Genomic DNA, 56,725 nt, shown 5'->3' with positions numbered 1-56,725 from the left:
CCGACCGGCCCGCGGATGGCTCCCGGAGGAGGATTCGAACCCCCATAAGCTGGACCAAAACCAGCTGTCCTGCCCTTAGACGATCCGGGACCGGCGCGTCCGCTCCCGTCACCGGGGGGCGCGCTGCGCCAAGACTACGGGGTATGGGCCGTCACATCTACCTCCTCGCGGCTCTCCCCCGGGGGGCCTCCCGCACGCGGGAGGTCATCCATCCAGTCGGGTGAATTCACTCAAGCGCCGCCCGGCGGCGTATTCCCTCGGCGGCGGCCAACAACCTACGATTCCGTAGGTTACGCATACGTAGCCTCCGTCCTCTCCCCCTTCAAGGGACACCCATGACCATCCAGGCCGGCGAGGCGCACGCCGATTCCGCGCGCCCCCTCGACACCCCCGCCCCCGGACCCGACACCCCCGACATTCCCGACCCCTCCGTACCGGCCCCGGCCGACGGCACCGACCCGCAGCTGCTCTCCGCCACCCGCGGCGGGGAGAAGCAGGGCGCCGCCGAGCGGATCGCCCTGGGACTGTTCATCGCCGTGCCCTTCGTCGCCCTGGTCGCCGCCGTCCCGGTGGCCTGGGGGTGGGGCCTCGGCTGGACCGATCTCGCGATCGCCACCGTCATGTACTTCCTCACCTGCCACGGCATCACCGTCGGCTACCACCGGTACTTCACCCACGGCGCCTTCAAGGCCAACCGCCCGGTGCGGCTCGCCCTCGCGGTGGCCGGCTCGCTGGCGATCGAGGGCCCGCTGGTGCGCTGGGTGGCGGACCACCGCAAGCACCACCGGTTCAGCGACAAGGACGGCGACCCGCACTCGCCCTGGCGCTACGGCGAGACCGTCCCCGCCCTGCTCAAGGGCCTGTGGTGGGCGCACATGGGCTGGCTCTTCGACGAGGAGCAGACCCCGCAGCTCAAGTACGCGCCCGACCTGATCGGCGACCCGGCCATAAGGCGGATCTCCCGGCTGTTCTGGCTCTGGACCACCCTGTCGATGCTGCTTCCGCCGCTGGTCGGCGGGCTGGTCACGCTCTCCTGGCAGGGCGCGCTGTCCGCCTTCTTCTGGGGTTCGCTGGTCCGGGTGGCGCTGCTGCACCACGTCACCTGGTCGATCAACTCGATCTGCCACGCGCTCGGCAGCCGGCCGTTCCGCTCCCGGGACCGCTCCGGCAACGTGTGGTGGCTGGCCGTGCTCTCCTGCGGCGAGTCCTGGCACAACCTGCACCACGCCGACCCCACCTCGGCCCGGCACGGCGTCCTGCGCGGTCAGATCGACTCCTCGGCCCGGCTGATCCGCTGGTTCGAGCTGGCGGGCTGGGTCCGCGACGTCCGCTGGCCGGACGCGCAGCGGATCGCCGCCCGCCGCGCCGCATGAGGGCGCACCTGCAGCATGATGTAGGGGTGAACGGGAGCAGCGCAGACAGCACAGGCGGCCACCGGAGCACGCGGACGGACGCCGCGCCCGGCCCGGCGCAGGACCGTCCGCGTGCCGCCGCCGGGGCGGACGGCGCTGCGTCGGCTCCGCGCCGGCGGGGCGGCCGGGTGCGGATGACCGGCAAGCAGCGCCGGGAGCAGCTGCTGGAGATCGGCCGCACGGTGTTCGCCGAGCGCGGCTACGACGGCACCTCGGTGGAGGAGATCGCCGAGCGGGCCGGGGTCTCCAAGCCGGTGGTGTACGAGCACTTCGGCGGCAAGGAGGGGCTGTACGCCGTGGTCGTCGACCGCGAGATGCAGTTGCTGCTGGACATGGTGACGGGGGCGCTGACCGGGGGGCACTCGCGCGAGCTGCTGGAGCAGGCGGCGTTCGCGCTGATGGACTACATCGACACCTCGACCGACGGCTTCCGGATCCTGGTCCGGGACTCCCCGGTCGCCCAGTCGACAGGCACCTTCGCCTCCCTGATCAGCGACATCGCCACCCAGGTCGAGGACATCCTGGGCCTGGAGTTCAAGGCCCGGGGCTTCGACGCCCGGCTGGCCCCGATGTACTCGCAGATGCTGGTGGGCATGGTCGCGCTGACCGGCCAGTGGTGGCTGGAGGTGCGCAAGCCGGACAAGGCCGAGGTGGCCGCCCATCTGGTGAACCTGGCCTGGCACGGCCTGGAGGGGATGGAGCGGCACCCCAAGCTGGTCGGCGAGCGCAGGACCTGAGACCCCCGCCCCGGCGGGGGGCGGCCCCGGTTCGCGCGCCGTCGGCCCCGCGGTCCGGGGTCAGGCCCGCTTCACCCCGACGGCGAAGATCCGCCGGAACGGGAAGACCGTGCCGTGCGGCCCGGCCGGGTAGGCCGCGCGCAGCAGCGCCCCGTACTCGGCGACGAACGCGGTCCGGTCGGCCTCGTCGGTGAGCCGGGTGAGGACCGGGCGCAGGGCGGTGCCCTTGACCCACTCCAGTACCGGGTCCGGCCCGGTGAGCAGGGTGCTGTAGGTGGTCTCCCAGACGTCGGCCGCGCAGCCGGCCCGGGTGAGCGCGTCCAGGTAGACACCGGGCTCGTGGACGCCGGCCCGGACGGCGTCCGCCCCGAGCAGGGCGCGCCAGCGGGGGGACCGGCGCAGCTCGGCGAGTGCCAGGTGGCTGGGCGCGTCGAAGTTGCCGGGCACCTGGAAGGCGATCACCCCGCCGGCCCGGAGCGCCCCGGCCCAGCGCGGCAGCAGCCCGAGGTGCCCGGGGATCCACTGGAGCGTCGCGTTGGAGACGATCGCGTCGGGTTCCGCCCCGGCCGGGTCGTAGTCGCCCGCGTCGGCGAGCAGGTAGTCGGCGTCGGGTCCGCCCTCGTCGCGGGCGGCGGCGAGCATCTCGGCGGAGTTGTCGATCCCGGTGATCCGGGCCCCGGGCCAGCGTTCGCGCAGGACGGCGGTGGAGTTGCCGGGCCCGCAGCCGATGTCCAGCACGGTGGCGGCCGGTTCGCGCGGGAGGGCGGGGACGCGGGCGAGCAGATCGCGCAGCGGGCGGGTCCGTTCGTCGGCGAAGCGCAGGTACTGCTCGGGGTCCCAGACGGGGGAAGTCATGATCGGCCTCGCAAGTATCTCGACATCAAGATATATCGCCAGCTTTCAGGCTGGATTTCTCGATGTCAAGAGACTTCACATCGACACAACCCCCGATACACTGATCGCCATGGAGGACGAGGTCGATCGACTGGTCGCGGCATGGCGCAGAGAGCGCCCCGACCTCGACGTGGAACCGCTCGAAGTGCTCAGCCGGGTCAGCCGGCTCGCCCGCCACCTCGACCGCGCCCGCCGCACCGCCTTCGCCGAGCACGGGCTGGAGCCCTGGGAGTTCGACGTCCTGACCGCCCTGCGACGGGCCGGCTCCCCCTATCAGCTCTCCCCCGGCCAGCTGCTCACCCAGACCCTGGTCACCTCCGGCACCATGACCAACCGGATCGACCGGCTCACCGGCAAGGGCCTGGTCAAGCGGCTGCCCGACCCCGACGACCGGCGCGGCGTCCTGGTCCGGCTCACCGACGACGGGCGCGACCGCGCCGACCAGGCACTCGCCGGACTGCTCGCCCACGAGCGCGAACTGCTCGCCCAGCTGACCTCCACCCAGCAGGGCGAGCTCGCCGGACTGCTCCGGCAGCTGGTCGCGCCCTTCGACAACATCCCCTGAGCGGCCCCGGCCGGGCGGCGTCCGCTCGGAGCCGCCCAGTGCGGACCCGTCCGGCGGGAAGCCCACGGGCGTGGAACCGTCAGGTCAGAAACCGTCCGGATAGGGCGTGCTGAGCGCGGGCACCGGGGCGGGCGCGGGCTCCGGCGTCCGGTAGCCCGGCAGCAGTTCGGCCAGCCGGCGGCGCACCTCGTCGTCGCTGTTCACCGCCGCCGCCCCGTACAGCCCGGTCAGCCCGCCGGCCAGGTCCTCCGGCCCGCCCGCGGTGTCCGCGACGGTGGCGTAGATCCGGGCGTGCTCGGTCGCCAGCCGCTCCTCGTCCTCCGAGAACAGCGCCTCGTTGAGCTTCTCCCCGGCCCGCAGCCCGGTGTAGCGGATCTCCACCTCGTCCCGGGCCAGCTGCACCTGCTCGGCGAAGTTGTGCACCAGGTCGACGATCCGCACCGGCTCGCCCATGTCCAGGACGAACACCTCGCCGCCGCGCGCCATCCGGCCCGACTCCAGCACCAGGCCGACGGCCTCCTCGATGGTCATGAAGAACCGGGTGACATCGGGGTGGGTCACGGTCACCGGCCCGCCGCTGCGCAGCTGTTCGGCCAGGACCGAGAGCAGCGAGCCGCGCGAGCCCAGCACATTGCCGAACCGCACCGCGGAGAACACCCCGGTGCCGAGGTTGCGGGCGTCCCTGGCGTTGGCCTGGACGATCAGCTCGGCCAGCCGCTTGCTGGCGCCGAGCACCGAGGTCGGGTCGGCCGCCTTGTCGGTGGAGATCAGCACGAACCGCTCGACACCGGTGGCCAGCGCCGCCTCCACCAGGTGGTCGGTGCCGAGCACATTGGACTTCACCGCCTCGCTCGGGTGGCGCTCCAGCAGCGGCAGGTGCTTGTGGGCGGCGGCGTGGAAGACCACCTCGGGCTCCAGGTCCCGGAAGATCTGCTGGATCCGCGGCCGGTCCCGGATGTCGGCGATCACCAGCGATTCGTCGGTGAGCAGCGCCTCGCCCCAGATCTCCAGCTGGAGCCGGTGCAGGTTCGACTCGTCGTGGTCCAGCATGTAGAGCGCGCTCGGGTTGAACGCGTGCACCTGGCGGCAGAGTTCACTGCCGATCGAGCCGCCCGCGCCGGTCACCAGCACCCGCCGGCCCTCGATCACGTCCCGGACGTCGGCGGAGACGACGTGCACCTCGTGCCGGCCGATCAGCCGGTTGACGTCCAGGCTGCGCATGTCCGAGCCGACCACCTCCCGGCGCAGCGCGGCGAGGAAGGACGGCAGGTAGCGGACCGCCGCCCCGGCCGCCGCGGCGGCGGTGGCCAGCGCCCGGACCCGCTGCGGGGCGAGCCCCGGGATCGCCAGCGCCACCACCTGGGCGCGGTGCTGGACCGCGAGCGCGGTCAGGTCGGCGAGCGTGCCGAGGACCGGGACGGTGTCCACCGACTGCCCGGCCTTGGCCGGGTCGTCGTCCAGCAGGCCGATCGGGTCGAGGCCGAACTCCGGGGCGCGGCCGAGGTCGCGCACCAGCGCGGTCCCGGCGGCTCCGGCGCCGACCACCAGGGTGCGCATTCCCGTCGGCGGCGCGGCGGGGCCGACGGGCGCCGCGGCGGCCGACGGTGGCACCGGACGGGCGCCCGGGGCACTCGCGGCGGTGCTCGCGTTCTTGTCGGCGCTCTCGTCGTCGCCCTGCGGCGTCGGGTTCGGGCGTGCGGAAGTACTGTGCGGCGACATCTGTCCTCCGGAGTTCCCTGACCTGACGGAGCCGAACCGGTGTGCTGATGTGACGGGCGGGCGGATCAGCCGGGGCCGGGAGAGGTGGTCGTGGCGACGGACGGCGGAACAGCGGGAGCCGCGAGCTCGGACGGGCTGACGCCCGCCCGGCGGGCCACCGCGACGGCGGCCAGGGTGGAGTGCACCCCGAGCTTGCCGAGGACGTTCTGCATGTGCGTACGGACGGTGTGCGGGGAGAGGTAGAGCCGCTCGGCGACGGCCTGCCGACCGAGGCCCGCGACCATGCAGCGCAGGATCTGCTTCTCCCGCGGGGTGAGCGTGTCGACCAGCCGTTCGCTCTCGGTGCGGTCCCGGCGGGCTGTGGTGAGTTCGCGGATCACGCCGGTCAGCAGCGCGGGCGGCAGATGGGTCTCGTCCCGCAGGACCCCCCGGATCACCGCCAGCAGCCGGGCCAGCGAGCTCTCCTTGGCCACCCAGCCGGTGGCACCCGCGTGCAGGGCGCGGGCGGCCCGGTGCGGATCGTCGGCGGTGGCCAGGACGATCGCCCGCAGACCGGGGTGGTGGCGGCGGATCCGGGCCAGCAGGGTGATGCCGTCGGGGATCTGTCCGACGGCCGGGACGGCCGCGGGGGCCACCGGGGCGACGGCCGGGATCACCGGCGCCGCCGGATACGGTTCCGCCACGAGCGGGGCGGCCGGGTGAGCGGCCGGGCGCCGGTCGGACGGATGACGGCCGCCGGTCCCGGGCGGAGCCGCCGTCCCGGGCGGAACGGCCGCCGCGGGCGGTCCGGCGGCCTGGGCCACCGGCGGCCGGCGGGGCGAGGGCACGGCCGTCGCGGGGCGGCGACGGAGGGTGTCCGGCGGGTCGGCGCCCGGCTGGCGGGGCTTGCGGGCGGCCACGGCCTCCGCCACCCCGAGGTCGGCGTCGACCAGGACCACGTCGAACACCCGCCCCTCGGCGGCGGCACGCTCCAGCGCCCGCTCCGCGGCGGCCGCGCTGCCCGCCGCGCCGACCTCGACATCGGGCTCGGCGGCGAGCGCCGCGGCCAGCGCCTCGGCGAAGATCCGGTGGTCGTCGACCACCAGGACGCGGATCCGCCCCATCGTCACTTCCCCCCTGCTCAGCTCCGGCCCGCGTCCGGGACGGCGCGCCGAATCCGCCGCCGCCGCCGTCGTCCGGGCGCTCCTGCGCCGCTCACCTCCCGGGTGTCCGGAAGGGCCGAGGTGCCGACCCCCACCGGTACCGGAATCAGCGTACGGGGTGGGCGCGGGCGCGGTGGGGGTTTGGTGAAGTTTCGTCAGGAGGTGCGAAATCGACGTGACTTGAGGCCCTGGGCGCCTCCGGCAGCGACCCTCCGGTCGGCCCCGGGAACACCGGAGCGCCGCTCCGCCGTACGGCGGAGCGGCGCCCGGTCGTCCGCCGGGCCGGGGCAGGCCCCGGCCCGCGCCTCAGCCGGCGTTCTTCTCCAGGGTGAACTTCCAGGCGTCGGCCACGATGTCGTCCAGGTTCGGGCGGCGCGGGGTCCAGCCCAGCGCCTGGTGGGCGCGCTCGGCCGAGGCCACCAGGACCGCCGGGTCGCCGGCGCGGCGGCCGGAGACCACCACCGGGATCTCCCGGCCGGTGACCCGCTTGACCGACTCGATCACCTCGTGGACCGAGAAGCCGCTGCCGTTGCCCAGGTTGCAGATCAGGTGCTCGCCCGGCTCGGCGGCGTCCAGCGCCAGCAGGTGCGCGTCGGCCAGGTCCGCGACGTGGATGTAGTCGCGGATGCAGGTGCCGTCCGGGGTCGGGTAGTCGTCGCCGTACACCGCGATGTGCTCGCGCTGCCCGAGCGCGGCCTGGAACACCAGCGGGATCAGGTGCGACTCCGGGTCGTGCCGCTCGCCGTACGCCCCGTACGCGCCCGCCACGTTGAAGTAGCGCAGCGAGACGGCGGCCAGGCCGTGGGCGACGGCCTCGCTGGTGATCAGGTGGTCCACGGCCAGCTTGGTGGCGCCGTAGGTGTTGGTCGGCGCGGTGCGGGCGGTCTCGGCGATCGGCACCGACTCCGGCTCGCCGTAGGTGGCCGCGGTCGAGGAGAACACCAGCTTGCGGACGCCGGCGGCGCGCATCGCGGCGATCAGCTCCAGCGAGCCGGCCACGTTGTTGCGCCAGTACTTCTCCGGGTCCACGACGGACTCGCCGACCTGCGAGGAGGCCGCGAAGTGGAGCACACCGTCGAAGGAGCCGTCGAGGACCTTGCCGGCCTCCTGGATCCGGCCCTCGACGAACTCGGCACCGGCCGGCACGCCCTCGCGGAAGCCCGTCGAGAGGTCGTCCAGGACGGTCACCTGGTGCCCCGCCTCCAGCAGGTGGGCGGCGACCACACTGCCGACATAGCCGGCGCCACCCGTGACCAGGTACTTACTCATGATGCGACCTCCAGCGGGCGATGGTCCGCGATCGGCGCACCATCGGGGACGTTCGTACGACTGGGGCCCATTCTCCCTGTCCGCGAGGGGTGCTCGGACCATCCGGCCGACCGTCCGGCACCCGTTCCGCCCCGGTTCCGCCCGGCCGGCACCCCGCCCCCGCCGGGCTCCCACCCGGTCGCGGGCCGGACAACGCCCGGGCCACGCCCGGGCCACGGGTCACCCGCCCGTCAACCGCGCGCCATCCGGTCCAGCAGTCCGGTGCGCGCCGCCACCGCCGCCGCCTCCAACCGGGTCCGCGCGCCGAGCTTCATCAGCACCCGCTGGACGTGCGTCCGGGCCGTGCTGGCCGCGATCCGCATCCCCGCCGCGATCGCCGCGGTGTCCTCCCCGTCCGCGATCCGCGCCAGCACCTGCACCTCGCGCCGGGTCAGCAGCCGCAGCAGCCGGACCGCCTCGTCGTCCGGCTCCACCGCCGGCCGCAGCAACTGGTCGAAGGCGCCCCGCAGCACCTCCACCGCGACCGCCGCCTCACCGGCCCGGGCCCGGGCGATCGCCCGCTCGACCACCTCGATCCGCTCGTCACTCGGCACGTACCCGGCCGCACCGGAGGCGAACGCGGCTGCCACACCACGGAGTTCACCCACCGGACCGAGCACGATGACAGCCACCTCGGGCCGTTCCCGGCGGATCCGGCGCAAGCCGTCGAACGCCCCCGGATCGGACGGTACGGCCACCCCCAGCAGGCACACCTCCGGACGCCGCCCCGCCACCAGATCGGCCGCCGACGCGGCCGGCGACCCCACCGCGAGCACCCGGTGCCCGCGCAACTGGAGCGCGGTGGCCAGCGCCTCGGCCAACAACCGGTGGTCGTCCACCACCACGAGGCGAACACCCATGAGACCCCTCCAGGTCGGCGTCCCGCCCGCAGCCCCGCCCGGCGGGAGCGGGCGGCCGGTGACGCACCATCACAGCGCATTCCGTACCCGACTTGCCAGACCGTCCCACCGCCATCAGCGGGCGGACACAACGAAAAGGACCCCCGCCTCGATGGCGGGGGTCCTGACCGAGCCCCCATGCGGAATCGAACCGCAGACCTTCTCCTTACCATGGAGACGCTCTACCGACTGAGCTATAGGGGCCTGTTGCCTGTCCGAACTCCCCGGCTTCGCTTCCGCTCCGCCCGCTCGCTCGAACAAGGAAGACATTACACGGCAGGGGGGCGGAATGGGAAATCCGTCCCGGCCGTCCGCGCGACCGGCCCGGACACCGCCGCGAGGTCGCTCCCACTGGTCTCCGGCAGCAGCCGCAGACACAGCAGCGCCACCACCCCGCACCCCGCCAGGTACCAGCCGACCGGCTCCGCCGTCCCGTAGGTCGCGGTCAGCCTGGTCGCGATCAGCGGGGTGGTCGCCCCGCCCACCACCCCGCCCAGGTTGTAGGTCAGCGCCGCCCCCGTGTACCGCACCCGGGTCGGGAACAGCTCCGGCAGGAACGCCGCCAACGGCCCCAGCAGACAGCCCAGCACCACCATCGCCCCCGCCAGCGCGAGGAACATCAGCCCGCGCCGCTCCGTCTCCAGCAGCGGGAACAGCACCAGCGACCACACCACGGCCAGCCCCGTCGCCCCCTGCAGCGTCCGCCGGCGCCCCCAGGTGTCACTGCGCCGCGCGCTCAGCCACACCGTCACCGCCTTCCCCGCCGCACCGGCCAGCAGCATCGACAGCACCACCGTGCTCGGCACCCCGAGGCCCGTCGTCGCGTACGCCAGCGCGTACGTCGTGGTCAGGTAGAACAGCGCGTACCCCACCGTGATCGCGCCGCAGCCCACCAGCACCGTCCGCCAGTGCTCCCGCAGCACCTCCACCACCGGCGCCCGCTCGGCCCCCGACCGCACCTCGCCCCGGAACAACGGCGTCTCCTCCAGCCGCAGCCGCACGAACAGCCCCACCGCCACCAGACCCAACGACGCCAGGAACGGCACCCGCCAGCCCCAGGACCTGAACGCCGCCTCGTCCAGCCACAGTTGCAGCACCAGGAAGATCCCGTTCGCCAGCACGAAGCCGGTCGTCGGCCCCAACTGCAGATACGCCCCGTACCGCCCACGCCGCCCGGCCGGAGCGTTCTCCGCCACCAGCAGCGCCGCACCACCCCACTCCCCGCCCAGCCCCACCCCCTGGCACACCCGCAGCACCACCAGCGCCACCGGCGCCCACCACCCCCACACCGCGAACCCCGGCAACACGCCCACCACCGCCGTGGACAACCCCATCAGCAGCAGCGACACCACCAGCGTGGTCTTCCGCCCCAGCCGGTCGCCGAAGTGCCCGAACACCACCGCCCCCAGCGGCCGCGCCAGGAACGCCACCGCGTACACCGAGAACGCCGCCAACAGCGCCCCCACCGCGCCGAGTTCGGGGAAGAACACGTCCCCGAAGACGAGCGCGGCCGCCGTCCCGTAGAGGAAGAAGTCGTAGAACTCGATCGCCGTACCGATCAGCGCCGCCGCAGCGGCCCGCCGCATCTGCCCCGTCGCACCCATACCCCCAACCCTGGCGACCCCGCCCCACCCCCGACAGCACCCACCCGGGTGACAGCCGCGCCCCACCCGGCGGCTCACGCCCCCGGCGTCGCCCGCACGCCAGGGGCGCGACCGCTCACCCCATGGACCGGCCCCGCCGCCGCAGCAGCACGACGACCACCACGGCCACCAGCACCACCAGGGCCCCGGCCACCCCGGCCGCCACGACCAGGGCCGAGCCCTCGTCCTTCTGCGCCGCCACCGGACCGGCGGACGCCGAAGGCGACGGCGTGGGGGCGGGGGCGGGAACCGCGGCACCGGTCGACGGCGATGCCGATGCCTGGGCCGAGGGGGCGGCCGACGTGGGCTGCCCCACCGGCTGTTCCTGGATCGGGTACACATCGGCCGGCCCCGGATCCCCCGGCTCGGTCAGCGCCACGCGCGGGCGGACGATGCCGTAGCCGACGATGTCGTTCCGGTTGGAGCCGTCCGTCGGCTTTCCGGCGGTATTGATCAGTACCCGAGCGATCTGATTGGCGCTCCAGTCCGGGTGCACCGACCACAGGAGCGCGGCGGCGGCGGAGACGATCGCCGTCGAATTCGACGTGCCATGGCTCTTGCAGTAACCGGACGGCCCTGTACAGGCGTTGTAGATCTCAAATCCCGGCGCGGCCAGATCCACCTGAGGGCCCTGTTCCGATTCCGCGGTGACCGTCCCGTCGCGCCCGACTGCGCCCACTCCTACGACTCCGGGCAGCGCCGCCGGGTACTCAAGCGGATTTCCACTCTGCGCGGAGTTCCCCACCCCGGCCACAATCAACGCGCCCTTCGCCGCCGCGTGATCGACTGCCATCTTCAGGTCGGCCACATCGGCCGCCGACATCAACGCGGCCGGCATCGCCTGGGAGATGTTGATGACCTTCGCGCCCTGATCGGCGGCATAGACGATGCCCTGGTCGATCTGCTTCAGGAACTCCGCTCCGGTGACTCCTGTGGCGTTGTCATTGTTCCGAATCTTGATCGGCAACACCTTGGCCGCAGGAGCCAGACCATAGGCTCCCCCTCCGCCCATCCCCTTGCCCGAACCGACGATCACTGAAGCCATCTCGGTCCCGTGACTCTCGGTGAAGGATCCCACTCCGCCCGGGAGCCCGCTGAAGTCCTTGCCCGGCAATAGCTGTCCGGCGAGATCAGGATGATCGAGCTTGAAGCCACTGTCGATGACCGCGACGGTGACGCCCTGCCCCTTACTGATCTGCCAGACCTCGGCGGCCTTCATCGCATCGAGGTGCCACTGGTTCTCACGGATCGACTCCGCCGCAGCAGGTGTCACCGCAGGACCGATGGCCACTCCGGCAGCCAGCACCATCACGGCGAACCCCCGCCCCCGCGCCCGTACGTTCGTCCGCCGCATCGCTGCTCCCTCGTCACTTTCCCCGTCGGGCCAGGACCGCGCCCCGCGCAGGACTGCCCGGCCACCGGGAGGCCCAGTGGCCGGGCAGTCGTTCCGGACTACTCAACCACGCCCGGATTGCTCTTCGGAGTACCGCTGGTCCAGGTCTCCTCGTCCTCGTGCAGATAGTCGGCCCGGTTGCGGCGGTCACGCTCGCGCCGCTCACCCGCGCCGCCCGCCATGCCCGGCGCCATCATGCCGTTCTGGCCCGGCCGCGCAGCGCCCTCGGCGGACGCCGCACCGGCCGCGGCGGCCCGGCTGCGCAAGCCGCTGCCGCCCGGGGTGAACTCGCCGCCGGCCACCGGTCCCTTGGCGCCGCCGACCACACCGCCGCCGGTCGAGCTGTAGCCCCGACCGCGCGAACCGCCGACCACACCGCCACCGGAACCGCCGCCCGGGTGCATCCCGCCCCCCGGACCGCCGAAGCCACCGCCACCGGCCCCGCCGGAGCGGCCCTGGGCCTCGCGTGCCCCGAAGACCGTGCCGCCGTTGCCCGCGCCCGGACCGCCGGTCCTCGTGGGCAGGTTGCCCCCGACCGTGCCGGTCCGGTTCAGGGGGACAGGACCCCCGCCGCCGCTCTTCAGCGGACCCGTTCCGCCGAGGAACGGTCCGGTCCCGCCGAACGGGACCGGACCCCCTCCGGGGAATCCGCCGGGCCCGCCACCGGGCGTGCCCGAGTGACCGGGACCGCCGCCCTGGGGGTACACCGGTGCGGGACCGCCACCGGGGCCCGCCGGTCCGGTCGGGCCGGGCAGCGTCGGTACCGTCGGCAGGCTGTCCAGGCCGGTGCCGGGGCGGTCACCGGGGTGCGTCGGCACCGGTCCCGTGGGTACCGGTCCCGGTGTGCTCGGGTCGCCCGGCAGCGGCACCGGGGTGCCGTGCCGCGGTGGCGGCGTGACGTTCCCCGGCGGGGTCGGCCCGGGCGTCACCAGCACCGGAGGACGCGGTGTCACGGACCCGCCGCCGCTCCTGTCCCCGCCGGAGGACGGGTTGTAGCCGCTGGAACCAGGCCCGGTTCCCGCCCGCGACGTGCGCCCCGAACCGCCCGATCCCGTCCTGCCTCCCCCACCGACCCAAACGTCTTCGCTGCTGCCCACGCCGCCCTTGTCACCGGCCGCTCCGGGCAGATCGGGCATCGTGAGCGAGTTCAGCTTGGCCGTCGCCGCCTCGTACGCCTGTCCCAGCTTCTCCATCTGGTGGATGGCTTCCTGGTGCGCGGTGTCCACCCGCTTCTGCGCCGCCGTGGCCTCCATGTAGGAGACCCAGGTCGGGTCCTCCTTCTTCATGATCGCGTCGGTGGACACGGACGGGTTGCCGAAGCCCGCGATGCTCAGCGGCGAAGGCTTGAGGCACGGCTGCTCGGCGTGCCGCTTCACCATGTCGATGTCCTTGGTCGGGACCTCCGGCACACCGGTCTTCGCGCTGCTGAGGGCCTCACCGGCCTGCACCATCGCGTCGCCCGCGCCCTTCGAGTACTCACTGATCATGGACGCCGACTTGTGCAGGTCACCGGCCCACGACTTGAAGTTCTCGGCGGCCGGCCCCTCCCACTGGATCTGGGTCACATGGGCGGCCAGCGCCTTGCTGAGCTCGTCCAGCACACGCCCGGCGGCCTTGAGCTGGTTGCCGCGACCGGTCACCTTGGACGGATCGCTGCCGGCCACCATGGACTTGAGCTGGCCGTGTTGGATCCCCTCGAAGTTCGTCCCGCCTGCCATCAGTTACTCCCCGTATCGCTGAAACTCGCTCCCCGGACCGTCACGAGAAGCCCCCGCCGCCGCCCTGCTTGGGCGCCGGCCCGTTGGACCCGGCAGCCGGGGTGTAACCGACCGCGTTGACCGCCGCCGTCTGGTGCTCCTCGTTGTTGCCGTAGCTGCCCGCCGTCTGCGAGACCGCCCTGCTCATCTTGTCGATCTGCTCCGCGAACGACTTCGAGAGCTGCGCGATCGCCGCGTGCGTCTTCTCGTACGCGGCGATCAGGTCCGCGGACTCGTGGAAGCCGCTACCGAGGTTCCCGGCGTACAGCTTCTGTTCCTTGATCTTGTGCTGCGCCGCCTCCGAGCCCTCCAGCGAGGCCAGCAGCGCGTCCACCTTCTTCTTGAAGGCGGTGAGCGTGTCCAGCTCGATCTTGACGTCCTTGGACCCGAACGCCGCCACCAGCGCGGTCGCGCTGACGTCGACCTGGACCTGGCCGACCACACGGCCGATCCAACTGTTGTCCAGCGTCCACGGCTTCACCTCGCCGTTGGGGCCCTCGGCCCAGCCTGCGCCGCCCGGTCCAGCCTCGCTTGGCACAGCAATCCACCTCTCCCCCGTGCGCGGTGCGGCCCCCCGCAGGTCGCCGTACCGCGACGCACCGTCAACTGCTCGGTCCTACCGGCCGCGCAGGTCGATCAGGTCGACCCGGCAAAGCCGCCCACCCCTCGGGACGGACGGCGCCTCAATCATCGTAGCCACCACCTCCGTCGGACCGGCAGGGCCCGTCCCCCGCTTGTACGCGATCGGTACGAACTTGACACGTGCAGCCCGCGAAGGAGTCCGGCCGAGGGGTCGGCGGGCGCCGTTAGACTGGCCTGGTCCGGTAGCGCCGGACGAGACCTCCACTGCCGCGCAGCGTCGCACAGCAGCGACCCGGGCCGCCGCCCAGCCCCGCCACTCGCCGGGCCCGGCCCCGCGTGGACGGACGCCCCGCATGCCCGACCCCCTCGACACCCCCGCCACCCCCTGGTGGGCCCGTGCCGCCCGCCCGGCCCGGCCGCCGCTGCCGTGGGCGCCGATGGCCCGGGCCGCGCTCGCCATGGCCCTGGCGCTGGCCGCCGGGCTGCTGGCGCACCGGGTGGACCTCGGGGTGTTCGCCGGACTGGGTGCGATGCACGCGACCATGAACGACCGCGTCGAGCCGGTCCGGCTGCGGGCCCGCCGGATCGCCTGGGCGGTGCTCGCCTCGGCGCTGGGCATGCTGGTCGGCACCGCGCTCCAGCACGCCCAGGTGGGTGCGGTCGCGCTGGGCGCCGCGTTGACCGTGACGGCGTTCGTCTCCGGCGCGCTGAGCGCGACGGGCCCGCGCGGTTCGGCGGCGGGACTGCTGCTGCTGGTCTCGGCCACGCTGGGGAGCGGTATGCCGCTGCCGCGTCCGTGGTGGGCGGCCGCGGCGGTGCTGCCGGCGGGCGCGGTGCTGGTGCTGCTGCTCGGGGTGCCGCTGCGCGGCCGCCGCTCGCCCGGCGCCGATCCGGGTGTGCGCGCGCTCGCCGCCGTGTACGACGCGCTCGGCCGGATGCTGGCCGATCTCGGGACGCCGCAGGGGCCGGCCTCCCGCCAGCTGCTGACCGCCCGGCTGAACCAACTCCAGGACGTGCTCCCGCCCCTCCCCCGCCACCCGCAGGCCCCAGCGGCTCCGGCGGCCCCCGCTCCCGCCCCCACCCCCGCCGACCGCGTCCACACGATGTACCGGGCCGCGCTCGCCGCCACCGAGGCGGCCACCGGCCTGCTGTGGGCCCTGCGGCCGGTGCCGCCGGGGGTGGCCGCCCTGCCGGGCCGGCTGGCCCGGGCGGTGGAACGCGGCGGCGGCGAGGTGCCGGTCCCGGACTGGGCGCCGGACACGCCGTCCCGGCAGGCCCTGGACGCGGCGCTGCGGGCGGCCGCCGCGACGGTCGCGGGCCGGGAGGCCGCGCTGGGCACGGCTCCCGCGCCACCACCGGACCCGTGGCGGCTGCGGGTGCGGCTGGTGTCGCCGGGGGCGGCCCGGTACGGGGCTCGGCTGGCGCTGTGCATCGCGGTGGGGACGGCGCTCGTGGCCGCGCTGCCGCTGAGCCGGAGCTACTGGGTGCCGATGACGATCGCCTTCGTCCTGAAGCCGGATCTGGGCTCGGTGTTCCTGCGGTCGGTGAGCCGTTCGGTGGGGACGGCGCTGGGGGTGGCGGTGACGGCGGCGGTGCTGGCGCTGGCTCCCGGTCCGTGGGCGCTGGTCGCGATCGCCGCGCTCTGCGTGGCCCTGCTGCCGTACGCGACGGCGGCGCACTACGGGCTGAACACCGTGGTGATGACGCCGATGGCGCTGGTCCTGCTGCAACTGGGCGGGCAGGACGGCGCGGCCGAGTTCTGGCCCCGGGTACTGGACACGGTGCTGGCCAGCGCGATCGTGCTGCTGTTCGGCCATCTGCTCTGGCCGGAGCGGCCGCGGCACCGGATCGAGCCGCGGCTGGTGTCCGCTGCGGCCGCGCTGCGGGCCTATCTGGCCTCGGTCGCGCGGCAGGACGGGCCGGAGCCCCGGGCCGAGGTGTGGCTGCGGCGGACGGCCTACCGGGCACTCGCCGACGCCCGCGCGGAGGTGGAACGGGGGCTGGCCGAGCCGCCGCCGACGGGGCGGCTCGCGGCCGAGTGGCTGCCCGCCACGGCCGCGCTGGAGCGGCTGAGCGGTGCGGTGGCGGCGTTCGCGGCGCAGCGCCGGTTCGGCGGGCGGGTGCCGGAGCAGGCGGAGGTGGAGCGGGTCGGCCGGGCGTTGGACGAGCTGACGGCCGCGGCCCGGGCGCACCGTCCGCCGACGGGGGCGGCGGCGCGGCCGACCCGGCCGCACGACCCGTCGCGCAGCGCGCTGGGCCGTGCGGCGGACGAGCTGGACACCCTGCTCGCCGGCAGCCCGAGCCGCTGAGCCACCCGCCCCGCTGAGCCACCCGCCCCGGCCGGACCCCGGCCCCGGGTCGGCCCCCCGGGTCGGACCCCGGCCGGACCCGGGTCAGACCTGCTCGGCCAGCTCCAGCCAGGTCATCTCCAGCTCCTCCTTCTCGTCCCGGACCGCCCGCAGCTCGCTGTCCAGCTCGGCGACCTTGGAGAAGTCGGCGGCGTGCTCGGCGAGCTGGGCGTGCAGCTTGGACTCCTTCTGGTCCAGCTTGGCGATCTGGCGCTCCAGCTTCTGCAGCTCCTTCTTCGCCACCCGCAGGTCGCCGCCCGACAGCGCGGACGCCGAGGCGTCCGCGCCGCCCGCGGCGGCACCGGTCGCGCCGGACGCCACCGAGGCGGCGGCAGCGGCGGCGGCCATCGCGGTCCGGCGCTGCAGGTACTCGTCGACGCCGTTCGGCAGCATCCGCAGCCGCCGGTCACCGAGCAGCGCGTACGTCACGTCGGTGGTCCGCTCGATGAAGAAGCGGTCGTGGCTGATGACGACCATCGAACCGGGCCAGCCGTCGAGGAGGTCCTCCAGCTGGTTCAGCGTCTCGATGTCGAGGTCGTTGGTGGGCTCGTCCAGGAACAGCACGTTGGGCTCGTCCATCAGCAGCCGGAGCAGCTGGAGCCGGCGCCGCTCGCCGCCGGACAGGTCGCCGACCGGCGTCCACTGCTTGTCCTTGCCGAAGCCGAACTGCTCGCACAGCTGGCCGGCGCTCATCTCCCGGCCCTTGCCGAGGTCGACCCGGGAGCGGATCTGCTCGACGGCCTGGAGCACCCGGGTGCTCGGCTCCAGCTCGGCGACCTCCTGGGAGAGGTAGGCCAGCCGCACCGTCTTGCCGACCTTGACGACGCCGGAGGCGGGCTGGACGTCGCCCTCGGAGGCGTACGCGTCGCGCAGCGCGCGCAGCAGCGAGGTCTTGCCGGCGCCGTTGACGCCGAGCAGGCCGATCCGGTCGCCGGGGCCGAGCTGCCAGGTGATGTTCTCCATCAGGAGCTTCGGGCCGGCCTTCACCGTGACGTCTTCGAGCTCGAAGACGGTGCGGCCCAGGCGCGCGTTGGCGAACTTCATCAGCTCGCTCTTGTCGCGCGGCTCGGGCACGTCGGCGATGAGCGCGTTGGCGGCCTCGATCCGGTAGCGCGGCTTGGAGGTGCGGGCGGGGGCGCCGCGGCGCAGCCAGGCGAGCTCCTTGCGGGCGAGGTTCTGACGCTTCTGCTCCTCGGTGGCCTCGATCCGGGAGCGCTCGGCGCGGGCGAAGACGTAGTCGGAGTAGCCGCCCTCGTACTCGTGCACGGAACCGTTCTGGACGTCCCACATCCGGGTGCAGACCTGGTCGAGGAACCAGCGGTCGTGGGTGACGCAGACGAGCGCGGAGCGGCGGTTCTGGAGGTGCCGGGCGAGCCAGGCGATGCCCTCGACGTCGAGGTGGTTGGTGGGCTCGTCGAGCACGATCAGGTCGGGCGAGCCGAGCAGCAGCTTGGCGAGGGCGATCCGGCGGCGCTCACCGCCGGAGAGCGGGCCGATGACGGTGTCCAGGCCGTCGGGGAAGCCGGGCAGGTCGAGGCCGCCGAAGAGACCCTCGATGATGTCGCGGATCCGGGCGTCGCCGAGCCACTCGTGGTCGGCCCGGTCGGCGATGACCTCGTGCCGGATGGTGGCGGTCGGGTCCAGCGAGTCGTGCTGGGTGAGGACGGCCATCTCCACCCCGCCGGCGTGGGTGATCCGCCCGCCGTCCGGCTCCTCCAGCTTGGCGAGCATCCGGATCAGGGTGGTCTTGCCGTCCCCGTTGCGTCCGACGACGCCGATCCGGTCCCCCTCGCTGACGCCGAGGCTGACCCCGTCCAGAAGGGCCCGGGTGCCGTACACCTTCGTGACGGACTCGATGGTGGCGAGATTGACGGCCACGTGTGCTGCGCTCCTGGGTTCGACGGTCCGGGCTCGGGCGGAGGTCCGGATCCTCCCCAGCCTAGTGGGCCCGCTCCGACTACCCGCCCGCCCGACCTGGCGCCCGCCCGCCCCGGCGCCCGCCGGTCCCCGCCGCCGTCCGCCGCTCCCCGCCGCCGCTACTCCCCCGCCGTCACCGCCGCGCCCGGCACCGGCCCGTACGTGGCGTGCGCGGCCCGGCAGCTGCCGGAGGCCCGCAGCGCGGCCGCGACGGCCTCGGCGGCGTCCGCGTCCTTGGTCAGGAAGGCGCAGGTCGGCCCGGAGCCGGAGACCAGGGCGCCGATCGCGCCGGCCTCGGTGCCGGCCCGCAGGGTGGCGGCGAGGGCCGGGCGCAGCGACAGGGCGGCCGGCTGGAGGTCGTTGGCCAGTGCGGCGGCCAGGGCGACGGCGTCGCCGTCGGCGAGGGCCGCGAGCAGCGCCGGGTCGGCGTCGGGGGTGGTCACCTCGGTGTCGCTGGAGCCGGTGCCGGCCTCCTCGCGCAGGCGGTCGCACTCGCGGAAGACCGCGGGCGTGGACAGGCCGCCGTCGGCGACGGCGAAGACCCAGTGGTAGGTGCCGGCGACGGGCAGCGGTTCCAGGATCTCGCCCCGGCCGCGCCCCAGGGCGACGCCGCCGACCAGCGCGAACGGCACGTCCGAGCCGAGTTCGGCGGCGAGCTCCAGCAGCGTCCCGACGGGCGTGCCGAGCCCCCACAGGGCGTCGCAGGCGACCAGCGCGGCCGCGCCGTCCGCGCTGCCGCCGGCCATGCCGCCGGCCACCGGGATGGCCTTGGCGATGTGCAGGTGGACGTCGGGGGCGGCGAGGCCGTGGTGGGCGGCGAGCAGCCGGGCGGCGCGGGCCGCGAGGTTGCTGTCGTCCAGCGGCACGGCGTCGGCGTCCGGCCCGGTGCAGCCGAGGGTGACACCCGTGCCGGGTTCGCCGGCCATCGCGGTCACCTCGTCGCCGAGGGCGACCGCGAAGAAGACGTTGGCCAGGTCGTGGAAGCCGTCGGCGCGCAGGCCGCCGACCCCGAGCTGGACGTTGACCTTGGCGGGCACGCGTACCGTGACGGTCACTGGGGAACCCTTACTCCGGCTTGTGTTCGGCGATGGCGGCGAACTGCTCGACGGTGAGCATCTCGCCGCGCAGCTTGTGGTCGATCCCGGCGGCGGCGAGGGCCTGCTCGGCCCCGGCGGCGGAGCCGGCCCAGCCGGCCAGCGCGGCCCGCAGGGTCTTGCGGCGCTGGGCGAACGCGGCGTCGACGACGGCGAACACCTCCTCGCGGCTCGCGGTGGTGTCCGGCGGGTCGTGGCGGACCAGCGAGACCAGACCGGAGTCGACGTTGGGGGCGGGCCAGAAGACGTTGCGGCCGATCGCACCGGCCCGCTTCACCTCCGCGTACCAGTTGGCCTTGACCGAGGGGACGCCGTAGACCTTGTTGCCCGGCTTGGCGGCGAGCCGGTCGGCGACCTCGCTCTGCACCATGACCAGGGTCCGCTCGATGCTGGGGAAGGTGGCGAGCATGTGCAGCAGCACCGGCACGGCCACGTTGTACGGCAGGTTGGCGACCAGCGCGGTCGGCGCCGGGCCGGGCAGCTCGGTGACCAGCATGGCGTCGCTGAACACCAGGTCGAAGGAGTCGGCCCTGCCGGGCATCCGGGCGGCGACGGTGTCCGGCAGGTGGCGGGCGAGCACCGGGTCGATCTCGACCGCGGTGACGTGCCGGGCGACCTCCAGCAGGGCGAGGGTCAGCGACCCGAGCCCGGGCCCGACCTCGACCACCGTGTCCTCGCCGGTCACCTCCGCGGCCCGGACGATCCGCCGCACGGTGTTGCCGTCGATGACGAAGTTCTGCCCGCGCTGCTTGGTCGGCTTCACGCCGAACGCTTCCGCGAGCGCCCGGATGTCCGCGGCGCCGAGCAGATTGTTGTCAGAGGTGGGGTCGGTGGTGCTCACCCGCCAAGGATACGGGCGCCGGGCGCCCTCACAGCTCGACGACCGCCGCGAGGTCGATCTCCACGGGGTACGGGAGCGACGTCCGCAGCACGCCCTCGTGCTGGGCGACGGGCAGGTAGACGCCCTTCTCCTCGTCCCGGTGGAACTCGTGCACGATCGGCAGGTTGTCGATTCCGCGCTCGACCCGCCAGAAGTACGGGATGCCCTTGTCGGCGTACTGCCCGGGCTTGCGGAAGCGGTCCGCAACCTGGGATCCGGGCGAGACCACCTCGACGGCCAGCGCAACCGACTCCGGTGGGATGCACTCCAGCTCGAAGAAGTCGAGGCCGGTCCTGTCGATGACCACAACATCAGGTTTGGCAGTGTTGTACTCGTCAAGCAGCACGCACCGCTCGACGTTCACGACATGTGGCGCGGTGCGCACACCGGACAACGCGATCAGCAGCTGATCGCGCACCTGGTCATGCCACCACTTCGTCATCCCCCGAACCACGACGGCTCCGTCCACCAGTTCCCAGTCGACAGGCAGATCGAGTTCCCTGACCTGCTCGTACGTCCAGCCCTGGGACGGCGGGTACATCCAGTCGATCGGCATGGCGGTCATGGCCACCTCCCTCACTGCACTCATGCTAGCCAGCCTAGAAAGCCAACAGGAGTGCCGAATCGTTCCTTCGGAACCCGACTTTCGTTCGATCGGATCAGTATCCGAAGGCCCGCGCCGTGTTCGCCGCGATCGCCGCGGCGAGCTCGTCCTCGTGCAGGCCCAGGGTGTCCGCCATCGAGCGCACCGTGACCGGGATCAGGTACGGCGCGTTGGGCCGGCCGCGGTAGGGGTGCGGGGTGAGGAAGGGGGCGTCGGTCTCGACCAGGACCCGGTCCAGCGGGGTCGCCGCGAGGGCGTCCCGCAGCGGCTGGTTGGCCTTGAAGGTGACCGGGCCGGCGAAGGACAGGTACCAGCCGTGCTCGGCGCAGACCTTGGCCATCTCCGCGTCGCCGGAGTAGCAGTGGAAGACGGTCCGCTCGGGGGCGCCCTCCTCCAGCAGGACGGCGATGACGTCCTCGTGGGCGTCCCGGTCGTGGATCACCAGGGCCTTGCCGTGCCGCTTGGCCATCGCGATGTGGCGGCGGAACGACTCCTTCTGGATCTCCACGCCCTCCGGCCCGGTGCGGAAGTAGTCCAGGCCGGTCTCGCCGACCGCCCGGACCTGCGGCAGCGCCGCGAGCGCGTCGATCTCGGCGAGCGCCGCGTCGAGCGCGGCCTGCCCGCCCGGCTCGCGCCGCTGCCCGGACCACCCGTCGGGGTCCCCGAGGAAGATCCTCGGCGCCTCGTTGGGGTGCAGGGCGACGGCGGCGTGCACCTGCTCGAACCGGGCCGCCAGGTCGGCGGCCCAGCGCGAGCCGGGCACGTCGCAGCCGACCTGGACGACGGTGGCCACCCCGACCGAGGCGGCCTTGGCGAGGCCCTCCTCGGGGGTGCCGGACTGCATGTCCAGATGGGTGTGCGAGTCCGCCACCGCCACCGCCAGCGGGGCCGGCAGCGGCGGCGGGGTGGACCGCTCGTCGTCCTTCTTCGGCATCAGTCGTTCCTCTTCCGGTACCGGTCGTCGGTCCCCGGCCTCAGGAGGCCGGCTTCTCCTCCAGGCGCGGGAACAGGATGTCGCCCTTGGTGACGGTGGCGCCGACCGGCAGCAGGCCCCACTGCGCCGCCTGCGCGACGGTCTGCTCCGCGAGCGCGCCCAGGCCCTCGGCGGCGCCCAGCGACTCCCAGAGCTTCTCGGCGGTGGCGGGCATGACGGGGTTGAGCAGCACCGCGGTGGCCCGCAGCGACTCGGCCGCCGTGTAGAGGATGGTGGCCAGCCGGTCCCGGCCCTCGGCCGACTCGTCCTTGGCGACCTTCCACGGCGCCTGCTCGGTGAGGTAGCCGTTGACCTGCTTGACGAACTCGAAGATCGCCGCGAGTCCGCCGGCGAAGTCCAGCTCCTCGCCGATCTTCCGGTCCGCGGTGGCGACCGCCGCCGCGAGGCCCTCGGCGACGGCCTGCTCGGCGGCGCCCGGCGCCGCGGCGGCCGGCAGCACGCCGTCGTAGTACTTGCCGACCATGGCCGCCACCCGGGAGGCGAGGTTGCCGAAGTCGTTCGCCAGCTCGGACGTGTACCGGGCGGTGAAGTCCTCCCAGGAGAACGAGCCGTCGGTGCCGAACGGGATCGCCCGCAGGAAGTAGTAGCGGTAGGCGTCGACACCGAAGTGCGAGGTCAGGTCGGTGGGCGCGATGCCGGTCAGGTTGGACTTGGACATCTTCTCGCCGCCGACCATCAGCCAGCCGTTGGCGACGACCCGCTTCGGCAGCGGCAGACCCGCGGCCATCAGCATCGCGGGCCAGATCACCGCGTGGAAGCGCAGGATGTCCTTGCCGACCAGGTGGACCGAGGCCGGCCACAGCTCGGCGAACCGCTCCGGGTCGGCGCCGTAGCCGGCCGCGGTGATGTAGTTCTGCAGCGCGTCCACCCACACGTACAGCACGTGCTTGTCGTCCCAGGGCAGCGGGACGCCCCAGTCGAAGGTGGAGCGGGAGATGGAGAGGTCCTGGAGGCCCTGCTCGACGAAGCGGAGCACCTCGTTGCGGGCCGTCTCGGGGGCGATGAAGCCGGGGTTCTCGGCGTAGAACTCCAGCAGCTTCGGGCCGTACGCGGAGAGGCGGAAGAAGTAGTTCTCCTCCTCCAGCCACTCGACCGGCTTCTTGTGGATCGGGCAGAGCTTCTCGCCCTCGGTGGCACCGTCGAGCAGTTCGGCGGGGAGCTTGTACTCCTCGCAGCCGACGCAGTACGGGCCGGAGTACCCGCCCTTGTAGATCTCGCCCTTGTCGAACAGGTCCTGGACGAACTCCTGCACCCGGGCGGTGTGCCGGTCCTGGGTGGTGCGGATGAAGTCGTCGTTGGCGATGTCCAGGTGCTGCCAGAGCGGCTTCCACGCCTCCTCGACCAGCTTGTCGCACCACTCCTGCGGGGTGACGTTGTTGGCCTCCGCGGTGCGCAGGATCTTCTGGCCGTGCTCGTCGGTCCCGGTCAGGTACCACACCCGCTCGCCGCGCTGGCGGTGCCAGCGGGTCAGCACGTCGCCCGCCACGGTGGTGTACGCGTGGCCCAGGTGGGGGCGATCGTTGACGTAGTAGATCGGAGTGGTGACGTAGTACGCGGGAGTGGTGCCCCCGTTGGTGCTGTGGTCTGCAGTGGCCGCCATGGTCGGCAAGCTTAGTCGGGCCCGGGTCCGGGCCCGACCGCCACTGCCACCGTCAGCCCCGCATCCGCGCCCAGAACCGCGCCCAGCGCCCGCCCGAGGGGGCGGTCCGCACCGGTCGCGGCGCGGCGGGCGGCCCGGCCGGCTCCGCGTGCGACGGGTACCCGGGGGCGTGCTGCCACGGCTTGTCCTGGGCGGAGACCCGGCCCTCGCGCATGATCCGGACGGTGTGGCCGCCGCAGCCCGGGCAGGCCGGCTTGAGCAGCGGCGACGGCACCCGGACTCCGTTGGCGTGGTACTCGAACACGACCCGCCCGTCCCGGGCCACGTGGTGCTCGATGTCGTACGCCTGCTCCCAGCCGTAGCCGCAGCTCAGGCACACGAAGGAATAGGCTTCCCGGACGGTCTCGACGGGGGTGTGCGCGCGGCCGTTCGGGCCGGCGCTGCTCGGGCCGGGGTCGCTCAGGGCGTTGCCACCGCGGGGGCTACCGATCGTCTCGCTCATAGCCGTCTCCCAGCGCCCGCCGGGCGCTCGCCCGGCTGGGTCTTTCCTTCCCAGGAAATGCCCGGAACGTCCCGGGCGATGCCCGCCTTGTGAAGACTTGGAGGCAGGTTGGGAAGCCCTATACGAAAGGGTGGGTCCTGTCCGAAAAGCTCGACCGAAGCTTCAGCTCGGCGGGCGTTTACCCGGGGCCTTCTCTCCAAGGTACGCGCCCGCGCGCCCGGTGGCACCTCGCCCACGAACCGTGTGTACTCGCAGCTCAGGCGCCTGTCGGGACGCTTTCCGACCGTTCCGGGACGGTTCGCCGGCCGTTCCCGACCGCTTCCCCCGCCACCGCCCCGGCCGCCTCCCGGCCGTCCGCTCAGCCCGCCGCGCCCCCGGCGGCGTTCTTCGCCGCCACCACCGCGTCGAACACCTCGCGCTTGGGCAGCGAGAGCTCGGCCGCGACCGCCGCGATCGCCTCCTTGCGCCGCTCCCCGGCCTCCTCCCGCACGGCCACCAGCCGGGCCAGCTCGGCCGGGCCCAGCTCCCTCGGCGCGGCCGGCGGCGCGCCCGCCACGACCACCGTGATCTCGCCCCTGACCCCCTCGGCCGCCCACGCGGCCAGATCGCCGAGCGGCCCGCGCTTGACCTCCTCGTAGGTCTTGGTCAGCTCCCGGCAGACGGCGGCGGGCCGCTCCGGGCCGAACGCCTCCGCCATCGCGGCGAGCGCCTCCGCGATCCGGTGCGGGGCCTCGAAGAAGACCATGGTGCGCGGCTCGGCGGCGACCGAGGCCAGCTGCCGGGCCCGGTCGCCGGTCTTGCGGGGCAGGAAGCCCTCGAAGGTGAACCGGTCGACCGGAAGCCCGGACAGCGCCAGCGCGGTCAGCACCGCGGACGGCCCCGGCACCGCCGTCACCTTGAGGTCGGCGGCCACGGCGGCGGCCACCAGCCGGTAGCCGGGGTCGGAGACGGACGGCATCCCGGCGTCGGTCACCAGCAGGACACGGGCCCCGCCGAGCAGCGCCTCGACCAGCTCGGGGGTGCGCCCGACCTCGTTGCCCTCGAAGTAGGAGACCACCCGCCCGGCCGGGGTCACCCCGAGAGCCTGGGTGAGCCGGCGCAGTCGCCGGGTGTCCTCCGCCGCGATGACGTCCGCCGCGGCCAGCTCGGTGAGCAGCCGGGGCGGGGCGTCCGCGACGTCGCCGATGGGGGTTCCTGCCAGTACCAGTACACCTGTCACGGACCCCATCCTTCCAGTAACCGGCCGCCGGGCGCTTTTGGTGACGATTCGGGCAGCTTCGGAGGGAGCGGTCCCCCGGTCGTGACGCACCCCTACCATGTGGCGGATGAACGGCGACACGGCGGCGCAGACGCCCACTGGTACAGACCTCACCGCGCGGGGTGGCGTCGGCGGGCCGGTCCTGGACCGGCCGTCGCCCGCCCTGCCGGGTCCGCGCGACCCGGACGGCGACGGCGCCGACGGCGGTCCGGACGGACCCGGCGGCCCCGCCGCGGACGCTCCGGACGGCTCCATACCCGCCCCGCCCCCGCCGCGCCCCGCCTGGCTGCGCGGCCTGGCCCGGTTCGGATACTCCCCGGCCCCCGCCGCGACCACGGCCGAGCGCCTGGTCCCGCCGATGCCGGACGGCCCGGGCGTCACCCCGAAGCGGGTGCCGCCGTCCCCGCTGCTGCTCCGGCTGGGCCTCGCCCTGCCGGCGCCGCTGTGGTCCTGGCTCTGCCGCTGGTCGGGCTGGCTCGGCCCGCTCGCGGTGACGCTGTTCGCCGGCGTGCTGCGGTTCACCGGCCTCGGCTCGCCGAACGCGATCGTCTTCGACGAGACGTACTACGCCAAGGACGCCTACGCGCTCTGGCACGGCGGCTACGAGATCAGCTGGCCGGACGGCGCCAACGAGCAGATCATGTCCGGCGGCCCGGTCCCCTACCGGTCGAACCCCTCGTACGTGGTGCACCCGCCGGTCGGCAAGTGGATCATCGGTGCCGGTGAGCAGCTGTTCGGGATGAACCCCTTCGGCTGGCGGTTCGCGGTGGCGCTGCTCGGCACCCTCTCGGTGCTGATGCTGGCGAGGATCGCCCGCCGGCTGTTCCGCTCGACCCTGCTGGGCTGCGTGGCGGGCCTGCTGCTGGCCGTGGACGGCCTGCACTTCGTGATGAGCCGGTCCGCGCTGCTGGACCTGGTGGTGATGTTCTGGATCGTCGCCGCCTTCGGGTTCCTGCTGCTGGACCGCGACCGCACCCGGGCCCGGATCGCCGCCCGGCTGGCGTCCCTCGGCGACGGCGGCCCGGACGCGGGCATCGCCCACCGGATGAACCTGGGCTGGCGCCCGTACCGGATCGCGGCCGGCGTCTGCGTCGGGCTGACCTGCGCGACCAAGTGGAGCGGCCTGTACGTGGCGGCCGCCTTCGGCCTGCTGACGGTGCTCTGGGACGCGGGCTCGCGCCGACTGGCAGGGGCCGACCGCCCCTACCGGTGGACCCTGGTCCGGGACGCGGTGCCGGCCTTCGTCTCGCTCGTGGTGGTCCCGGTGGCCGTCTACATCGCCTCCTGGTGGGGCTGGTTCGCCAGCAGCACGGTGCCGAACCAGGGCGGCTACGGCCGCGACTGGGCGGTCGGCCGCTCCACCGACTTCCCGTGGATCCCGGAGGGCCTGCGCGCGCTCTGGCACTACCACTCGACGGTCTACGACTTCCACACCCATCTGAGCGACCCGCACACCTACCAGTCGAACCCGTGGAGCTGGCTGGTGCTGGGCCGGCCGGTGTCCTTCTTCTACGAGTCGCCGAAGCAGGGCACGGCCGGCTGCGCGGTGAGCGACTGCGCCCGCGAGGTGCTGGGCATCGGCACCCCGCTGCTCTGGTGGACCGGAGTGATCGCCCTGGTCTACTGCCTGTGGCGGTGGGCGGCCCGGCGCGACTGGCGGGCCGGCGCGGTGCTCTGCGGCCTGGCCGCCGGCTACCTGCCCTGGTTCGCCTACCAGCAGCGGACGATCTTCCTGTTCTACGCGGTCTGCTTCGTGCCCTTCCTGGTGCTCGCGGTGACGATGCTGCTCGGCGCGCTGGTCGGGCCCGCCGGGGCGTCCCGGGACCGCCGGATCATCGGCGGGGCGGCGGCCGGCCTGGTGGTCCTGCTGATCATGTGGAACTTCCTCTTCTTCCACCCGCTGTACACGGGCGAGACGATCCCGATGGACGACTGGCGCAAGCGGATGTGGTTCAACACCTGGATCTGACGGCGGGCGCGCGCGACGGGGGCGCGACGGGCGGTCAGGGGCTCCGACGGGCGGCGAAGCGTACCGGAGTGGTGCGTGACACGTACCAGATCCGTCACAAGACCCCCTCCATTCGCCGGGGCACGGAGTCCGGCTGCCTAGGCTGGACTCCGAACGCGCATCCGGCCACGTCCGGCTGCGGCCCGACCGCCTGACCCTTGGGGGAACATCACCATGCGCAATGGCGCGAAGACCGGCCTGATCACCGGCGTGGCCGTCGCCATGCTCGCCGCGGGCGGCTACGGGGCGTACAGCCTCGTCGGCGGCTCGGACGACAAGGACACCCCGGCCGCCAAGAAGGCGCGCACGGTGGTCGCCGAGCCCCCGAGCGCCGAGCAGGCCACGGCCGGCACCAAGGACTTCCTGGACGCGTGGGCGGCCGGCGACCTCGCCAAGGCGGCCTCGCTGACCGACGACCCGGCGGCCGCGACCACCGCGCTGACCGCGTTCCGGGACCAGGTGAAGCCGAGCGGGCTCACCCTGGCCCCGGCCGGACCGGCCACCCCGGCCGCCTTCGCGGCGGCCACCGGCTCCCCGAGCGCCGCCCCCAAGCCCCCGGCCACCCCCACGGCCACGCCCACCCCCGGCGGCCCCCTCCCCACCGACTCGCCGTCGGCCACCGCCCCGGCCGGTCCGACCGGGGTGCTGATGGGCTTCAAGGCCCGCGCCGAGTTCGAGGGCACCAACCGCGTCTGGGACTACAGCGGCTTCCTGAGCGTCGTGAAGATGAGCGACAACACCCCGGCCGTGCACTGGGCGCCCTCGGTGATCCACCCGCACCTGGCCCCGGGCGAGACGATCGGCGTGCAGCCGCTGCCCCCGATCGCCGGCAACGTGGTGGACCGCAACAACAAGCCGCTGAGCGGCCCCTCGATCACCCCGCTGATCCCGACCCTGCAGGCCAAGGTCGCCAAGCTGCTCGCGGACCAGAACAAGGACCAGAACGACAACGGCACCGGCGTGGTGATCAGCAACGCGGCCGACCAGAACAGCGTGCCCGACCGGCTGTTCACCATCGTCGACCCGAAGCCCCCGAAGCCGTTCAAGCTGACCATCGACAACACCCTCCAGGCCGCCGCCGAGAAGGCGATGACCGACCTGGGCGGCAAGAAGGGCTCGATCGTCGCCATCGAGCCGAGCACCGGCCAGGTCCTGGCCTTCGCCAACGCGCCGGTCACCGGTCTGAACCGGGCCTTCCAGGGCCAGCTCGCCCCGGGCTCCACGCTGAAGATCCTCACCTCCACCGCCCTGCTGGAGGCCGGGGTCAACCCGGACACCCCGGTGGCCTGCCCGACCCTGAGCAGCAACCCGAAGAAGATCCCGAACTCGTTCCCCGACGCGTACCCGAACAACACCCTGCAGCAGGACTTCATGATCTCCTGCAACACCGCCTTCATCGACCAGGGCCTGACCAGCCTCAAGCCGGGCGCGCTGACCACCACGGCCAAGGACGTGTACGGCATCGGCCTGAACTGGCAGACCGGTCTGCCCAGCTTCGACGCGGTGGTGCCGGACGCCGGCACCAACAAGGACGAGCAGGCCATGCAGTCGATCGGCCAGGGCAAGGTCCAGATGAACCCGCTGGCCATCGCCTCGATCACGGCCACCGTGCAGAGCGGCGCGTTCAAGCAGCCGATCCTGGTCGCCGAGCTGCCGCAGCAGAAGGCCCCCCGGGACCTCGGCCCCGACGTCGCCGGCAAGCTGCGCCAGATGATGGCCGCCACCGCCACCGGCGGCACCGCCAAGGACGTGATGGCCGGGATCTCCGACAACGCGGGCGCCAAGACCGGCTCGGCCGAGGCCACCGGCATCGCCACCACCAACAGCTGGTTCACCGCCTACCGGGGCAACCTCGCGATCGCCGCCGAGGTCGAGGGCGGCGGCCACGGCGTGGACGCGGCCGGCCCCGCCGTCGCCTCGATCATCAAGGCGGCCGGCAACCGCTGACCGGCGGCCGACCGCCGACCCCCTCGGGCCCGTCCTACCGCACCGGTAGGGCGGGCCCGGCCCGGTCGAGCAGACAGGCCGGCCGGACCGGCGGCCGCCGGGCACCGCTCCACCGCCGGGCCGCCAGCCGGGGCCAGATCACCAGCACCGCCGGCAGCGCCAGGTACCCGAACCGGCCGGCCGGCGCCAGCATGAAGGCGATCGCCAGTCCGGTGGCCAGCAGGTCGGCGGCGGCGATAGCGGAGACCGGCGGCCGGGCCAGCAGCCAGATCGTCACCCCGAGCCCGCCCACGGTCAGCAGCACCAGCGAGGCCGTGTGCCCGGTGGGCCCGAAGCCGGCCAGCACCTTGCCGGGCAGCGGACTGCCGGCCGGCGTCTGGATCGCGGTCAGCCCGAGCGGGAAGCGCACCACCTGCTCCCGGAGTTCCTCGGCCCGGGTCAGGACGTAGGGCACCATCACGGCGCCCGCCGCGCCGAGCGCGGTCAGCCCGGCCCGGCCGGCCGGCCGTCGGCCGTAGAGCCGCCAGAGCAGCAGGACCGCCACCGGCAGGGCCGGCCAGACCGTCCACTTCAGGCTCCCGGCCAGGGCCAGCACCAGTCCGGCGGCGATCGTCCGGTCCCGTTCGGCCAGCGCCATCGCCAGGCAGCAGAGCCCGATCAGCGGCAGGTCGACCCCACCGCCGACGAGCGCCAGCGCGACCAGCGGCGAGGCGGTGAGCACGGTCAGCGGCAGCAGTGGCGCACGGTCCCGGTTCGGCCGCAGCAGCCGCCAGCTCGCCAGCAGACAGGCGACGAAGGCCAGCGCGAACCAGATCCGGGCGTCCCCGGCCAGCCGGGCGAGCGCGTTGCCGTCGCCGAGGAGCGCCCGCGGCACCCCGAACAGCGACATCGCCGGGAGATAGGGGTTGTAGTCGGTGACCACCACCGGATGCGGAAGGTAGGGGCTCCCGGTGCTGAAGAGCAGCCGCGCGGAGCGCTCGACCACCATCACCTCGGACTGGTGGCGACCCTGCAGCACGAGGACCACCAGCGGCACCAGCACGGCGCCGAGCAGGGCCGCCCCGGCCGCGGCGCGGGCCGCGATCCGGCGCGGGAGGGCCAGGCAGAGCAGCCCGGCGAGCAGGTAGGCGGGGGCCGCGAGCATGCCCCACAGGCGCTGGTTGGGGAGGTCGGAGACGATCGGGAATCCGGCCGCCCAGCCGGCCGCGACCAGGCAGCCGAGCAGGTGGACACCCCGGTGTCCGGCGAGCCGGGCCGGGTTCAGCCGATCGGACGGGGGTCGTGGGCGCTCCTCGCCACGCTGGCGGGGGAACGGCCGGTGTCCCCGGTCGCCGGGCGGGCGGCCGGTTCCGGCCGGGGACACGGGCGGAACGGGCGCCGTCGGCGTCGCGCTCCGGCCGGTGGAGCGGCCGCGCGGGCGGGAGAAGCCGGGCGTGCGGGTGCTCACCATGGTGGAAGGTTAGGGCCGGGGGTGGTGCCCTGTCGCCATGCCGAGGACGCGAGTGTCCGGCGCCACGGCCCCGGCCGCCGACCGGGGCGGCCGCCGGGGCACTCGCGGGCGAACGGCCGGGAACAGCCGTGGGAACGGCCGTCGGAACACCCGGGGGAACACGGACGGGGCCGCCCGGGGAGGGCTGTCCCCCGGGCGGCCCCGTTCACGGCGCGCCGGCCGCTCAGCCGACCTTGGAGCCGGCGTCCGCCCGCTCCCCGGCCCGCTCCAGCTTGGAGTGCTTGATGCTGTAGCCGAAGTACACGACCACCGCGACCACCAGGGCGGCCCCGCCCGCCATGAAGGTGTCCGCGTGCAGCCCGGTGATCAGGTAGACGCAGAAGCCGACGCTGGCCAGCGGGACGACCGGGTAGCCCGGCACCCGGAAGCCGCGCGGCAGGTCGGGCTGGGTGCGGCGCAGCACGATCACGCCGATCGAGACCACCGAGAAGGCGATCAGGGTGCCCAGGCTGGTGATGTCGGCCAGCCGGGCGAGCGGGACGAAGGCGGCCAGCACGCCGACGCCCAGGCCGACCACGATGGTGTTCCAGACCGGGGTGCCGCTGCGCGGCGAGAGCTCGGCGAAGCGCTTGGGCAGCATGCCGTCACGGCCCATCGAGTACAGGATGCGGGTCTGGCCGTAGATGACCACCAGGGTGATCGAGAAGATCGAGACGATGGCGCCGATCGCGAACAGGATGGCGGGCCAGCTCTGGCCGGTGATGTCCTGGAGGATCTGGGCGAGGCCGGCCTCCTGGCCGTCGAACTTCTCCCACGGCTGGGCGCCGATGCCGGCCAGGGCCACCAGGATGTACAGCACGGTGACCACCACCAGCGAGATGATGATCGCCATCGGCAGGGTGCGCCGGGGGTTCTTGACCTCCTCACCGGCGGTGGACACGGCGTCCAGACCGATGAAGGAGAAGAAGATGCTGGAGGCCGCGACCTGGACGCCGCCGATGCCCAGCGGCATGAACGGGGTCAGGTTGCCGGAGTGGAAGCCGGTCAGCGCGACCCCGACGAACAGCAGCAGGATCAGGATCTTGACGGCCACCATGGCGGTGTTGACCTTGACCGACTCGCTGACGCCGCGGATCAGCAGGAAGCAGACCATGGCGACCAGCAGCAGCGCCGGCAGGTTGAACCAGTGGGTGTCGTCGGGCGCGCCGGCGATGACCTCGGGGATCCGGAAGCCGAACGCCAGGTCGAAGAACTTGTTCAGGTACTCGGCCCAGCTGACCGCGATCGCCGAGGCCGAGACGCCGTACTCCATCAGCAGGCAGATGCCGACGCCGAAGGCCACGCCCTCGCCGAGGGTGGCGTAGGCGTAGGAGTAGGAGGACCCGCTGACCGGGATCGCGGAGGCCATCTCGGCGTAGCAGAGCGCGGTGAGGCCGGCGGTGACGGCCGCGATCACGAACGAGAGGATGACGGCCGGTCCGGCCGACGGCACGGCGCTGTTCAGCACGAAGAAGATGCCGGTGCCGATGGTGGCACCGATGCCGATCGCGGACAGCTGCCAGAGCCCGATCGAGCGGCGCAGGTGGATGCCGGAACGGCCGCCCTCCTCGGGTGCTCCGGCGGGCGGGCCCTCGCGGCCCTCGCTCTCGGCGATCAGGGTGGAGACGGGCTTGCGCCTGAGGAGGCGTGCGCCGAGCGTGTTGCTGGCCAAAACGAGGGTCCTTCTAGGCGGGGGAGGGTGTCCTAGGTGGCCGGTCACTCAACACACCGAAGGGTGTCATCGGGGACCAACCGAACAAAGATGGGACAGTACCGCGCGAAAGCACCAGTGTCGCAAACGAACAGTCCCGGCGCGCGCATTGTACGAACCGTCGCATCGGCATGTACAAACCGGACACTTCGCAAACGGCGGATCTCCCGGCGAGCCGATAGAGCGGCAGGCCAGCACCCCCGGTAAGGAGCTCACCGGGCGAGCACCGCCTGCATCACGGCGCGCGCGACCGGCGCCGCCAGCCCCCCTCCCGTCACCTCGGTCGCGTCGCTGTCCGCGACCACCACGGCGACCGCCACCGGCGGCACCGAGGCCGAGCCGGCCGGGGCCGCCCAGGCGATGAACCAGGCGTACGGCGTCCCGGTGTTGTCCACCCCGTGCTGGGCCGTGCCGGTCTTTCCGCCGACCACCGCGCCGTCGATCCGGGCGGCCCGTCCGGTGCCGTTCTCCACCGCGTCCACCATCAGCCGCCGCACCTGCCCGGCGGTGGCCGGGCCGACGGCCTGCCGGTACACGGCCGCCCGCGCCGACCGCACCACCGTGCCGTCGGCGGCGGTCAGACCGTCCACAAGCTGTGGACGCATCACGGTGCCGTTGTTGGCGATGCCCGCCGCGACCATCGCCATCACCAGCGGGGTGGCGGCGGTGTCGAACTGGCCGATCGAGGAGAGCGCCAGCTGCGAGTCGTCCGTCCGGGTGTCGAAATTGGACCTCACCGCCCGCACCGGGGTGTCCAGCCGGGCGTCGTTGAAGCCGAAGGCTTCGGCCGCCGCCGCCATCCGTCGCGGGCCGACCTCGACCCCGAGCCGGCCGAGCACGCTGTTGCAGCTGAGCGTCATCGCGGTGGCCAGCGACAGGTTCGGCCCGTCGCAGGCCGCGGTGTCGTCGACCAGCGGCACGGAGGTGCCCGGCAGCAGGTAGGGGTGGGGGGTGTCGGTCGGCGCGTCGACGTCGGTGACCACCCCGCTCTCCAGCGCCGCCGCCGCGGTCACCACCTTGAAGGTCGAGCCGGGCGGGTAGGTCTGCCGCAGCGCCCGGTTGAGCATCGGCTGCTCGGGGTCCCCCTGGAGCCGGCTCCACGCCTCCCGGTCGGCCACGGAGGTGCCGGCGAAGCTCCCCGGGTCGTAGGAGGGGGTGGAGGCCAGCGCCAGGATCCGCCCGGTGGCCGGCTCGACCGCCGCCACCGCGCCCCGCTGCCGGCCCAGTCCCCGCACCGCCGCCTCCTGCGCGGCCCGGTCGATGGTGGTGCGGACGTCCCCGCCGGGGTTCTGCCGCCGCGCCACCGCGTCCCACACCGCCCAGCTCGCCAGCCGGCTGTCGGTGCCGGAGAGCAGCGCGTCCTCGGTCCCCTCCAGTTGACTGTTGCCGTAGGTCTGCGAGGAGTAGCCGGTCACCGCCGCGTACAGCGGCCCGTCGGTGTAGGTGCGCTTGTAGTCGTACCGCCCCCCGGTGGGCTCGGAGCCGGTGACGCTGTCGGCGCCCACCCGGATGCTGCCGCGCGGCTGGGAGTAGCGCTCGACCACGAGCCGCTGGTTGGCGCTGTTGTGGTTCAGCTCGCCGGCGCGGAACACCTGCACCCGGGTGGCCTGGACGCACAGCGCCACGATCAGCAGCAGACAGAAGGTGCCGGCCCGGCGTCCGGTCACGGAGATCCCCGGCAGCCCCTGCGGCCCGCCGCCCGGCCCGCCGCCGTCGGCGCCCCCGCGCCGCCCGCTCCCGCTCCCCCGCTTCCGCCGGCTCACCGGCCCTCCCCCGGGTCGGGCCGCCGGGCGGTGTCGCTCATCCGCACCAGCAGCGCCACGATCACCCAGTTGGTGACCACCGAGGAACCGCCCTGGGCGACGAACGGCAGCGTCATTCCGGTCAGCGGGATCAGCGCCAGCACCCCGCCCGCCACCACGAAGACCTGCAGTCCGACCAGCGCCGCCAGCCCGATCGCCAGCAGCCGCCCGAACGGGTCCCGCAGCGCGATCCCGGTCCGGAACCCGCGCGACACCAGCAGCGCGTACAGCAGGAACACCGCGACCAGCCCGGTCAGCCCCAGCTCCTCGCCGATGGTGGCCAGGATGAAGTCGGACTTCGCCGCGAAGCCGATCAGCGCCGAGTGCCCGCCACCGAGACCCGCGCCCAGCTCGCCGCCCCAGGCGAAGGCGAACAGGGACTGCGCGATCTGGTTGGCGCCGTGCCCGGCGGCGATCGAGCCGAGCGGGTCCAGCCAGTCCGCGACCCGGCTGTGCACGTGCGGCGAGAGCAGGCCGACCCCGACCGCCGCCACCCCCGCCAGGAACAGCCCGATGGCGATCCAGCCGGTCCGCGCGGTGGCCACGTACAGCATCACCACGAAGAGCCCGAAGAACAGCAGCGAGGTGCCGAGGTCGGTCTCCAGCACCAGCACCCCGACGAAGGCCGCCCAGATCGCCAGCACCGGCGCGAGCACCCGCCCGGGTGGCAGCCGCAGCCGCCGCACCCGCCGCCCGGTGAGCGCCAGCGCGTCCCGGTGCACCGCCAGGTAGGCGGCGAAGAAGACCGCCAGCAGGACCTTGGCGAACTCCCCCGGCTGGAAGGAGAACGGCCCGTAGGTGATCCAGATCCGCGATCCGTACACCGGCGGGAAGAAGATCGGCAGTACCAGCAGGACCAGCGCCGCCAGCGCCCCGATGTACGCGTACCGCTGGAGCCGCCGGTGGTCCGGCAGCAGGAGCAGCACCAGTACGAACAGCCCCATCCCGAGCGCGGACCAGAGCAGCTGGGTGGGGGCCGCACTGCCCGGGGTGGCCCGGTCCAGCCGGTGGATGACGACCAGTCCGACACCGTTCAGCAGCACCGCGATCGGCAGCGGCAACGGGTCCGCGTACGGCGCCCGCCGGCGGACCGCGCCGTGCGCGAGCAGCGCGAGCGCCCCCAGAGCGGCCCCGTACTCACCCGCGTCGGCCGGCACCGTGCCGTCGAGGACGAGGCCCACCTCGGCGTAGCCGAGCACGGCGGCCAGCACCGCGGCCAGCACCAGCGCGAGTTCGGTGTTGCGCCGGGTCGGCACGGAACGGCGGGGCCGGCCGGCGGTTCTCGTCACGGCGGAGGGTGTCGCCACGGACCGTCCTGGGAGTCGGGCTGCGGGCGCCGCCGGGTGACCACCGGGGAGGACGGGCGGCACCCCCATCCCCTTCGCCACCCTAACGAGCGCTGTGCGGGTATTCGGCCCGGTTCACCCGGTGTGTCCCGGCCCATCGCGCGTTGGCCACGGCGAACTGATGGTCCCTAGGATCGGCGGGTGACTACCGGACGACGACCGAAGGCCAGGCTCGGCAGCCTGCTGGCCGCCCTGGCGATAACGGGCGGGGCGCTGCTCAGCGGCCTGCCCGCCCATGCCGACGAACCATCAACCGGCCCAGCCGGCAAGGAGGCCCCGCGGGTCGACCTCGTACTCGATGTCAGCGGCTCCATGCGCGAGGCCGACATCCAGGGCAAGACCCGTATCTCGGTGGCCCAGCAGTCCCTGAGCGACGTCATCGACGCCCTGCCCGCCGAGACCGAGTTCGGCATCCGCACCCTGGGCGCCAACTACCCCGGCACCGACAAGGCCCAGGGCTGCCTGGACACCAAGCAGCTCTTCCCGGTCGGGAAGACCAACAAGACCGAGGCCAAGACCGCCGTCGCGACCCTGCGGCCCACCGGCTTCACCCCGATCGGCCTGGCGCTTCGCGGCGCCGCGCAGGACCTCGGCAAGGGCGAGACCACCCGCCGGGTGGTGCTGATCACCGACGGCGAGGACACCTGCACCCCGCCCGACCCCTGCGACGTCGCCCGCGAGCTCGCCTCCCAGGGCATCCACCTGGTGGTCGACACCCTCGGCCTGGCCCACGACGACAAGACCCGCCAGCAACTGCTCTGCATCGCCAACGCCACCGGCGGCACCTACACCGACGTGCGCACCCAGGAGCAGCTCACCGAGAAGGTGAAGCAGCTGGTCGACCGCTCCAACGACACCTACACGGTCACCCCGGTCAAGACCGCCGGCACCGACAAGTGCGAGTCCGCGCCGGTCCTCACCCCGGGCGTCTACAGCGACCGCGAGAAGTTCTCCGAGCACCGCGTCTACCGCGTCCCGGTCAAGGCCGGCCAGGAACTGCGCGCCTCCGTCAGCGTCGCCCTGGACCGCCCGGTGGCCCGCGACTACGGCGTCCTGCTCCAGGCCACCAGCACCACCGGCCAGGAACTGGTCCGCGGCACCGACGCCGGCAGCAGCCGCACCGACGTGGTCTCCACCGGTCTGCGCTGGTCGGCCGCCGCCTCCAAGGGCTACGCCACCGCGACCGCCTCCGCCTCGCCGAGCGGCAAGCCGGAGACCAATGTCTGCCTGGTCGTCTCCAACTCGCTGGCCCCGCAGGCGGGCGCCGCGGCCGACCCCGGCCTCCCGCTGGAGCTGACGGTCGACCTGACCGCCGCCTCCCCGGCCCCGGACGGCCCGGCGATGGGTCTCGGCCGCGGCTGGATCCTGCTGCTGGTGCTCACCCTGGCCGGCCTGCTGACCGGCCTGCTGTTCGGCTGGATCGCGCGCTGGCGGATCGCTGTCTGGCAGGAGAACTGACCATGCGTACGACCTTCCTCCGCGCCGCGGCCGCCCTGGCCGCGCTCCCGGCGCTGCTGCTCGCGGCCCCGGCCGCCACGGCCGCCTCGCCCTCGCCGAGCGCGAGCGGCACCCCGGCCCCGGCCAACAAGGCCGGCACCTCCTTCCTGACCGCCGTCAACCTGTCGCCCGGCCAGGACGCCAAGGTGGACGTCTCCACCGGCGACTACCTCTACTGGGCCTTCGGCGCCGCCGAGGGCCGGACCGCCAAGGTGGACCTCTCGGTCTCGCTGGCCCCGTCCGCCGACCGGCACGGGCCGCAGACCTGGAACGTCGAGGTGTTCGACGGGCTGCGCCGCCGCCAGTCCTGCACCGACGGCACCCAGAACGCGACCGCCGAGCAGACGGCCGGCTCGCTGGCGCTCAGCTGCACCCTGCGCGAGGTCCGCTCCTGGGCCGAGCCGTGGTCCGGCGACCCGCTGCCCGGCACCTACTACGTCCGGCTCTCGGTCGCCGACGCCCCGCAGCCCGACCTCGGCCTGGCCGCCGCGGTGCAGCTGCGGGTGACGGCCAAGGGCGACGAGGACAACGCCCAGCCGGAGGGCGGCGAGCTGAAGGCCCCGCTGGTCCCGCCGGTCGGCGGCGGCGCCGCGACCGCCAGGGCGGCGGCCCCGGAGGAGCCCGAGGACCACTGGTACACCGGCTGGTTCTCCCGCTGGAACAGCCGCTGGTTCTGGACCCTGGCCGGCGGCGTGCTGGCCGCCCTCGCGGGCGTCGCCGGCTACACCCTGACCCGCCACCCGCGCGGCCGCCGCCCGGCCCGCTACGGCTCGGTGCCGCCGCAGTCCGGCGCCCCGCAGCCGGGCCCGTACGCGGGCTCCGGACAGTCCTGACCCTCCCGGACCCCGAGGGCCGGGCCGGAGCACCGCTCCGGCCCGGCCCTCACCCGTTCCCCCGGCCGGCCCTCCACCGCGCGGTCCGCGCGTGATCCGCCTCACACCCCGCCGGGACCCCGCCCCGGCGGCCCCGGCTGACCCCCCGTCGACCGGCGTACCCCCACAACGCAGAAGTCCCGCCCGGTCTTTCGACCGGGCGGGACTTCCGTTGGGTGGAGCTGAGGGGATTCGAACCCCTGACCCCCTCGATGCGAACGAGGTGCGCTACCGGACTGCGCCACAGCCCCAACAAGAAGAAACTTTAGCACCTTTCGGAGGAGGCTCGTGACCACCCCCGCGACCTCCCCCGAAGCCGCCTTCCTGGTGGCGGGGGCGGAACGCGAGGAGGCCCCCGGCGGCGGGGGCCTCCTCGCGGACGGTCGCGGACTACTCGTTGGCGGCGCGGGGCCGCGCCTCCGGGGCGGTCGGCTCGGCGTACTGGTCGAAGAGCGGGGTGTTCCGGGACTCGACCGGGCGGCCGGCGGTCCAGGTGCCGGGCGCCGTCAGGTCGAGCCCCCGGTTGACCCGGGGGGCCACCGGCGCGGTCACGTACGTCGGCAGCGGGACGGGCACCGGCTCCCAGGAGTCCGGGCCGGCCGCGCCGCGCTCCCGCATGCCGTCGACCCACTCCTCGTGCTCGGTGACCTCCGCGACGGCCGAGGCCGAAGCGGCGGAGGACCCGGCGGGAACCCGCGCGGAGGCACCGGCGGGCGTCCCGGCCGAGGCCGCCCGCGCGGCGTCCGCCTCGGTGGCGAGCCGCAGGTGCGGACGCCCGCGCCCGGGGGCGGGCGCCCCCGGCTCCGGCTCGGCCGCCGGGGCCGGCGCCGGTTCGGCGGCCGCGCGGCCGGCCTCGGCCCGCTGCTGCTCGCGCTTGCGCAGCCGCTCCGCGGCCTGGGCCGCGCGGGTGCGGTCCAGCTTCACCGCGTACCGCTGGCGCTCCAGGCGCCGCAGGTGCCCGATGTAGAGGGTCAGCAGCGCGGCCGGGACCGCGGGGACCCAGAGGAAGGCCAGACCGGCCACGGCCGCGACCACCGCTCCCAGCGCGAAGGCCAGGAACAGCGCGCTGACCATCCGGCGCCGGCGCGCCATCAGCCGGGCCCGGCGCTCGGGGCCACCGCCCCGGACCGCCTGCCTCGGCTCCGCCCGGTCGCGCTCCGCCGGCCGGGCGGGCGCGGGCGCGTCCGTCCGTTCGTCGGAGGCGTCCTCGGGGTCGCCGGGGTCGGCCGCGTCCCGCTCGGGGGGGCCGTCCATGCTCTGCTCGTCGTCACGCGGTTCGTCACCCAGGGCCCGGGACGCCCGCCGCTCCAGCGCCGAACGCCCGGCCAGCAGGCGGATGGCGGTACTGAAGCGCTCGGTCGGGCGCGCCTCGTTGAGCTCGTCCTGCCTGCGGAGCCACATCGGCACCAGATAGGCGGCCCAGGCCCCTACGATGACGGCGTAGATAAGGCCGCTACTGCTCACGATTCACACCGTACGGGCGTGGAGGAAGGGCCGGTAGCAATTTGGCACGGCGTGTCGTGTGATCAAGCTGATTCTCCGACTATTTTGCCGGTATTTGTGCCCGTCCGTCGTCACGCCGATGCCATATCGATATTTCATTCGAACATACATTCAATTATGCGGTCGGCGACCGGAGCTGAGGGAACGCCAGCGTTCGAGCATGCCCTCCGGGACCTCCTCGGCGGCCAGGGCGAACACCAGGTGGTCCCGCCAGTCGCCGTCGATGTGCAGGTAGCGCGGGCGCATTCCCTCCGAGCGGAAGCCGAGCTTTTCCACCACCCGCCGGCTCGGGCCGTTCTCCGGCCGGATGCACACCTCGATCCGGTGCAGGCCGAGCGTGCGGAAACAGTGGTCCACCGAGAGCGCGACGGCGGTCGGCATGATGCCCCGCCCGGCCACCGACTCGTCGATCCAGTACCCGACATTGGCCGAGCACATCGACCCCCAGGTGATTCCGCCGACGGTCAGCTGGCCCACCAGCTGGCCCCGGTACAGCACCACGAAGGGCAGCATCCGGCCGGCCGCGGCCTCGGCGCGCAGATAGCGGACCATCTGCCGGTAGGTCGGGCGCGGGCCCGCCGCGAGACCCGCCGGGCCGGGCGGCACGGTGGCCTCCCAGCGGCGCAGCCAGTCCCGGTTGCGGCGGCTGACCTCCTGCCACTCGCGCTGGTCGCGGGCCCTGATCGGGCGCAGCACGACGTCCCCCTCGTGGAGTTCCACCGGCCAGCCGGCGTTCAGTGCGCGCTCCCGGAAGCTGCCGTGTCGGGCCGGGGGTGGTCCCCGCCGCCGAGCTGGTCGACGGCGTGGGCGAGCAGCGGTGCCAGGACGGCCAGGCCGTCCCGGACGCCGCCGGTCGATCCCGGCAGGTTGACGACCAGGGTACGTCCGGCGAGGCCGGCCAGCCCCCGGGAGAGCGCGGCGGTGGGAACCGCGTCCCTGCCGTACGCCCGGATCGCCTCGGGGATGCCGGGAATCTCCCGGTCCAGCACCCGCGCGGTCATCTCGGGGGTGAGGTCGTTCGGCGAGATCCCGGTGCCGCCGGTGGTCAGCACCACGTCGTAGCCGGCCGCCACGGCCTCCCGCAGCACCGCCTCGACCGGCTCGCCGTCCGGGACCACCCGGGGGCCGTCGGTGTCGAAGCCCATCGCCCGCAGGCCCTCGACCAGCAGCGGGCCGCCCTTGTCGGCGTAGACGCCGGCGGAGGCGCGGTTGGACACGGTGACCGCGAGGGCTCTCATGCCTCCCCCTCCGGGGCGGTCCAGTCCCCGCTCTTGCCGCCGGTCTTGGTCAGTACCCGGACGGACTCCACGGTGGCGCCCTTGTCCACGGCCTTGACCATGTCGATCACGGTGAGCCCGGCCACCGCGACGGCGGTGAGCGCCTCCATCTCGACGCCGGTCCGGTCGGTGGTCCGGACGGTGGCGGTGATCTCCACCGCGTCGTCGGCGACGGTCAGCTCGACCTTCACGCCGGAGAGCGCGATCGGATGGCAGAGCGGGATCAGCTCGGGCGTCCGCTTGGCGCCCATGATCCCGGCGATCCGTGCCACGGCCAGCGCGTCGCCCTTGGGCATGCCCTCGCCGCGCAGCAGCTCGACCACCCGCGGGGAGACCCGGACCCGACCGGCCGCGACGGCGGTCCGGGCGGTCACGTCCTTCGCGGAGACGTCGACCATCCGGGCCGCGCCCTGCTCGTCGACATGGGTGAGGCGGTCGCCGGGGGGTGAGGCGGTCACGGGTGGCTCCAGGGGGCGCGCAGGTCGAATACCGCGCTACCGTACCGCCCGCCCCGGTCCGGGCGTGGGACGGGCCGCGTCGGTGGGACGGCCCGCCGCGACGGGGAGTTCGGCCGACCGGGGCGCGGTCGGCCGCCGCTCAGCCGCCGAGCAGCACCACGTCGACCTCACTGCCCGCGGGCAGCTCGGTGACGTCCTCGGGAACGGTGATCAGGCAGTCCGCCCGGGCCAGCGCGCCGACCAGGTGCGACTCCGCGCCGCCGACCGGTTCCACCAGGCCGTCCGCGGCCGTGTACCGGCCGCGGAGGAACTGCCGGCGGCCGGCGGGCGAGCGCAGCGCCACCGGGCAGTGCGCCCGGACCACGGGCCGGTGGATGTCCTCGGCGCCGAGCATCGCGCGGATCGCCGGGCGGACGAACAGTTCGAAGGAGATGTACGCGCTGACCGGGTTGCCGGGCAGGGCGAGCAGCGGCACGCCGGGGCCGGGGCCGATCCGGCCGAAGCCCTGCGGCTTGCCGGGCTGCATCCGCAGCCGTCGGAAGTCCACCCCGCCGTACTCGGCGAAGACCTCCTTGACCACGTCGTAGGCGCCGACGCTGACGCCGCCGCTGGTGACGATCAGGTCGGCCCGGCCGAGCTGGTCCTCCAGCACGGCGCGCAGCCTGGCCGCGTCGTCGGGGACGCCGCCGACCCGGTAGGCGATCGCGCCGGCGTCACGGGCGGCGGCGGTGAGGGTGAAGCTGTTGGACTCGGAGATCTGCCCGGGGCCGACCGGCTCGCCGGGCTGGACCAGCTCGCTGCCGGTGGACAGCACCACGACCCGCGGGCGCGGGCGGACGGTGGCGGTGGCCCGGCCGATCGCGGCGAGCAGGCCGAGCTGGGCCGGGCCGAGCCGGGTGCCCGCGGTCAGTACCCGGCTGCCGGCGGCGACGTCGCTGCCGCGGCGGCGGATGTGGGCGCCCTCGGCGACCGGGCGCAGGACCCGGACCTCCTCGCCCTCGACCGCGGCGGCCATCGCGTCGGCGGCGCGGCCGGTGCCGGTGCCGCCGTCGGTCCACTCGACCGGGGCGACGGCCCCGGCGCCGGGCGGGACGGGCGCGCCGGTCATGATCCGGGCGGCCTGGCCGGGGCCCACGACGGGGAGTTCACCGGCGCCGGCGGCGATGTCACCGACCACGGTCAGCACCGAGGGGTACGCGCTGCCCGCGCCGGCGGTGTCGGGCGTGCGCAGGGCGTAGCCGTCCATCGAGCTGTTGTCGAAGGGGGGCAGGTCCCCCTCGGCGACGACGTCCTCGGCCAGCCGGCAGCCCTGCGCGTCGAGCAGCTGGAGCTCGATCGCGGGAAGCGGGCCGACGGCGGCCAGGACGTCCGCGAGGTGCTCGTCCACGGTCCACAGGCCGTCCGGACGGGCACCGGGGCGGGCGGGCGGGGCCGGGTCCGCGGAGTCGTCGCAGCAGGCTGCGGGGGTGGTACCGCTCTCCGTGGACCCGGTCATGGGCGCGCTCGCTCTCTGTCGGTGTGTCAGTCCTGCAGCTCGGAGGCGACGAACTCGCGCAGCCAGGTGCGGAACTCCGGGCCGAGGTCCTCGCGCTCCGAGGCGAGACGGACGATAGCGCGGAGGTAGTCCGAGCGGTCGCCGGTGTCGTAGCGGCGGCCCTTGAAGAGCACGCCGTGGACCTGGCCGCCGGTGTCGGCGGGGCGGGTGGTCAGTTCACGAAGGGCGTCGGTGAGCTGGATCTCGCCGCCGCGGCCGGGCGGGGTCTCCCGCAGCACGTCGAACACGGACGGGTCGAGCACGTACCGGCCGATGACGGCGTAGTTCGACGGGGCCTCGGCGGTCTCCGGCTTCTCGACCAGGTCGGTCACCTGGAAGACGTCGTCGCCGAAGGTGCTCGGCTTGACGGCGGCGCAGCCGTACAGGTGGATCTGGGAGGCGTCGACCTCCATCAGCGCGACGACCGAGCCGCCGAGCTCCTGCTGAACCTCGATCATGCGCGACAGCAGCGGGTCGCGCGGGTCGATCAGGTCGTCACCGAGGAGGACGGCGAAGGGCTGGCCGGCGACGTGCTGCTCGGCGACCGAGACGGCGTGCCCGAGGCCCTTGGGGTCGCCCTGGCGGACGTAGTGCATGTTGGCGAGCTCGACGGACTCTCGGACCCGGCGGAGGCGGTCCTGGTCGCCCTTGCGGGCGAGCAGCTCCTCCAGCTCGTAGGCGCGGTCGAAGTGGTCCTCGAGGGCGCGCTTGTTGCGGCCGGTGACCATCAGTATGTCGGACAGGCCCGCGGAGGCCGCCTCCTCGACGACGTACTGGATCGCCGGCTTGTCGACGACGGGCAGCATCTCCTTCGGAGTGGCCTTGGTGGCCGGCAGAAATCGGGTACCCAGACCGGCCGCGGGGACCACTGCCTTGGTGACCGGGATACGGGAGTTGGTCGTCGTCATGCGTTTACCTTACTAAGGCACGTATTTCGCCTGACCGGGCGCAGTCGACCGATGCTTGGGCAGCACGTCTCCGGGCCCGGCCGCGATGGCAGGCAAAGGGGACGTGCCGGGCGGGGTGAGGGGGTTCCCTCCGGCACAGGGCGACAGGTTACCCGGCTTTTCCTAACGATCACGCTCGGCTGCGAGGACGCCGTCCGACTGTGGGGAAACGACTGTTGCCCCGGTGACCGGGACGTTTCCCGAAAGGGCCACCGGGGCCACCGGGCGCCAGCAGTCGCCACCGGCCGCGCGGGCGGCCGCGAGGGCCCGGTCGGCGGACCGCAGCAGGACGGCGGCGTGGGTGCCGTCCTCCGGGAGCACCGCCAGGCCGATCGCGGCGGTGAGCCCGTTGCCGTGCGGGCGGCGGTCGGCCCGGTCGCCGGAGGACCAGTCCAGCAGCAGGTGGCGGCGGACCGACCAGACCAGGCGGTCGGCGACCTGGGCCGCGCCCTCGGCCCCGGTGTCCGGCAGCACCACCAGGAACTCCTCGCCGCTGTACCGGCCCAGGGTGTCGGAGCGGCGGATCTCCATGCCGAGCCGCTGGGCGAGGTCGCGCAGCACCGTCCCGGCCCGGGCCCGGCCGTGCTCGGCGACCACCGCGTCGAAGCCGCTGATCTCCAGCAGCAGGACGGCCAGCGGGCGCGGCCCGTCCTGCGGCTCGTGCTGCTCGGCCCGGCGGGAACGGTCGATCTCCCGGTCCAGGGTGAGCTGGAGGTGCCGGTAGTTCCAGACGCCGGTGACCGGGTCGCAGGAGGCGGTGCGCTCCAGTTCGGCGCAGCGGTCCTCCAGTTCGGCGAGGCGCTCGCGCAGGCCGGTCTCGCGCCGGGCCGCGCGGGCCGCGCCGCGCCGCAGCCGGACGCCGAGGACGGCGGCGCCGGCCAGCGCGGGGGCGCTCAGCACGGCCAGGGCCTGGACCAGCAGCGGGGTGGACATCGGGGGCGGCCTTCCGCGTGTCAGGCTCTGGGCGGCCCGGTCGCACAGGCGTCAGGGGTCCGGAGCGGTCGTGGTCGGAGCGATGGAGGAACGGTGGACCATCCCATGCACAACGAGAAGGGCGCGCTGAGGACACGGCTGCTGTCCGAACGGCGGGCGCTCCCGGCCGAGGCCCGGGAGCGCGCCGCCGAGGCGCTGGCCGGGCACGCGGGCGCGCTGGCGGCCGCCGTCCCGGCCGGGGCGTCGGGGACGGCGGGAACGGGAGCGGCGGGGACGGCGGCGGTGGCCGGAGCCGCCGCCACGGTCGCCGCGTACGTCTCGGTGGGCGCCGAGCCGGGCACCCGCCCGCTGCTGGACGCGCTGCGGGCACGCGGGCTGCGGGTGCTGCTGCCGGTCCTGCTGGCCGACAACGACCTGGACTGGGCGGAGTACGCGGGCCCGGCGGCGCTGGCCCCGGCCGGACGCGGGCTGCTGGAGCCGGTCGGCGCGCGGCTCGGCCCCGAGGCGGTGGCCGGGGCCGGGCTGGTGCTCCTGCCGGGCCTGGCGGTGGACCGGCGGGGGCTGCGGCTGGGGCGGGGCGGCGGCTCCTACGACCGGGTGCTGGCCCGGCTGGAGCGGGCCGGGGCGCGACCCGTGCTGGCGGTGCTGCTGTACGAGCACGAGCTGCTGGAGCGGGTGCCGGCCGAGCCGCACGACCGGCCGGTGGACCTCGCGCTGACCCCCTCCGGCGCCCACCGGTTGGGTTGAAGCGCGACCGAAGGCCCCGCGCCCCCGGACGGATCCGGGCGCGCGGGGCCTTCGACGGCGGCGGGCGGGCCTCAGCCCGTCAGCGTCAGCCTGTGCTTGGTCGCCTTCTCGACCGCGTCCGGCGAGAAGGACCAGTTCAGCAGCTTGCCCTTGAGCCAGAGGTCGGTCTGGTCGTTGTAGTTGTCGTGGAAGGCGTGGCCGGAGGCACCACCGACGATGATCCAGCGCGAGGCGTCGAGGTCGTTCAGGTCGACCACCATGCGCATCGAGGGGATCCAGTCGACCTGGTAGCCGGCGGCCGCGTTCCAGCCCGCCGCGTCGACCGCCGCCGAACCGCCGGAGAGCCGGTAGGGGCCCCGGTTGAGCAGCTGGTGGACGACGCCCGAGGCGATCGAGGAGCTGTCCGAGCCCATGGTGCGCTCGCGCAGTTCCAGCTTGTGCAGCCGGCCCCAGCTCCAGGTGGTGATGTCCTTGGTCAGCAGCGAGGTGAGCTCCTGGCGGGCGTTGGTCATCGCCTCGCGCAGCAGGTTGTCCAGGCCCTTCTGCTCCTTGTGCTGGGAGTCGATGTACGTCCACCAGCCGCTGTCGGGCTTCTCCAGCTGCTGCCGGACGACCTCGGTCCAGCGGTCGCCGCCGTCCGGCTGGGCCTTGCCCGGGTCCCGGGTGCCGCACTCGGTGACGATCTTCGACTTGCTGTCCGGCCGGGTCGGGTCGATCTGCTGGCGGACCAGCAGGCAGTTCTCCTCGGCCCGCAGGTCGGCCGGGAACTTCTGGCCGAAGGCGAGGGTGAGCAGCTGGCGCCAGACGCCGTTGTAGTAGGCGGCGGCGGCCGAGTCGGCGTCCTGGTGGTAGTTCCAGTCCTTCAGCAGGTCCTGGGCCTCGCGCACGTAGGGGTCGTCGACCTCGACCTTGAGCAGCATCGGGACCAGCGTCTTGGCCAGGATGCTGGTGTTGTCGAGCTGCATGTCCTGCATGTCGTCGGGCGAGATCTTGCCGTTGTTCTTCAGCCGGGCCTCCAGCTGGTCGGTGATCTCCTTGGCCCGGGTGCCGTACTCCCAGTCGCTGGTCAGCGCGTACTTGTAGGTCGGGTCGACCACGGCCTGGTTGGCGGTGACGATGTAGCCGCTGCTCGGGTTGAGGCTCCAGGGCATGGCGCTGAAGGGGACCGGGTCCTTCTTCCACTGGTAGGCGGAGTCCCAGCCCGGCGCCGGGTAGCGGCCGTCGCCCTTGCCGCGCACCGGGATGTAGCCCGGGGCCTGGTAGCCGATGTTCTTGGCGTCGGCGTAGACGAGGTTCTGGGCCGGGACGGTGAAGTCGGCGGCGGCCTTCTGGAAGTCGTCCCAGTTCTTCGCCCGGTCGAGCGCGAAGACGGCGTCCATGGTGCGGCCCGGGATCAGCGCGGTCCACTGCAGGGCGACGCCGTAGCCGCCGGTGCCCCGGTCCGGGGCGGAGGCGCCGTTGGGCGCGAACTTGCCGACGTTCTGCTGCTCGGTGCTCGGGTCGGAGATCAGCGGGGCGCCGGTCGCGGTGGTGCGGACGGTGATGGTGCGGTCCTCGCCCCCGGCGACCTTGATGGTCTCCTTGCGGAGCTCGAACTTCATCTCCTTGCCGTCGACCAGGTAGGTCTCGGGGCCGGTCACCTTCTCCAGGAAGAGGTCGGTGACGTCGGCGCCGAGGTTGGTGAAGCCCCAGGCGATGTCCTTGTTGTGGCCGATGACCACCCCGGGCATGCCGGCGAAGGTGAAGCCGGAGACGTCGTACTGGCAGGTCGCGGAGACGGTCCGGCAGTGCAGGCCCATCTGGTACCAGACCGAGGGCAGGCCGGGGCCGAGGTGCGGGTCGTTCGCCAGCAGCGGCTTGCCGGTGGTGGTGTGGCTGCCGGCCACCACCCAGGAGTTGGAGCCGATGCCCTGGCCGTTGCGGCCGAGCAGCTCGGGCAGCGCGTCGATCCGGTCGGTGACGCCCTTGAGCAGCGCCGAGGTGGCGACCGCGCCCTGGGCGGTGCCGGAACCGGCGGCACCCGGGGCGGCCGGGGCCGAGCCGTCGGCCGGCTTGTAGGAGGTGCCGTTGACGGCGCCGGTCTTCACGATCGTGCCGTTGCGCGCGTACGGGTAGTCCGGGTACAGCTCGGCGATCTTCTCCGGGCTGAAGTCCTGGGCGAGCAGCGAGCGGTCGATCTCCTCCTGGAGGTTCCCGGAGAGGTCCCAGGCCATCGCCTTGAGCCAGGCCACCGAGTCGACCGGGGTCCACTGCTCGGGCTTGTAGTCGCCGTTGACGACGCCGAGCAGGCCGTACTCCATCGACGCGCCGGAGCCGCCCGGGTGCTCGGTGAGCCAGGCGTTCACCCCGTCGGCGTACGCCTGGAGGTTCTTCTTGGTGTCGGCGCCGAGGACGGTGTCGAACTCCTTCTGGGCCACCTGGCGCCAGCCCATGGTGCGGATCATGGAGTCGGTCTCGACCTGGCCGTCGCCGAACATCTCGGAGAGCCGGCCCGCGGTGATGTGCCGCCGGACGTCCATCTCCCAGAACCGGTCCTGGGCCTGGACGTAGCCCTGGGCGCGGAAGAGGTCCTCGGAGGTGTCGGCGTAGAGCTGGGGGATGCCGTTGGCGTCCCGCTTGACGTCGACCGGCGCGCTCATGCCCGCCACCTTGACGCTGCCGTCGACCTCCGGGAAGGACGCGCGGACGGCGGCCACCCCCCGGTAGCCGCCGTAGCCGGCGCCGGCCACCAGCAGTACGACCAGCACGATCACGATCAGACGGGCGCGCCGGAACTTTTTCGAGCGGGGCATCTGGGTCCTTGCGGTCCTCACTGGGGGGCGGGCGGACATGTCAAGGGCACGGAGGCCGTGACAGGGCACCACATTAGGCCGACTCGGCTGGCGGCCGTGCACGGGGGACGCTCACGGTGGGATCGGAGGAGGTCAGAGCGGCGGTCGGGAGGAGGCCGGGAAGTGGTCGGGGAGCGGTCGGGAGGAGGCCGGAGAGCAGGGCGGAAGCCCGGACCTGGGGAACGCGTGGCCAATGAACCTAAAGATATGGCAAAATGTTAGACTGAGTAACGATCCGCAAGGGGAGTAATTGGCGCCCCCGGCCGCCACCCCTGTCGGGACCCCGTCCGCCCCCACCACGTCCGAGGTGCCCCTGCGTGAATGTCGACCACCTGAACCAGCTGCTCCTAGAGTTCTCCGTGATCCTGCTGGTCGCGGTGGTCGCCGTGCGCGTCTCCACGAAATCCGGCCTGCCCAGCCTGCTGATCTACCTCGGCATCGGGGTGGCGCTCGGCCAGAACGGCCTCGGCGTCTCCTTCGACAACGCCGAGCTCACCCAGGTGCTCGGCTACGCGGCGCTGGTGGTGATCCTGGCCGAGGGCGGCCTCAAGACCAACTGGCGCGAGGCCAGACCCGTGATGGGGGCGGCCACCGTGCTCGCCACCGTCGGCGTCGGGATCAGCGTCTTCGTCACCGCGGCCGGCGCCCACTGGCTGGTCGGCCTGGACTGGCGCACCTCGCTGCTGCTCGGCGCGATCGTCTCGTCCACGGACGCCGCGGCCGTCTTCTCGGTACTGCGGACGGTGCCCCTGCCGCGCCGGCTGACCGGCCTGCTGGAGGCCGAGTCCGGCTTCAACGACGCGCCCGTGGTCATCCTGGTCGTCGCCTTCGCCGCCGTCGGCGAGACCGACTCCTGGTACGTCCTGATCGGCACGATCATCGCCGAGCTGGCGATCGGCCTGGCCGTCGGCCTCGCGGTCGGCAAGCTGGGCGCGTTCGGCCTCAAGCACGTCGCCCTGCCGTCCTCCGGCCTCTACCCGATCGCGGTCCTGGCCCTCGCCGTGCTGGGCTACGCCGGCGGCGCGCTGCTGCACGGCTCCGGCTTCCTCGCCGTCTACGTCACCGCGGTGATCCTCGGCAACTCCAAGCTCCCGCACGGACCGGCCGTCCGGGGCTTCGCCGACGGCCTGGCCTGGATCGGGCAGATCGGGATGTTCGTCCTGCTCGGCCTGCTCTGCACCCCCGAGTCGATGGGCTCGGCCGTGGTGCCGGCCCTGGTGATCGGCGCGGTGCTGGTCTTCCTCGCCCGGCCGCTCTCGGTGGTGCTCACGCTCACCCCGTTCCGGCTGCCGCTGCGCGAGCAGGCCCTGCTCAGCTGGGCCGGCCTGCGCGGGGCGGTGCCCATCGTGCTGGCCACCATCCCGCTGGTGTCCGGCGCGCCGATGGCCCAGGAAGTCTTCAACATCGTCTTCATCCTGGTCGTGGTCTTCACCCTGCTCCAGGGCCCGACCCTGCCCTGGGTCGCCAAGGGCCTGCGGATCGGCGACGGCTCGATGGGACAGGACCTCGGCATCGAGTCCGCGCCGCTGGAGAAGCTGCACGGTCACCTGCTGTCGGTCGCGCTGGCTCCGGACTCCCGGATGTCCGGCGTGGAGATCGGCGAGCTGCGACTGCCGACCGGGGCGGCGGTCACCCTGGTGGTGCGGGAGGGCAGCAGCTTCGTGCCCGACCGGACGACCGTGCTGCGCGGCGGGGACGAACTGCTGGTCGTCACCACGGACGAGGTGGGCGAGGCGGCCGAGCGGCGACTGCGGGCCGTGGACAAGGGCGGCAAGCTGGCCGACTGGCTGAACGGGCGCAGGGCCTGAAGGTCTCGCCCGGAGTTCACCTTGACTTAACAGGACAACGTTGGATCCGTCCTGTAGTCTCGGGTCCAGCGCGACATCTACGCGCGTATAACCATTGATCGCTGACACACAGCACACCCCAGCATCTGCCTGAAGCAGAGTTGGCGCGACCGCTCGGCGGCCGCGGCCCGGCCCCGGCCCACCGCCGGACCGGCCCGGTAACTACCCCGGTCGACGCGCGAGAGGACGACTCTCGGCGCCGTCGGGGCCGTCCCATGCCCTGCCGCGCTACCAGGCAGCAGGAAGGACCGACCGTGACGGCCCGCCGAACGGTCGAGAGCGTCGAGGACGCCCGGAGCACCGGGAACCCCGGTCACGCCGAGGGCGCCGAGGGCGCCGCCCGCCACCCGAGCACCGCGGACGCCCCCGCGGACTCCACCGCGCCCGCCCGGGTCGGCTACGGGACCCTGCTGCGCACCCCCGGCGCCTGGACGTTCCTGACCCCCGCGCTCCTCGCGCGGCTGCCCTACGCCATGCTCAGCATGGGAATCCTGCTGCTGGTCAAGGACACCCACGGCTCGTACGGCACCGCCAGCACGGTCGCGGCGGTGGCCGCCGTCGCCCAGGCGCTGATCGGCCCGCAGACCGGACGGCTCGCGGACCGGTACGGCCAGGCCCCCGTGCTCGTCCCGACCGTCCTGGTGCACGCCGCCTCGGTCGCCGCGCTGATCGTGCTCGCCCTCGGGCACGCGCCCGCCTGGAGCCTGTTCCTGGCCGCCGCCCCGGCCGGTGCGAGCGTCCCGCAGATCGGCGCCATGGTGCGCGCCCGCTGGATCTCCACCTTCACCGCCGAGGGCGCCTCCGCGTCCTCCGCGGCCAAGGTGAGCACCGCCTTCGCCTTCGAGTCCGTGACCGACGAGTTCACCTTCGTCGTCGGCCCGATCCTGGCCGCCGCCGTCGCCACCTCGGTCAACCCGTCCACCGGGCTGATCGCCGAGGCCGCGCTGACCCTGGTCGGCGGCCTGGCCTTCGCGGCCCAGCGGCGCACCGCGCCGGCCCGGGTGGTGCGCGAGCCCGGTGTCCGGCAGGCGTCGGCGCTCGCCTCCCCCGGCGTCCGGCTGCTGGCCGGCAGCTTCCTGGGCGTGGGCGCCGTCTTCGGCGGCATGCAGGTCTCGGTGAACGCCTTCGCCGACTCGGTCGGCCAGCACGGCGCCGCCGGCACCGTCTACGGCATCTTCGCCGGCGGCTCGATGCTGGCCGGTGTGCTGTACGGCGTGATCGCCTGGCGGCGGTCGGTCCAGCAGCGGATGGTCATGAGCTACGGCCTGCTGGTGCTGGGCTGCTCGACCCTGTGGGCGATGCCCGACCTGGTCGCGCTGTCGGTCGCCGGGCTGGTCTGCGGCCTGGCCATCGCGCCGACCCTGATCAGCGGCTACACCCTGGTCGAGACGCTGGTCGAGGACGGCGCCAAGACCGAGGCGTTCACCTGGCTGACCGGCGCCATCGGCCTCGGCCTGGCGACCGGCGCGACGGCGGCCGGACGGCTGATCGACGCCCACGGGTCGACGGTCGGCTTCCTGGTCCCGGTGGCCGGCGCCGGTCTCGGCCTGATCGCCCTGGTCTCGCTGCGAAGGCTGCTGGTGCCGGCCGGAACGCGCAGCACGGTGGTCACCGGCTCGGTGGAGCGGGGGGCGACCGCCGGGCTGGTGGGGGCCGCCAAGGGCTGACCCGGGGGCCGGAACCGACTCATCTCACATTCGAGTCGCTGGACTGATCCACCGGAATGCCGCATCATTGAGCATCGTTAGCACTCATCAGGCGAGAGTGCCAGGAGGAAGACAAGTGCCCACGTACCAGTACCAGTGCACCGAGTGCGGTAACGGCCTGGAGGCGGTGCAGAAGTTCACCGACGAAGCGCTGACCACGTGCCCCGACTGCCAGGGACGGCTCCGCAAGGTCTTCTCGGCGGTGGGTGTCGTGTTCAAGGGCTCCGGCTTCTACCGGACCGATAGCCGCTCCTCCTCCAGCAGCTCGGTGGGCTCCGGCTCGTCGTCGACCTCTTCGTCGGCGTCGTCCTCGGGCTCCTCGGCGGGCTCGTCCACATCGGGCTCCTCGGGGTCGACGGGGTCCTCGGCGCCCGCCGCGAGCCCCGCTCCGGCGGCCGGCTGACCTTCGGCCGGGCCTCGGCAACAGCTTCTCGGACGGCCCGCCGTTCCCGTTCTCACGGGTACGGCGGGCCTTTCGCGTGTTCCGGGGGGGTGGGTGGTCGCGGGGGTCCGTCGGCGCGGTGCTGCGGGTGCGGTCGGCGCGGTGCCGTAGGTGCGGTGCCGTAGGTGCGGTGCGGCGCTGGTCGGTTCACCCTTCCGGGTGAGTCCGGTTGTCCACAGGCCCGGGTTTTCCACAGGTTCGGGAAAGGGTTTTCCGGCGGGCGCGCGGGCGGCCCAGAGTGGGCACCGCAAGCCCCGAACCAGACCGTGGAGGTGCCCGTGCGTACCGCTTCGCCCGCCCTGTCGCCCCGGCCGCTGCCGATCCCGCCGCTCCCCGCTCCGACCGTTCCGCCCCGGCAGCCGGTGCCCTCGTTCCCGCCGATCGCGGGCCGGACCGGTCCGCGCGGTCGGCTCCGGCAGCTGCTGGGGTCCGGCCCCCGGGTACCGGCCGTGCTGCTCCTCGCGGTGGCGGCCGCACTCGCCCTCGGACCGACCTGGGCGGATCTGCGGCCCCCGGGAGCGGCACCGCCGCTCGGCCGAACGGGTTGTCCGTCGGAGGGGGGAGGAAATCACCCGTGACCGGCGCACGACTTCGTCGTTCACGCGGCATGAAGGGCTTCAAGGAATTCCTGCTGCGCGGAAACGTCGTCGACCTGGCCGTCGCCGTGGTCATCGGTGCGGCCTTCACCGGCATCGTCAACGCCTTCGTCAAAGGCGTGATCAATCCGATCGTCGGCGCGTTCGGGGCCAAGGACCTCGCGTCCTACAGCTCCTGCATCAAGGGGCCCTGCGAGGTGAGCGCCGCCGGTGAGGTCACGTCCGGCATCCTCATCCTCTGGGGCAGCGTGCTCAGCGCGGCGCTGCAGTTCCTGATCACCGCCGCCGTCGTCTACTTCTGCCTCATCCTGCCGATGACGAGGTTCACCGCCAAGCGAAAGACCCTGGCCGAGGTCCAGGCCGAGGCCGAGGCCAAGGAGGTCCTGCTGCTCACCGAGATCCGCGACGCCCTGGTCACCCGGCCCGTCTGAAGCTCGCCCTCGCTCTCACTCTGCCGGACCCTGGGCGCCCGGGGTCCGGGGTCAGGACGACCCCGGATCCCCCGGTCAGTCCCCGTGGTGCGGCGGGCGCTGGCTCAGATACCAGTCCAGCCCCCGTCCACCGCTCTCCCCGGCCCCGGGGCGGTCGCCCCAGCCGGTGTCGGTGTCGTCCCGGGACTGCCGGTCCAGCGGGTCACCGAAGATCAGCCGAGCCTTCGCCGCCGCGTCCGAACCCTCGCCCGGCCGCGCCTTCGGGGCGGCCGGCACCGGCCCGCTCCCCGTCCCGGGCTCCGCGCCCGGCTCTTCGCCCGGGCGGCCGCCCGTCGCGTCCTTCGCCATCGTCTCCTCCACCACTCTCGCCGTCCCCCGCCACCGTCCGCCGTCCCCGACCCTGCCACCAAGCCTAGAAGGCCACGGAAGTGCGGTGGGACGACGGTGGGCCCGGCGCGGACCGCTCCGCACCGGGCCCACCGGGCCGTACCGGCCCCCGCCCGCACCACCCCGCGCGCACCACGCCTCCGGACACCTCCGTTACGCGGCCTCGAAGCCCGCGTGGTCGGCGATCTTCTTCAGCTCGGCCAGCGCGTGCTTCTCGATCTGGCGGATCCGCTCACGGGTCAGCCCGTGCTGCTTGCCCACCTCGGTGAGGGTGCGCTCGCGGCCGTCCTCCATGCCGTACCGGGAGCGGATGATCGACGCCGTCCGGTCGTCCAGCCGCCCGATCAGGCCGTCCAGCTCCTCACGGCGGAGCATGACCATCACGGCATCCTCGGGGGACGTCGCCCCGGTGTCCTCGACCAGGTCGCCGAACTGGGTCTCGCCCTCGTCGTCGACCGACATGTTCAGGCTGACCGGGTCGCGCGCCCAGTCCAGCACGTCCTTGATCCGGGCCTCGGTGGTGTCCAGCTCGGCCGCGATCTCGGCCGGCTCGGGCTCACGGCCCAGCTCCTTCGACTTCTCCCGCTGCACCCGTCGGATCCGGCCGAGCTCCTCGACCAGGTGGACGGGCAGCCGGATGGTGCGCGACTGGTCGGCGATCGACCGGGTGATGGCCTGGCGGATCCACCACGTCGCGTAGGTGGAGAACTTGAAGCCCTTGGCGTAGTCGAACTTCTCCACCGCGCGGACCAGGCCCGCGTTGCCCTCCTGGATGAGGTCCAGCAGGGGCAGGCCGCTGCGCGGGTAGCGCCGGGCCACGGCGACCACGAGACGGAGGTTCGACCGGATGAAGACGTCCTTGGCGCGCTCGGCGTCCTCGGCTATCGCCTCCAGTTCCTCGCGCTGCACGCCCTCGGGAAGCCCGCCCTCGTCCAGCAGGTGCTGGGCGTACACACCGGCCTCGATCCGCAGCGAGAGCTCGACCTCTTCGGCGGCATCGAGCAGGGGTGTCCTGGCGATCTCGTCGAGGTACATGCCGACCAGGTCACGGTCGGCCTCGAAGTTGGTCGGGCGGGCCGCGCGAGTCCGGTCGGCCCTGTCGCGAACGACGGCACGGGTGGCCATGCTTGCTCCCTTGCTGGTGGTTGCCGAGGTCTGCTGCCTGCCCCCAGGAGGGCACGACGTGCGGGCCCGGAGGGGCTCACACGTAACGATCCAACGAACAGATTCCGGACAACATTCCCAAGTCGCTCAGATTCTTCCCTGGATGCAGTATCCTGCAAGATTTCCCCCCGATTCTGGACGGAGAGTGAGCGAGCGGGCACCGCGGGTGCCGCTTCGGGACCGTTCCGGCGCAGCCCGCGCACGGCCCCCGTCAGGCACAACCCCGCCGGCGCCGGGCGCGTTCCCGCGCAGAGCCGCGCCCCCGCACCGGCGCACGCAGGTTCTCCGCACAAAAGATGCCAAATCGCTATCACCGCAGCGCGCGCTCGGCACAGGCGGCTGGGAAGGTGTCAGCCATGCACCTGACCAACAGCTCGCCCGCCATCACCGCGCGTGATCGCCACCTGCTCCGGCACGCGGCACTCGCGGTCTGTTGCGCCGGACTGTTCGCCGCCCTCGCGGCCCTGGTGCAGACCGGCTGGGGCCCGCTCGCCTGGTTCGACCGCGAGCTGACCCGCGATCTGCACCGCTACGCGGCCGATCACACCGTGTGGACCGCCTCGGTGCAGATGTTCTCCGACATCGGCGGAACGATCACCATGCGCGGCGTGCTCGGCGCCGTCACGCTCTGGCTCTGGCTGATCGGCGCCCGGACCCTGGCCGGCTGGGTCGCCGCCCAGACCCTGATCGGCTGGGGCGGCCAATGGGTGCTCAAGCTCTCCTTCGGCCGCCAGCGTCCGGCCTTCTCCGACCCGGTCGCGCACGCCGACGGCCCCGCCTTCCCCTCCGGGCACGCGATGGCCTCCGTGATCACCTGCGCGGTGCTGGTCGGCCTGCTCTGGCCCCGGGCCCGCCGCGCCGGCCGCGCCACCGCCTGCACGACCGCCGCGCTGACCGTCCTCGCGATCGGCGCCTCCCGGATCTTCCTGGGCCTCCACTGGTCCACCGACGTGCTGGCCGGCTGGCTCGCCGCCGGCATCGTCCTCGGCGCCGTCACCGTCCTCGTCGAACTCGCCCGCCCCGGCGCCCTCGCCCGTGACTTCCGCCGGGTGGACTGGCGCACCCGCCCCCGCGTCCAGCGGGTCCTCGTCTCCCCACCCCACCCGCCCCGCGGAACCAGCCCCTCGGACGACCTCCCGGACGACCTCGCCGACGGTCCCGGGGACGACCTCGGCGAGGCTCCCTCGGACCGCCCCGTCCCCGACCGGCCCGACGGCTTCCTACACCGACCGCCCTCCCCACCCACGGGCGACCGGACCGCCCGGCGCGCCGGCTGAGAACGCCGTGGGCCCCCTCGGTCGAAACCGAGGGGGCCCACGTCCTACGTCTTCCGCCGGAACCGGCGCTGTGCCCCAGGCAGGATTCGAACCTGCGACACCGGCTTCAGGAGCACAGTCGTCGCTGACCTGCCCTGACCCGTACCGACAGAGGTGCGGTGCATCGCAAGCCCTCACCACCACCCGTACTCCCCGCCCGTAATGGCACGCCCGCGGCACGGCGGACCGCGGGCCGGCGGGCACGAAGCGACCCGTCCCCGCGTGCGCGGGGCCGACGGGCGCCGGCCGATCCAGCCGAACGTGGACTCGGGACCATCCCCGCGTGCGCGGGGCCGACACTTCGTGACCGGCAGCGTTGCCGGCGAGGCACAGTCCGAACAGTCGGTTCGGCCGAGCCTGCCGAGATGGACGCCAAGCGCCCATGGCCCCCGCAGCCCCCACCTCGGTCTCTGCGACGAACAGCCTCGGTGTCGGCCAGCCCGCGGCACGAAGGGTCGGGTCCGCGGCCCCGGGGCCGGGGCCGGGGCCGGGGCACGCTGAGCGAGCCGGCCCGGGCCCACGGGCGACCGGACCGCCCGGCGCGCCGGCTGACCACCGCTCTCCCGGGAACGCCGTGGGCCCCCTCGGTCGAAACCGAGGGGGCCCACGTCCTACGTCTTCCGCCGGAACCGGCGCTGTGCCCCAGGCAGGATTCGAACCTGCGACACCGGCTTTAGGAGAGCCGT

The 56,725-nt window shown here is 73.7% G+C and carries 45 protein-coding genes and 4 tRNA genes (1 of these 49 running past the window's edge); 14 read left to right on the top strand and 35 right to left on the bottom strand.

Going from position 1 to position 56,725, the window contains the following annotated elements; all coding sequences use genetic code 11:
- Nucleotides 1-16: 16 nt before the first annotated feature.
- Nucleotides 17-90 (bottom strand) — tRNA-Gln (locus ACIQ9P_RS20440).
- Nucleotides 91-335: 245 nt separating this feature from the next.
- Between ACIQ9P_RS20440 and ACIQ9P_RS20435 the strand changes: the two genes are divergently transcribed.
- Complete coding sequence (locus ACIQ9P_RS20435) at nt 336-1,373, top strand: acyl-CoA desaturase (protein WP_402357632.1); 1,038 nt, start codon at nt 336-338, stop codon at nt 1,371-1,373.
- Between the two features lie 173 nt (nt 1,374-1,546).
- Nucleotides 1,547-2,149, top strand: coding sequence for a TetR family transcriptional regulator (locus ACIQ9P_RS20430; protein WP_402357629.1), 603 nt, complete (start codon nt 1,547-1,549; stop codon nt 2,147-2,149).
- A gap of 60 nt (nt 2,150-2,209) precedes the next feature.
- On the opposite strand, the gene ACIQ9P_RS20425 is transcribed toward ACIQ9P_RS20430, so the two are convergent.
- Complete coding sequence (locus tag ACIQ9P_RS20425) at nt 2,210-3,004, bottom strand: methyltransferase domain-containing protein (protein ID WP_402357626.1); 795 nt, start codon at nt 3,002-3,004, stop codon at nt 2,210-2,212.
- A 109-nt stretch (nt 3,005-3,113) separates the two neighbouring features.
- Here ACIQ9P_RS20425 and ACIQ9P_RS20420 point away from each other — a divergent pair, with 109 nt between their 5' ends.
- Nucleotides 3,114-3,608 (top strand): MarR family winged helix-turn-helix transcriptional regulator, encoded by a 495-nt coding sequence (locus ACIQ9P_RS20420; RefSeq protein WP_030398043.1) that lies wholly within the window; start codon nt 3,114-3,116, stop codon nt 3,606-3,608.
- An 84-nt stretch (nt 3,609-3,692) separates the two neighbouring features.
- Here the strand turns inward: ACIQ9P_RS20420 and ACIQ9P_RS20415 are convergent, their stop codons facing one another.
- The 9 genes from ACIQ9P_RS20415 to ACIQ9P_RS20375 all read right to left on the bottom strand — a co-directional run bounded on the left by ACIQ9P_RS20415 (nt 3,693) and on the right by ACIQ9P_RS20375 (nt 14,007).
- Entirely contained in the window at nt 3,693-5,327 is a 1,635-nt protein-coding gene (locus tag ACIQ9P_RS20415) for a polysaccharide biosynthesis protein (RefSeq protein ID WP_402357623.1), read from the bottom strand.
- A 65-nt stretch (nt 5,328-5,392) separates the two neighbouring features.
- On the bottom strand, nt 5,393-6,430 hold the full coding sequence (locus ACIQ9P_RS20410) for a LuxR C-terminal-related transcriptional regulator (RefSeq protein WP_402357620.1): 1,038 nt from the start codon (nt 6,428-6,430) through the stop codon (nt 5,393-5,395).
- Between the two features lie 345 nt (nt 6,431-6,775).
- Nucleotides 6,776-7,738 (bottom strand): UDP-glucose 4-epimerase GalE, encoded by a 963-nt coding sequence (gene galE / locus ACIQ9P_RS20405; protein ID WP_402357617.1) that lies wholly within the window; start codon nt 7,736-7,738, stop codon nt 6,776-6,778.
- Between the two features lie 230 nt (nt 7,739-7,968).
- Nucleotides 7,969-8,637, bottom strand: a complete 669-nt coding sequence (locus ACIQ9P_RS20400; RefSeq protein WP_402357615.1) for a LuxR C-terminal-related transcriptional regulator — start codon at nt 8,635-8,637, stop codon at nt 7,969-7,971.
- Nucleotides 8,638-8,807: 170 nt separating this feature from the next.
- Nucleotides 8,808-8,880 (bottom strand) — tRNA-Thr (locus ACIQ9P_RS20395).
- A gap of 65 nt (nt 8,881-8,945) precedes the next feature.
- On the bottom strand, nt 8,946-10,280 hold the full coding sequence (locus ACIQ9P_RS20390; RefSeq protein ID WP_402357612.1) for an MFS transporter: 1,335 nt from the start codon (nt 10,278-10,280) through the stop codon (nt 8,946-8,948).
- Between the two features lie 115 nt (nt 10,281-10,395).
- Nucleotides 10,396-11,628, bottom strand: coding sequence for a type VII secretion-associated serine protease mycosin (mycP, locus tag ACIQ9P_RS20385; protein ID WP_402357609.1), 1,233 nt, complete (start codon nt 11,626-11,628; stop codon nt 10,396-10,398).
- A 143-nt stretch (nt 11,629-11,771) separates the two neighbouring features.
- Nucleotides 11,772-13,430, bottom strand: coding sequence for a WXG100 family type VII secretion target (locus ACIQ9P_RS20380; protein WP_402357606.1), 1,659 nt, complete (start codon nt 13,428-13,430; stop codon nt 11,772-11,774).
- A 40-nt stretch (nt 13,431-13,470) separates the two neighbouring features.
- Nucleotides 13,471-14,007 (bottom strand): hypothetical protein, encoded by a 537-nt coding sequence (locus tag ACIQ9P_RS20375; protein ID WP_402357603.1) that lies wholly within the window; start codon nt 14,005-14,007, stop codon nt 13,471-13,473.
- A 397-nt stretch (nt 14,008-14,404) separates the two neighbouring features.
- On the opposite strand from ACIQ9P_RS20375, the gene ACIQ9P_RS20370 reads away from it, so the two are divergent.
- Nucleotides 14,405-16,360: an FUSC family protein gene (locus ACIQ9P_RS20370; protein ID WP_402357600.1), complete on the top strand. Its 1,956-nt coding sequence runs from the start codon at nt 14,405-14,407 to the stop codon at nt 16,358-16,360.
- 84 nt (nt 16,361-16,444) lie between these two features.
- Here ACIQ9P_RS20370 and ACIQ9P_RS20365 read toward each other — a convergent pair whose 3' ends face one another.
- The 8 genes from ACIQ9P_RS20365 to rsmI all read right to left on the bottom strand — a co-directional run bounded on the left by ACIQ9P_RS20365 (nt 16,445) and on the right by rsmI (nt 25,218).
- Nucleotides 16,445-18,277 (bottom strand): ABC-F family ATP-binding cassette domain-containing protein, encoded by a 1,833-nt coding sequence (locus tag ACIQ9P_RS20365; protein WP_402357597.1) that lies wholly within the window; start codon nt 18,275-18,277, stop codon nt 16,445-16,447.
- Nucleotides 18,278-18,435: 158 nt separating this feature from the next.
- Nucleotides 18,436-19,371, bottom strand: coding sequence for a 4-(cytidine 5'-diphospho)-2-C-methyl-D-erythritol kinase (locus ACIQ9P_RS20360; RefSeq protein WP_402357594.1), 936 nt, complete (start codon nt 19,369-19,371; stop codon nt 18,436-18,438).
- A 10-nt stretch (nt 19,372-19,381) separates the two neighbouring features.
- Nucleotides 19,382-20,251, bottom strand: coding sequence for a 16S rRNA (adenine(1518)-N(6)/adenine(1519)-N(6))-dimethyltransferase RsmA (rsmA, locus tag ACIQ9P_RS20355; protein WP_402357591.1), 870 nt, complete (start codon nt 20,249-20,251; stop codon nt 19,382-19,384).
- A 28-nt stretch (nt 20,252-20,279) separates the two neighbouring features.
- Nucleotides 20,280-20,879, bottom strand: coding sequence for a Uma2 family endonuclease (locus tag ACIQ9P_RS20350; RefSeq protein WP_402357588.1), 600 nt, complete (start codon nt 20,877-20,879; stop codon nt 20,280-20,282).
- A gap of 70 nt (nt 20,880-20,949) precedes the next feature.
- Nucleotides 20,950-21,828: a TatD family hydrolase gene (locus tag ACIQ9P_RS20345; protein ID WP_402357586.1), complete on the bottom strand. Its 879-nt coding sequence runs from the start codon at nt 21,826-21,828 to the stop codon at nt 20,950-20,952.
- A 40-nt stretch (nt 21,829-21,868) separates the two neighbouring features.
- Nucleotides 21,869-23,488 (bottom strand): methionine--tRNA ligase, encoded by a 1,620-nt coding sequence (gene metG / locus ACIQ9P_RS20340; RefSeq protein ID WP_402357582.1) that lies wholly within the window; start codon nt 23,486-23,488, stop codon nt 21,869-21,871.
- Between the two features lie 52 nt (nt 23,489-23,540).
- Nucleotides 23,541-23,990 carry a hypothetical protein gene (locus tag ACIQ9P_RS20335; protein WP_402357579.1) on the bottom strand — a complete coding sequence of 150 codons (450 nt, stop codon included), beginning with the start codon at nt 23,988-23,990 and terminating at the stop codon, nt 23,541-23,543.
- 358 nt (nt 23,991-24,348) lie between these two features.
- A complete protein-coding gene (gene rsmI / locus ACIQ9P_RS20330) occupies nt 24,349-25,218 on the bottom strand; it encodes a 16S rRNA (cytidine(1402)-2'-O)-methyltransferase (protein WP_402357576.1) in 870 nt (289 codons plus the stop codon).
- 97 nt (nt 25,219-25,315) lie between these two features.
- On the opposite strand from rsmI, the gene ACIQ9P_RS20325 reads away from it, so the two are divergent.
- Nucleotides 25,316-27,217: a dolichyl-phosphate-mannose--protein mannosyltransferase gene (locus ACIQ9P_RS20325; RefSeq protein ID WP_402357573.1), complete on the top strand. Its 1,902-nt coding sequence runs from the start codon at nt 25,316-25,318 to the stop codon at nt 27,215-27,217.
- A 213-nt stretch (nt 27,218-27,430) separates the two neighbouring features.
- A complete protein-coding gene (locus ACIQ9P_RS20320; protein WP_402357570.1) occupies nt 27,431-29,203 on the top strand; it encodes a penicillin-binding transpeptidase domain-containing protein in 1,773 nt (590 codons plus the stop codon).
- Nucleotides 29,204-29,237: 34 nt separating this feature from the next.
- Here the strand turns inward: ACIQ9P_RS20320 and ACIQ9P_RS20315 are convergent, their stop codons facing one another.
- From ACIQ9P_RS20315 to ACIQ9P_RS20300, 4 genes are all read right to left on the bottom strand, one after another.
- Nucleotides 29,238-30,653 (bottom strand): glycosyltransferase 87 family protein, encoded by a 1,416-nt coding sequence (locus ACIQ9P_RS20315; RefSeq protein ID WP_402357568.1) that lies wholly within the window; start codon nt 30,651-30,653, stop codon nt 29,238-29,240.
- A gap of 223 nt (nt 30,654-30,876) precedes the next feature.
- A complete protein-coding gene (locus ACIQ9P_RS20310; protein WP_402357564.1) occupies nt 30,877-32,364 on the bottom strand; it encodes an amino acid permease in 1,488 nt (495 codons plus the stop codon).
- A 251-nt stretch (nt 32,365-32,615) separates the two neighbouring features.
- Nucleotides 32,616-34,070, bottom strand: a complete 1,455-nt coding sequence (locus ACIQ9P_RS20305; protein ID WP_402357561.1) for a penicillin-binding transpeptidase domain-containing protein — start codon at nt 34,068-34,070, stop codon at nt 32,616-32,618.
- Nucleotides 34,071-34,162: 92 nt separating this feature from the next.
- Nucleotides 34,163-35,494: an FtsW/RodA/SpoVE family cell cycle protein gene (locus ACIQ9P_RS20300; protein WP_402357558.1), complete on the bottom strand. Its 1,332-nt coding sequence runs from the start codon at nt 35,492-35,494 to the stop codon at nt 34,163-34,165.
- A 198-nt stretch (nt 35,495-35,692) separates the two neighbouring features.
- Between ACIQ9P_RS20300 and ACIQ9P_RS20295 the strand changes: the two genes are divergently transcribed.
- Nucleotides 35,693-37,009: a VWA domain-containing protein gene (locus tag ACIQ9P_RS20295; RefSeq protein ID WP_402357555.1), complete on the top strand. Its 1,317-nt coding sequence runs from the start codon at nt 35,693-35,695 to the stop codon at nt 37,007-37,009.
- A gap of 2 nt (nt 37,010-37,011) precedes the next feature.
- Complete coding sequence (locus ACIQ9P_RS20290; protein WP_402357552.1) at nt 37,012-37,881, top strand: peptidase; 870 nt, start codon at nt 37,012-37,014, stop codon at nt 37,879-37,881.
- A gap of 216 nt (nt 37,882-38,097) precedes the next feature.
- Here the strand turns inward: ACIQ9P_RS20290 and ACIQ9P_RS20285 are convergent.
- The 8 genes from ACIQ9P_RS20285 to ACIQ9P_RS20250 form a co-directional block, all read right to left on the bottom strand.
- A tRNA-Ala gene (locus ACIQ9P_RS20285) sits at nt 38,098-38,171 on the bottom strand.
- Nucleotides 38,172-38,310: 139 nt separating this feature from the next.
- On the bottom strand, nt 38,311-39,384 hold the full coding sequence (locus tag ACIQ9P_RS20280; RefSeq protein ID WP_402357549.1) for a hypothetical protein: 1,074 nt from the start codon (nt 39,382-39,384) through the stop codon (nt 38,311-38,313).
- 150 nt (nt 39,385-39,534) lie between these two features.
- Nucleotides 39,535-40,143: a GNAT family N-acetyltransferase gene (locus ACIQ9P_RS20275; protein WP_402357547.1), complete on the bottom strand. Its 609-nt coding sequence runs from the start codon at nt 40,141-40,143 to the stop codon at nt 39,535-39,537.
- 14 nt (nt 40,144-40,157) lie between these two features.
- Nucleotides 40,158-40,661, bottom strand: a complete 504-nt coding sequence (locus ACIQ9P_RS20270) for a molybdenum cofactor biosynthesis protein B (protein WP_402357544.1) — start codon at nt 40,659-40,661, stop codon at nt 40,158-40,160.
- Complete coding sequence (gene moaC, locus ACIQ9P_RS20265) at nt 40,658-41,098, bottom strand: cyclic pyranopterin monophosphate synthase MoaC (RefSeq protein ID WP_402358023.1); 441 nt, start codon at nt 41,096-41,098, stop codon at nt 40,658-40,660. The genes ACIQ9P_RS20270 and moaC overlap by 4 nt, the downstream gene beginning before the upstream one ends.
- Before the next feature lie 199 nt (nt 41,099-41,297).
- Entirely contained in the window at nt 41,298-42,653 is a 1,356-nt protein-coding gene (gene glp / locus ACIQ9P_RS20260) for a gephyrin-like molybdotransferase Glp (protein ID WP_402357541.1), read from the bottom strand.
- A 26-nt stretch (nt 42,654-42,679) separates the two neighbouring features.
- Nucleotides 42,680-43,600, bottom strand: coding sequence for a UTP--glucose-1-phosphate uridylyltransferase GalU (galU, locus tag ACIQ9P_RS20255; RefSeq protein WP_402357538.1), 921 nt, complete (start codon nt 43,598-43,600; stop codon nt 42,680-42,682).
- A 162-nt stretch (nt 43,601-43,762) separates the two neighbouring features.
- The gene (locus ACIQ9P_RS20250) at nt 43,763-44,572 is read right to left on the bottom strand and encodes a GGDEF domain-containing protein (protein ID WP_402357535.1); all 810 of its coding nucleotides are present in this window, start codon (nt 44,570-44,572) and stop codon (nt 43,763-43,765) included.
- A gap of 105 nt (nt 44,573-44,677) precedes the next feature.
- Here ACIQ9P_RS20250 and ACIQ9P_RS20245 point away from each other — a divergent pair, with 105 nt between their 5' ends.
- On the top strand, nt 44,678-45,319 hold the full coding sequence (locus ACIQ9P_RS20245) for a 5-formyltetrahydrofolate cyclo-ligase (RefSeq protein ID WP_402358020.1): 642 nt from the start codon (nt 44,678-44,680) through the stop codon (nt 45,317-45,319).
- A 71-nt stretch (nt 45,320-45,390) separates the two neighbouring features.
- Here ACIQ9P_RS20245 and ACIQ9P_RS20240 read toward each other — a convergent pair whose 3' ends face one another.
- Nucleotides 45,391-48,111 carry a penicillin acylase family protein gene (locus ACIQ9P_RS20240; RefSeq protein ID WP_402357532.1) on the bottom strand — a complete coding sequence of 907 codons (2,721 nt, stop codon included), beginning with the start codon at nt 48,109-48,111 and terminating at the stop codon, nt 45,391-45,393.
- Nucleotides 48,112-48,467: 356 nt separating this feature from the next.
- On the opposite strand from ACIQ9P_RS20240, the gene ACIQ9P_RS20235 reads away from it, so the two are divergent.
- From ACIQ9P_RS20235 to mscL, 4 genes are all read left to right on the top strand, one after another.
- A complete protein-coding gene (locus ACIQ9P_RS20235; protein ID WP_402357530.1) occupies nt 48,468-49,958 on the top strand; it encodes a potassium/proton antiporter in 1,491 nt (496 codons plus the stop codon).
- 446 nt (nt 49,959-50,404) lie between these two features.
- Nucleotides 50,405-51,664: an MFS transporter gene (locus ACIQ9P_RS20230; RefSeq protein WP_402358017.1), complete on the top strand. Its 1,260-nt coding sequence runs from the start codon at nt 50,405-50,407 to the stop codon at nt 51,662-51,664.
- A gap of 115 nt (nt 51,665-51,779) precedes the next feature.
- Nucleotides 51,780-52,106, top strand: coding sequence for an FmdB family zinc ribbon protein (locus ACIQ9P_RS20225; RefSeq protein WP_402357528.1), 327 nt, complete (start codon nt 51,780-51,782; stop codon nt 52,104-52,106).
- A gap of 646 nt (nt 52,107-52,752) precedes the next feature.
- Complete coding sequence (gene mscL / locus ACIQ9P_RS20220) at nt 52,753-53,172, top strand: large conductance mechanosensitive channel protein MscL (protein ID WP_402358014.1); 420 nt, start codon at nt 52,753-52,755, stop codon at nt 53,170-53,172.
- 75 nt (nt 53,173-53,247) lie between these two features.
- On the opposite strand, the gene ACIQ9P_RS20215 is transcribed toward mscL, so the two are convergent.
- Both ACIQ9P_RS20215 and ACIQ9P_RS20210 read right to left on the bottom strand, forming a co-directional pair.
- Nucleotides 53,248-53,520 carry a hypothetical protein gene (locus ACIQ9P_RS20215; protein ID WP_402357525.1) on the bottom strand — a complete coding sequence of 91 codons (273 nt, stop codon included), beginning with the start codon at nt 53,518-53,520 and terminating at the stop codon, nt 53,248-53,250.
- 192 nt (nt 53,521-53,712) lie between these two features.
- Nucleotides 53,713-54,684 carry a sigma-70 family RNA polymerase sigma factor gene (locus ACIQ9P_RS20210; protein WP_402357522.1) on the bottom strand — a complete coding sequence of 324 codons (972 nt, stop codon included), beginning with the start codon at nt 54,682-54,684 and terminating at the stop codon, nt 53,713-53,715.
- Nucleotides 54,685-55,079: 395 nt separating this feature from the next.
- Here ACIQ9P_RS20210 and ACIQ9P_RS20205 point away from each other — a divergent pair, with 395 nt between their 5' ends.
- On the top strand, nt 55,080-56,000 hold the full coding sequence (locus ACIQ9P_RS20205; RefSeq protein WP_402357519.1) for a phosphatase PAP2 family protein: 921 nt from the start codon (nt 55,080-55,082) through the stop codon (nt 55,998-56,000).
- A 677-nt stretch (nt 56,001-56,677) separates the two neighbouring features.
- On the opposite strand, the gene ACIQ9P_RS20200 is transcribed toward ACIQ9P_RS20205, so the two are convergent.
- Nucleotides 56,678-56,725, bottom strand: a tRNA-Arg gene (locus ACIQ9P_RS20200); it runs 25 nt beyond the window's last position.

The sequence above is a fragment of the Kitasatospora sp. NPDC094019 genome, from assembly GCF_044764505.1.
Taxonomy (GTDB): domain Bacteria; phylum Actinomycetota; class Actinomycetes; order Streptomycetales; family Streptomycetaceae; genus Kitasatospora.
This window is presented reverse-complemented; position numbering and strand designations above follow the sequence as displayed.

Excerpts from the sequence above, each read along its gene's own strand:
- ACIQ9P_RS20210 (WP_402357522.1), bottom strand. The coding sequence starts at position 54,684 with ATGGCCACCCGTGCCGTCGTTCGCGACAGGGCCGACCGGACTCGCGCG.
- galE (WP_402357617.1), bottom strand. The coding sequence starts at position 7,738 with ATGAGTAAGTACCTGGTCACGGGTGGCGCCGGCTATGTCGGCAGTGTG.
- ACIQ9P_RS20390 (WP_402357612.1), bottom strand. The coding sequence starts at position 10,280 with ATGGGTGCGACGGGGCAGATGCGGCGGGCCGCTGCGGCGGCGCTGATC.
- ACIQ9P_RS20290 (WP_402357552.1), top strand. The coding sequence starts at position 37,012 with ATGCGTACGACCTTCCTCCGCGCCGCGGCCGCCCTGGCCGCGCTCCCG.
- ACIQ9P_RS20420 (WP_030398043.1), top strand. The coding sequence starts at position 3,114 with ATGGAGGACGAGGTCGATCGACTGGTCGCGGCATGGCGCAGAGAGCGC.
- rsmI (WP_402357576.1), bottom strand. The coding sequence starts at position 25,218 with ATGGGGTCCGTGACAGGTGTACTGGTACTGGCAGGAACCCCCATCGGC.
- ACIQ9P_RS20250 (WP_402357535.1), bottom strand. The coding sequence starts at position 44,572 with ATGTCCACCCCGCTGCTGGTCCAGGCCCTGGCCGTGCTGAGCGCCCCC.
- glp (WP_402357541.1), bottom strand. The coding sequence starts at position 42,653 with ATGACCGGGTCCACGGAGAGCGGTACCACCCCCGCAGCCTGCTGCGAC.
- ACIQ9P_RS20350 (WP_402357588.1), bottom strand. The coding sequence starts at position 20,879 with ATGAGTGCAGTGAGGGAGGTGGCCATGACCGCCATGCCGATCGACTGG.
- ACIQ9P_RS20240 (WP_402357532.1), bottom strand. The coding sequence starts at position 48,111 with ATGCCCCGCTCGAAAAAGTTCCGGCGCGCCCGTCTGATCGTGATCGTG.
- ACIQ9P_RS20215 (WP_402357525.1), bottom strand. The coding sequence starts at position 53,520 with ATGGCGAAGGACGCGACGGGCGGCCGCCCGGGCGAAGAGCCGGGCGCG.
- ACIQ9P_RS20415 (WP_402357623.1), bottom strand. The coding sequence starts at position 5,327 with ATGTCGCCGCACAGTACTTCCGCACGCCCGAACCCGACGCCGCAGGGC.
- ACIQ9P_RS20320 (WP_402357570.1), top strand. The coding sequence starts at position 27,431 with ATGCGCAATGGCGCGAAGACCGGCCTGATCACCGGCGTGGCCGTCGCC.
- ACIQ9P_RS20400 (WP_402357615.1), bottom strand. The coding sequence starts at position 8,637 with ATGGGTGTTCGCCTCGTGGTGGTGGACGACCACCGGTTGTTGGCCGAG.
- ACIQ9P_RS20315 (WP_402357568.1), bottom strand. The coding sequence starts at position 30,653 with ATGGTGAGCACCCGCACGCCCGGCTTCTCCCGCCCGCGCGGCCGCTCC.
- mycP (WP_402357609.1), bottom strand. The coding sequence starts at position 11,628 with ATGGTGCTGGCTGCCGGAGTGGCCATCGGTCCTGCGGTGACACCTGCT.
- ACIQ9P_RS20345 (WP_402357586.1), bottom strand. The coding sequence starts at position 21,828 with ATGCCGAAGAAGGACGACGAGCGGTCCACCCCGCCGCCGCTGCCGGCC.
- metG (WP_402357582.1), bottom strand. The coding sequence starts at position 23,488 with ATGGCGGCCACTGCAGACCACAGCACCAACGGGGGCACCACTCCCGCG.
- mscL (WP_402358014.1), top strand. The coding sequence starts at position 52,753 with ATGAAGGGCTTCAAGGAATTCCTGCTGCGCGGAAACGTCGTCGACCTG.
- ACIQ9P_RS20430 (WP_402357629.1), top strand. The coding sequence starts at position 1,547 with ATGACCGGCAAGCAGCGCCGGGAGCAGCTGCTGGAGATCGGCCGCACG.
- ACIQ9P_RS20425 (WP_402357626.1), bottom strand. The coding sequence starts at position 3,004 with ATGACTTCCCCCGTCTGGGACCCCGAGCAGTACCTGCGCTTCGCCGAC.
- moaC (WP_402358023.1), bottom strand. The coding sequence starts at position 41,098 with ATGGTCGACGTCTCCGCGAAGGACGTGACCGCCCGGACCGCCGTCGCG.
- ACIQ9P_RS20325 (WP_402357573.1), top strand. The coding sequence starts at position 25,316 with ATGAACGGCGACACGGCGGCGCAGACGCCCACTGGTACAGACCTCACC.
- ACIQ9P_RS20410 (WP_402357620.1), bottom strand. The coding sequence starts at position 6,430 with ATGGGGCGGATCCGCGTCCTGGTGGTCGACGACCACCGGATCTTCGCC.
- ACIQ9P_RS20270 (WP_402357544.1), bottom strand. The coding sequence starts at position 40,661 with ATGAGAGCCCTCGCGGTCACCGTGTCCAACCGCGCCTCCGCCGGCGTC.
- ACIQ9P_RS20335 (WP_402357579.1), bottom strand. The coding sequence starts at position 23,990 with ATGAGCGAGACGATCGGTAGCCCCCGCGGTGGCAACGCCCTGAGCGAC.
- galU (WP_402357538.1), bottom strand. The coding sequence starts at position 43,600 with ATGACGACGACCAACTCCCGTATCCCGGTCACCAAGGCAGTGGTCCCC.
- ACIQ9P_RS20370 (WP_402357600.1), top strand. The coding sequence starts at position 14,405 with ATGCCCGACCCCCTCGACACCCCCGCCACCCCCTGGTGGGCCCGTGCC.
- ACIQ9P_RS20205 (WP_402357519.1), top strand. The coding sequence starts at position 55,080 with ATGCACCTGACCAACAGCTCGCCCGCCATCACCGCGCGTGATCGCCAC.
- ACIQ9P_RS20435 (WP_402357632.1), top strand. The coding sequence starts at position 336 with ATGACCATCCAGGCCGGCGAGGCGCACGCCGATTCCGCGCGCCCCCTC.
- ACIQ9P_RS20380 (WP_402357606.1), bottom strand. The coding sequence starts at position 13,430 with ATGGCAGGCGGGACGAACTTCGAGGGGATCCAACACGGCCAGCTCAAG.
- ACIQ9P_RS20245 (WP_402358020.1), top strand. The coding sequence starts at position 44,678 with ATGCACAACGAGAAGGGCGCGCTGAGGACACGGCTGCTGTCCGAACGG.